Here is a 57,671-nt window from a genome sequence, read left to right on the forward strand (position 1 = left end):
TGCACCGTCCGCCGGTCCCCGTCGACCTCGATGATCGCGGTGGCGACCCGCTCCAGCAGCAGCCGGTCGTGGGTGACGACCACGACCGTGCCGTGGTGGCTCCGCAACCGGTTCTCCAACCAGGACACCGCCTGCTGGTCGAGGTCGTTCGTCGGCTCGTCGAGCAGCAGCAGCTCCGGTTCGGCGGAGAGCACCCCGGCCAGTGCGAGCCGGGCGAGCTGACCACCGGAGAGCGTGCCGAGCCGACGGTCCCGGTCGAGGTCGCCGATGTCGAGTCTGGACATGGCCGACTCGACCCTGGCGTCGGCACGATATCCGTCGCGCAGTTCGAAGGCCGTACGCAGTGTGCTGTAGTCGGCCATCCGCTCGGTCGAGGCGGACCCGAGTTCCCGCTCGGCGACGGCGATCCGCCGTTCCAGATCGCGGATCTCGCCGAGCGCGGCATCGATCGCGTCGCCGACGGTCGAGTCGTCCGGCAGGTCGACCACCTGTCCCAGGTGCCCCACCCCGCCGTCCGCCAGCACGATGACCTCCCCGTCGTCCGGATGATCCCGGCCCGCGATCAACCGCAGGAGCGTGGACTTGCCGGAGCCGTTCTCCCCCACGATGCCGACCCGCTCGCCGGGCGCGATGGTGAAGGAGACGGCATCGAACACGCGGCGGTGGGCGAACGACCTGCTGACGTCCCGGAGCGTGAGCTGAGCTGACATGGAAACCTCCGATCGCCGGGCGCGGAGGACCGACAATCCCGCGTTCAGGAACCGAACGGGGTGTGCTCCGCGCGCGAGGGTTGTCGATTCAGACGATCTTGCCGCTGACCAGGGAGAGCTCGGCGCCTTTCCAGCCGCGCCGCAGCCAGCGGTCGTGCGAGGCCACGACCACCGCACCGGCTGCCGTCCGCAGCGCGTCCTCCAGCTCCTCGACCAGGCTCAGCGAGAGATGGTTGGTCGGTTCGTCCAGCAACAGCACGTCCGGTGGGGTGGCCACCAGCAGCGCGAGCGCCAGCCGCCGCCGCTGCCCGACGGAGAGGTGACCGAGCGGGCGGTCGACGTCGCCCGGAGCCAGCAGACCGAGCCGCGCCAGCGACACCGCGTCGGCCCCGGCCGCCGCGTCGTACACCTGCCGCGCGGTCAGTTCGTCATCGGGGAAGTCGACCTCCTGCTCCAGCAGGCCGACCTTGACGCCGCCGGCCCGCCGCACCTCCCCGCCGTCCGGAGTGAGACGACCGGCGATCACCTGCAACAGGGTGGACTTGCCGGCGCCGTTCGGGCCGGTGACCATCAGGCGCTCCGAGGTGGACAGATCGAGCCGGTCGATGCTCAGCCGTCCGCCCACCGGCACTCCGGACAACGACACCGCGATCCGCTCGCCCGTCGGCAGACCGGTGAGCTTCGCCGCGAAGGTCAGCGGCGCCGGGGGTCTGCGCACCTGGTCCCGGGTCAACTCGTCCAGGCGTTGCTGGGCGTTGCGCACCCGCCGGGAGATCTGCCGTTGCACCCGGCCGCCGTGCCGGTCGTACCCGATCTTGTTGTTGTCCTTGATGGTCCGCGCGTGGTTGACCGCCCGCGCGGTGGTCCGCACGGCCTCCCGGAGTTCTTCGAGCTCCTCCTGCTCGGCCGCGTACTGCTCCTCCCAGCGGATCCGCTCCCGACGCTTGGCCGCCAGGTATCCGGTGTACGCGCCGCCATAGCGGGTCACCGTGCTGCGCGTCGGGTCCAGGTCGACGATGTCGGTGCAGACCTCGTCCAGAAACAGCCGGTCGTGCGAGGCGACGACGACCACCCCGGGCAGCCCGCGCAACCGCTGCTCCAGGAAACCGACCGCCTCGTCGTCGAGGTGGTTCGTCGGTTCGTCGAGCAGCATCGCCTGCGGCTGCCGGATCAGCAGGGCGGCGAGACCCAGTCGGGAGCGCTGGCCGCCGGAGAGCGTGGCGAGCGGTCGCCACCGCTCCGTGTCGGCCAGCCCGAGCCCGGCCAGCACGAGTGCGGCACGTCGGTCGGCGTCCCAGAGGTCGTGGTCCTGCGCCCACTCCAGCAGGTCGCCGTAGGCGGTGAGCACGTCGGCGTCGTCCGGCCGCCGTTCCAGCTCCCCGGTGAGCTGCACCAACCTGGTCCGGGCGGCCCGCAGCCCGGCGAGCGAGTCGTCGATGACGTCCTGCACCGCCGCATCCGGCGCGAACGGCAACTCCTGCCACAGGAAACCGCAGTCGGCCGGGCGTTGCACCTCGCCGGCGTCGGGCTCCTCCACCCCGGCCAGCAGCCGCAGCAACGTCGACTTTCCGACGCCGTTCTCCCCCACCAGACCGATCCGCTGGCCCGGGGACGCGGACAGCGACGTCCCGTCCAAGACCTGCCGGTCAGCATAGGATTTCGCCACATCACGGGCACACAAGAAGACACTGTCTGACACTTGGACACCTGCCACCAGAAAAGATCGAACCTGAAAGGCGATTCGTATCCGTTTGCCCGTGCGGGCGTCCCCTGATCAGGCAGGGTCGCCGCAGGCACGAGCGGGGCGGGTGTCAGTAGATCATGAAACTGATCGTACCGTCGCACCTACCGACCGTCAACGACCGGCATCGGCGGCAGTACCGCCCCGCCGAGACCGCCCGCGAACGCACCAGCAACCGCGGCAACCCCGACGAGGGCCCCGACCACTCGTCGTAGGCCACGTCTTCGACCGCCACCCCGCGTCTTCCCGGTCAGCTCCGCACTGCTACTCGTGGCCGCCGCCGGGCTGGTCGCCCTCGGCAGCCCGACCCCCGCCCAGGCGCACACCATCAACCCCACCGACTTCCAGCAGGTCACCTTGGCCAAGGGGGTGGTCGAGGTCGGCGAGCCGATGACCATCGCGGTGCTGCCCGACCGGTCGGTGTTGCACACCGCCCGTAACGGCACGCTGCGGCGCACCGATGCGGCCGGCACCACCACCGTGGTGGGCACGATCCCCGTCTACACCCACGACGAGGAGGGCCTCCAGGGCGTCGGGGTGGACCCGAGCTTCACCACCAACCGGCACGTCTACCTGTACTACGCCCCGCCGCTGTCCACCCCCGCCGGGGACGCCCCGGCCACCGGCACGGACTTCTCCGCCTGGCAGGGCGTGAACCGGCTGTCCCGGTTCACCCTCAACGCCAACTGGACGCTGAACACGTCCAGCCAGGTCACCATCCTGGACGTGCCAGCCGACCGGGGCATCCGCTGCCACGTCGGCGGGGACATCGACTTCGACACCGCCGGGAACCTGTACCTGTCGACCGGTGACGACAGCAACCCGTTCGACTCCGCCGGGTACGCGCCGATTGACGAGCGAACCAACCGTAACCCGGCGTAGGGCAACCGCCTCCCCCCATCAAACACCACAAAACCTGAACCTGATTCCCGACAAGCCCAGCCTAGAGGAGCCACGATGGCGAATATCCTACAATTAAGGACAGCATTAGCAATAAACTTGATACCACTATTCCAAAAAGAGCGCCGCGCCCATAGAGTACCGTCTTGTCACTTCTAGTTAACAACCAACCCGCAACCAGGACCGCCGGCACCACAAGGCAACCGGTAGATGCGAAATAGAACGTCCATTCAGGAGGGTCGTCTGATCCCACCCAGAGCGCATTGGCAGCAAGCGTTCCGCATACCAGTTGCAACCCCCACGCGAAGAAGGCGCCGGTCAGATACTTGGCAAATCGCGACCTCAATGCGAAACTCCCCATCCACTCCGTCATTCCTTAACCTAGATTCTCAACCACATGACCAGTAACCCGATTGACAGATCACCCGATGCCTCCGACCAATAGCCACGGTATAGCTCCAGGTGCTCCTGGCCATGGGGGACATCACTTCGACACCACGAGCAACCTTTCCCATCTCCGATGAATAACCACGATATCCGAAATCGAGGAGCTCAGGCTCCGTGAACTGACGCCCCCCACCTTGCCTTACCGGCAACTGACTCTTTAAGTCCTTCATACGATAAGCCATCGCAGTTATGCCAAGCGCAGGAGAGTCACGGATACCCTCCCAATGACTCCCCTCGAACACGTCGGGATGAGCAGCCGCAATCATCTCAAAGGTAGCAGCATCCATATTGACAATTCCAATGGAAGCCGATCTCCCTGCCCAGGAACCCCTGCGTTCATCTGCACACTATGCAGAAGAGCGCAAATACTCCGACCAACCATACCCAGACAGACCCTGCTCTCCAACATCAATGTTGCCAATACGCCCCTGGGGTCGAGATCCAGCTTGTTAGACAGGTCAATAACGTACGGAGCATAGTAAGCCGGGTCATTCGGATCACCGCCCCTGTTGCATGGGATAAACTTGGCCTCGAAACAAGAGGGGTAACCCTTGCCATCACCCTTAAGGTTAAATCCCTTGTTCGAATCATCGCACTTCCCAGCGGAGTGGATACCGCTGTTGCTGGTGTGGCCCCGACGCGGTCCACTTCGCCGAACCGGACAAGAACTGGCAGCCGGACGAGTGCCCCACCGCACCCTGATCCACCGCCCGGCGGGCGGCGCGCGCCCACCTCAGCTCAGGCCCCCGTCGGGCAGGGTCTCCCCCGGCAGCGAACCCACCTGCTCAGCACCGGTCGCCGACGTCGTACGCAACCGGCCTGGCTCTGCGCGACGCCAGGCTTGTCCCCCGCGAGAGCTACCCGCAGGTGTCCACCGCACGGTGACGATTCCCGGCCCGTGAATCCCTAGCGTTCCCGGTGACCGCGGCACTCCGGCCGCGCACCTCGCAAAGGAACCCGTCATGCGTGTGTTGAAGCAGGTCCTGGCCGTCGCGGCCGCCGGTCTCGTCGGCAGCCGGGCCGTCGCGGCGGTGCAGGACGACCCCTGGCTCACCCTGCTCCTCGGCACGGCGACCGCCGTGGCCGCGCTCCTCGCGTACCAATGGGTGGTGCGCCGTACCGAACGACGGGACGTCACGGAACTGGCCCGGGCCGGCGCCGGCACCCGGATCGTCCGGGGAACGTTGGTCGGGTTCGCCATGTTCGCCGCCGTCATCGTCACCATCGCCCTGCTGGGCGGCTACCACGTGCACGGCCTGGGATCGGTGACCGGCGTGGTGGGACTGTTCGGGTTCATGGCGGCCGCGGCCGTGACCGAGGAGTTGCTCTTCCGGGGCCTGCTGTTCCGCCTCGTCGAGGAACGCCTCGGGACCTGGCTGTCGCTGCTGGTGACCGGTGTGCTGTTCGGCCTGATCCACCTGGCCAACCCCGACGCGAGCGTGTGGGGCGCGACCGCCATCACGATCGAGGCGGGCTTCATGCTCGCCGCCTGCTACGCCGCCACCCGCACCCTGTGGGTGCCGATCGGGCTGCACTTCGGGTGGAACTTCGCCGCCGGGGGGATCTTCAGCGTCGTGGTCTCCGGCAACGGCGAGTCGAAGGGACTGCTGGATGCCACCATGTCGGGCCCGACGCTGCTCAGCGGCGGTGACTTCGGGCCGGAGGCCAGCCTGTACACGGTGCTGGCGGGGCTGGCGCTGACCGTGGTGTTCCTGGGGCTGGCCCACCGCCGGGGCCGCATCGTCCCGCGTCGCCGCCCGGTCGACGCGCCGGCGGCAGACGTTACCGTCTCCTGATGGTCGACCTGCGGACGCTTACGGACCGGTGGCGGCGCTGGCCCGTCACGGTCCGGGACCTCCCGCTGGCGCTGCTGATCGCCCTCGCCTGCGCGCCGGTGCCGGTGCTGCAGGACCGCAGCACGCAACTCGGCGACCTGCCCGGCCGTCCGTTCGACGCGCTGGCCGTGGTGGCGATCACCCTGGAGTGCCTTCCGCTGGCCGTCCGCCGGCGATGGCCCGGGAGCTGCCTCGCCCTGGTGTCCCTCGGCTTCGCCATCGACCAGGTGCGCGCCTACCACACGGTCGCGGGCGCCGCGCTGGCCGTCGCGTTGCTGAGCGCCGGCGTCCACCTGGAACGTCGTCGGCGCACCACCCTGGTCGTGGGCTCCGCCGCGTACGTCGCCCTGGCCGTCGCCCTGCACCGGCAGGGGTCGGCGGAGGGCCTGGGTGGTTTCCTCACCTTCTACCTGGCGTTGGCCCTCGCCTGGGGGGCCGGTGCCTGGCTGCGGCAGAGCCGGGCCGCCGAGGCCGAGCGCCGCCAGCGGGCCGCCGCGGCCGCCCGGGCCACCGAACGCGCCCGCATCGCCGGTGAACTGCACGACGTCGTGACCCACCACGTGACGGCGATGGTCGTGCAGGCCGAGGCGGCGCGCTACCTGACGGCCGCCCCGGACCGCCTCGACACCACCCTCACCGCCATCAGCGACACCGGCCGGCGTGCCATCACCGACCTGCGGACCCTGCTCGACCTGCTCCACCCCGACCACGACGCCGACCCGCGCGTGCCGTCCGTCGGGGAGCTGACCGCGCTGGTCGAGCAGACCCGGCAGGCCGGGCAGCCGGTGCAGTTCACCCAGGAAGGCCGCCGGGCAGAACATGTCGGCAGCGCGGAGGCCGCCGCCTACCGGGTCGTGCAGGAGGCGCTGACGAACGCCCTGAAGTACGCCCACGGCAGCCGCACCGCCGTGCACGTCCACCACGGGAAGAGGGAGATCACGGTGGAGGTCAGCACCGACGGCCCGGGTACGCACCCCGCAGGCCCGGGCGGGAGCGGACGCGGCCTGGCCGGGCTGCGCGAACGCGTCACCGTCCTCGGCGGCGAGTTCAGCGCGCAGCGCCGGAACGGTGACGGCTTCGTCGTCCGGGCCCGCATCCCCACCGGTGACGCGTCGTGACCGCGCCGATCCGGGTGCTGGTCTGCGACGACCAGGCGCTGATCCGTACCGGCTTCGCCACGATCATCGGCGCTCAACCCGACCTGGCGGTGGTGGGCGAGTGCGGAAACGGGCGCGAGGCGGTCGACCTCGCCGGCCGACTGCGCCCGGACGTGGTGGTGATGGACGTCCGGATGCCGGTCCTCGACGGCATCGCGGCGACCCGACTGCTGGCCGGTGTCGGGGCGGCCCACCCGGTCAAGGTGCTCGTGGTGACGACGTTCAACCTCGACGAGTACGTCTACGAGGCGCTGCGCGCCGGAGCGAGCGGCTTCCTACTCAAGGACGCCCCACCGGCGCAGCTGCTGCACGGCATCCGCACCATCGCCGGCGGGGCCGCGCTGCTGGCGCCCGAGGTGACCCGGCAGCTCGTCGGCCGGTACGCGGCACGCATCCGTCCCGCCGAGGGCACGCCGAACGACGTGGGACTTACCCGTCGCGAGTTGGAGGTGCTGCGCCTGATCGCCGACGGCCTGTCCAACGGAGAGATCGCGGCCCGGCTGGTGATCAGTCAGGAGACCGTCAAGACGTACGTGTCGCGCATCCTCACCAAACTCGACCTCCGCGACCGCGTGCAGGCGGTGGTGTACGCGTACCGGACCGGGTTGGTGACCTGAACACGGTCAGCCGACACCCATCGCCCGCACTCGCACCGACACTGCGCCCGGACCGCCCGCCGCACCGCGAGCCTGCCGGCCGCCCCTCGTCCGGCAACGAACTGTGACCGCCAGTCGGTCACGGTCCGTTCCGGGCGTCCGGGGCAACGGACCGCCCAGGAAATCCCGTTGAGCGGGACCGGCCGCGGTGACACCATGGCCGGCCAACCGACCGGCCGGAGGAGACGACGATGAACGTACGGGGCGAGCTGGTCACGCTGCGGGCGATGGGACCGGACGACGCGTCGGCGCTGTGGCGCTGGAACCATGACCCCGCCGTCGTACGTTGGATGAATGCCGGCTACCCGCAGACCGAGGACCGGGTGCGGACCTGGTTGACCGAACGACCCCGCAACGACTACGGCGACGTGCTGTTCGGCATCGAGGTCACCACGGGCGGCCAACTGATCGGCCTGGTCCGGTTGCACGGCGCCGAAGCGGAGACCGGCTGCGCCGAACTGGACATCTACCTGGGGGAACAGGACCACTGGGGCAAGGGGTACGGCACCGACGTGATGCGTACCGTGTGCCGGTACGGCTTCGACCACATGCGCCTGCACCGGATCACGCTGACCGTGGTGACCGAGAACCTTGCCGCTCACCACGTGTACCGGAAGGTGGGCTTCGTCGACGAGGGCCGGTTGCGGCAGTCCTTCCGCCGCGACGGCCGGTGGTACGACAAGTTCGTGATGGGGCTGCTCGCCGACGAACTGCGCTGAGGTCCGTCCGGGCACGGCGCCGATCTGGTGGGCGATCTGTTCATCGTCGCTCTTCTCTCCGGCGGGCGTCATGGGCGGGAACGCGGTTCAGGCGCGGGGATGATCGGTGGCAGCCGCGGTGTCACGGGCGGCATCGAGATTCGCTCGCAGGGCTTCCACCTTCGCCGTGGCGTACGCGTGGGAATCCGATCCCAGCACCAGGCGCAGGGGCCCTCCCCCGGCGACGACCTTCTCGATCATCCGCTCGGCGGCTTTGACGGGGTCGCCGAGCTGGTTGCCCTGCAGCTCGAGGTGACTGTGCACCATCTCGCGGATGGCCGGGTAGGCGTCCGAGGGCGCCGCAGGCAGTGCCAGTGCATCGGTGGTCAGGAAATCGGTGCGGAGATAGCCCGGTTCGACGATGGTGACCTCGACGTTGAAGTCCGCGACCTCGGCCGCCAACGCCTCGCTGATCCCTTCCACGGCGAACTTGCCGGCGCAGTACAGCGCCCAGCCCGGCACGGCGGTGAGACCCAGAACGGATGACACGGTGACGACATGACCGCTGCGCTGGCCGCGCAGGACCGGCAGGGCGGCGCGCAAGACGTTCCAGACTCCGACGACCTGTACGTCGAGCATGTCGCGGACGTCGTCCGGGCTGGCCTCCTCAACGGCACCGAGGTAGCCGTAGCCGGCATTGTTGACGACCACGTCGAGGCCGCCGAAGCGCGAGACGGTCTCCTCGACCGCGCGTCCGACGGCGTCGGAGTCACGGAGGTCGACGTTGAGGGCGAGCAGCTTCGAGGTGTCCACGCGGCCGTCGAGCGCAGTCGTCAGGCGCTCGACGGTGCGGGTGGTGGCGGCGAGGTTGTCACCGCGCTGTAGTACCTGAACAACCAGTTCCAGGCCGAGGCCGCGCGACGTACCGGTCACGAACCAGGTGGCCGGGCGATCGGTGGGGATGCTCATGGAGGGTCCTTTCGGGGGGTGTCGTCTCGCCGAGCCATTCGGCGAAATCGGTATGAGTTCAACTGTGTCCGTTGCGCGGCCGTCGTGGGCGGTCATCTTGAGCCCTTCCAGACCTGGGAATGCGCTGCCTAGGACTCCTAGGTCCACCCAGCCCGCCGGCCCGCGAGGCACAATGGGCCCATGCCCGCCATCAATCGCGAGCTCGCCGATTTCCTGCGACGGGCTCGCAGCAAACAGGACCCGCGGCGAGCCGGCCTACCGACAGACGCCCGTGTGCGCCGCGTGCCGGGCCTGCGCCGCGAAGAAGTGGCGCTGCTCGCCGGGGTCTCGACGGATTACTACGCCCGCCTTGAACAGGGACGTCGCATCGTGCCTTCGCCGGCGGTGATCGACGCGCTCGCACGCGCGCTCCACCTCGATCCGGCCGGCCGGAGCCACCTCGAGGACCTCATCGGCGTAGGCTCGACCGAATCGCCGCGCGGTCGCACAAGGGGAGCCGTGCCAGCGGTGCAACGGATTCGGCCCGGCGTGCAGCAGCTCCTGGACAACCTCGACACGGTGCCGGTACTCGTCCTCGGCCGCGGCAGCCACGCGCTGGCCGCGAACCGGCTGGCTCGGGCGCTGCTCGCCGACTTCGAGCAGATGCCAGCACGCGAACGGAACTACGCCCGCTGGATACTCCTCGACCCCGGAGCCCGGGAACTGTTCGTCGACTGGGACCAGCAAGCAAGAGCAGCCGTGGAGAGCCTGCGCCTCGAGTTCGGCGCCCATCCGAACGACCGAACGCTAACCGAGCTCATCGACGACCTACGCACTCAGAGTCCCGAGTTCGACCAATGGTGGAACGAGCACCGGGTCTACCAGCGCACCTACGGGACCAAGCGACTTCGCCACCCGGTCGTCGGCGACCTGTCGATCGACTACGAAACACTCACCCTGCCCGGCGACAAAGAGACCACCATGTTCCTCTACAGCACCGAACCCCATTCACCCTCCCAACGCGCCTTGAACCTGCTCGCGAGTTGGTCGCTGAGCCCTGCATCAATCCGGCACGCCCCGCCGACCTGAAACACCATCGGGACCTGTGCGGAAGTGGAACGCGCCCGGGGCGCAGGTGATGTTGCGGGTGGGCAATATTCCGGTCGTCAGGTAGGCGTTGACGGCGTCCAGCGCGCAGCCGCTACAGTCCGGGAAGATCTCGTGCTCCGTGGCCCCCCTGACCCTGACCAGCTCACGCTGGTCGTGGCCGTGCCGGTGGGCGCGGTCACCGCCCGGTCAGCACCGTGGCCAACCCGGTCGCAGCAACCACCATCGGCATGCTGCTGCTCGGCGAGACCCTACGTGGCGGCACGACCGGCGTTCTCGTCGCCGCCGTCTGCGTCGCCGGCCTCACCGTGGCCGTCCGGCAGCTCTCTGTGGCGCAGCAACTCGTTCGAGGCGCCGCTGACCGGACAGACAAAATGCCCAGCCCGGGCAGGAGGTAACGAGCCCCCACACTCCTCCGTGACCGCCGATGGTGAGACAGGCCCGACGGCCAGCAACCCGGGCGACGCCGGGGTGGTGACGGCCCGAGGGGTGACCGGACGAACGCCGTGGCCACGCCAGGTTGCCGGACCTCGGCTCAGATCATGCCGGTACGCAGCGCGTAGGCGACCGCGTGGGAGCGGTTACGCAGCCTGAGCCGGTGGGTGACCCCGTAGATGACGTTCTTGACGGTCCGCTCCGAGTAGCAGAGCTTTCCGGCGATCTCGCCGGTGTCGAACCCGTCCGCCATCAACCGCAGCACGTCGACCTCACGCGGGGTCAAGCCGGAGGCGTTGAGACCGTTCGGGGCGAGCACCTCGCGCTGCAGCCGCTCGATGTGCTTGAGCAGCTCACCCACCAGATTCGTCGGCATGACGCCGCCACCACCCGCCGCAGCCGACACGCTGTGCGCCAGCCGTTCGCCGGTGACCGCCGCACGCGGCAGGATGGCCACCACCCGGCATTCCACCGCAGCGAGAAGCTCACTCTCGGTTATCTCGCGCAGTACGAGAACCACCGGCAGACCCGTCTCGACGGCCGAACGGCGCAGCATCGCCACCACGTCCACAGTCAACTGCTCGCAACCGAACACGAGCACCTGCGCCCGGGCGCGATCGTCGGCGGGCAGCAGCTCGATCGTCGGGCAGGAACTCAGGAAGCTCGCGAGTCCCGCGTAGCTGATCGGGTCTGACGCCTGTAGGACCAGCCGAACCTGTTCCACTGAAACCTCCGCATGTCATGGGTGCGAGGAGAGTCTCCGAAAGGGTTCTTCAGAAAATCTCCAAGCGGCTTCACCACTGCCCCGTCCGCCGTGAAGGTTCGCGCCGACACGGCTCAGCGGCGGAGGCGACCATCCGCGCCCGGAGGCGCCAGCCGCGCCCGGCGCAGCGCCTCGATGTACTTGGGGATCTCCGTCACCGCCAGTTCCAGCCGGCCGGGCGCGAGCTGGTCGGCGAAGAGGGCGTCGACCACGTCCAGGGCGAGTTCGTCGGGGATCTCTTCGACCCGCTGGGTCGGGATGTGCTGCCAGATGTGCAGGATGCGCAGCCGTGCCCGGACAGCGGAGAGCGTGAGTTCCAACGCGGCTATCGCCTCGTCGGCCTGCTCCGCCGGCAGCACCAAGCGCCCCTGGCTGGCGAGGGTGAGCAGGAGTTCACCCACGAACGGGCTCGTCGATGCATCAGGTTGGGCCGACACTGTTGGAGTGCATCAGGTCGACAGCCGGGACGGAAGGCTGCCGCGACGGAAGTGCCCGGACTTCGGTCCGGTCTGCCCGCTCTACCGCCCCGGTCTGCGCCAGTTCCCCGTTCGGTGCCCCCCAACTGGCGGGACGCTCCCACCTCGGGAAGAATGTCCAGGTGTCGAGCAGACGGGCTGGTGGGGCTGACGCACCTCGCGGGGGCGGGATCTCGCGACGGTGAGCAGGGAAGCCATGTCGGCGGAGTTCCCGGAGATCGACCTCCGCATGTTGGGGCCGGTACGGGTCTGGCGGGACGACACCGAACTCACGCTCGGCTCGGCACGCCGAACGGCCGTACTGTGTGTGCTCGCCCTGCACGCCGGACGCAGCGTCTCCCGGGCGGAGCTCGTCGCCGCCGTCTGGGGCGAGGACCCGCCCCCGAGCGCGACCGGGAACATCTACACGTACGTCTCGACGCTGCGCCAGGTGCTGGAACCGGCCCGGAGCCGGTGGGCGGCGGGACGACTGCTCAGTTCGGGCGGCGGCACCTACCAGCTGCACCTCCCCCCGGATTGCGTCGACGTCGTCAGGTTCGAGAGGCTGCGCGAGACCGCCCGCCAGCAGCGGGCCGCCGGGGACACCCGCGCCGAACTGGCCACCGTCCAGGACGCCCTACTGCTCTGGCACGGCGCGGCGCTCGCCGGCGTACCCGGCCCCTTCGCGCAGGCACAACGGCTGCGCCTGGCCGCGCTGCGGCTCGCCACCGCCGAGCGACACGCCGCGCTGCTGGCCGAGACCGGGCGGCACGAAGAATCGGCCCGGGTTCTACGCGGTCTGATGGCCGCGAATCCACTCCGGGAAGACCTGCGGGCCAGACTCACCGACGCGCCGCACGAGGCCGGCCGCGACGCGGACCCGGTGCCGGCGACCACCGACGGCACCGTCGCGACCGGCAGCCGTCCCGAGAGTCCACCGACGCCCGGCACCGCCACCGACGTCCGGCCGGACCACCGGGAGCTGCTGGTCGGCCGTGACCCGGTCCTGCACCGGCTACGCCGGGCCGCAGCCGGCGTCGCCCTCGGACGCGGCGGCTCCCTCCTGATCCGGGGTCCCGCCGGCATCGGCAAGTCGACGCTGCTGGAAGCTGCGCTACGTCGTGTCACCACACCGCAGCGGTCCCGCATCGGCTGGGCGGTCGGCGATAGTGGTTCCCGACGCACGCCGCTCGGCACCCTGCTGGAGTGCCTCGACTCCGCGCAGGTCGCCGACCCGATCCGGCACGAACTCGACACCCTCGCCACCGTTGCCGAACCGCGAGACCCAGCCGAACCGCGAGACCGGGCAGAGCCGGGAGATCCGGCCGGCGTCGACCTTGCGGACCGGGCGGTACGGCTGATCTGCCGCGCGGCTGCGGATACGCCGCTCGTTCTCGTCGTCGACGACCTGCAGTGGGCCGACCCGACGACGCAGCGGGCGTGGGCGACGCTCACCCGGCACACCGCCGGGCTTCCGCTGCTGCTGGTCGCGGTGGTTCGGTCCGGCGAGCCGCTGGCGACCCGGCAGTCCCTCGGTGAGCTCATCGAACTGCCCCCGCTGGACTCCGACGCGGCGAGCGCCCTCGTCCGGGCAGTCGCCCCGGAGCCGCCCGAGCCCGAAGAACTGGCCCGGATCCTCGACGACGCCGGCGGACACCCGCAGTACCTCCGGCAGCTCGCCGGGGGCGAAGCCGGTGCTCCACCGACGGCTGATCTGGCCGCGACGGTCGGGGCGCACCTCGCCCCGTTCACCGAGGACACCCGCCAGGTGCTGCGGGCGGTCGCGTTCCTCAGCGCGTACGAGCTGCGGGCACCGGGGACCCAGCCGCCCGGTTGCCGCATCACCGAGCTGGCCGCGGTCACCGACCGCGGCGCTGAGGAACTGACCCGGGCACTGGCCCCGGCGCGGGCCCACGGGATCCTCGCCCCCTCCGACCGGCTGCGGCTGCGGCACCGGATCGTGGCCCGGACCCTCTACGAAAGCACACCGGCAGCACTCCGGGTCGCCGTGTGCCGCCTGTACGGCAGACGGCTCGCCGCCGCCGGCGCGGCACCCGACCGGGTGGTGGCGCAGTTGCTGGCCGCAGGAGTGCCGGTGGACGACTGGCTCGGCGGCTGGCTGGCCGAACACGTCGCACAGATCGCCGGGACGGCACCACAGATCGCCATCGCCGTCCTGCAACAGGTCCACGCCCAGCAGGCCCTCGATCTGGACCAACAGCTCCTGTTCACCGCCTGGTTGGCCCGCCTGCTGCTGCGCCAGGAACGCCACGCGGCGGCCGAGGCGGGCTGGGTCGCCGCCCGGACCACCGAGCCGGAACTGAGGGGCGAGATGCGCTGGACAGCGGCGCACAGCCACGAGCGACGAGGCGAGTTCGAGGCGGCGGCAGAGATCGCCCATGTGGCCCTGCGTGAGCGCCGGATATCCCCACCCTGGCTGGAGGAGTTACGGACCCTGCTGGCTCGGGTACGACCACACCTGCCGGGCAACCCGACCCAGCCGCACCTCTCCCGATCGGCGATCATCGAAGGCGAGCACCCTGTCGCCCGGTGACCGGCGTACTGTCCGACGCGGGAGCGGACACCTCTTCACCTGTCCCCATGGAGGACTTGTGGCGACAACACCGGACGACCGGCTGCGAGTGTCGGTCCTGGGTCCGGTCCGGGCCTGGCGCGGCCCGCAGGAGCTCCCCCTGGGGCCGGCCCGGCAGCGGGTGCTGTTCGTGCTGCTGGCCGCAGCCGCCGGACGCGACGTCGGGCGGGACGAACTGATCGCGGGCATCTGGGGTACGTCCGCACCCACCACTGCGGTGGGCAGTGTGTACACGTACATCTCAGGACTGCGTCGTGGCCTCGGTCACGAATCGCTGACCTCCGGACCTGCCGGGTACGCCCTGCGCCTGCACCCCGGGGACCTCGACAGTGAACGGTTCGTCGCGCTCTGCGCGGATGCGGCGCGGCTGCGCCGGGGCGGCGACCCGTCCGCCGCCGTGACCAGGCTCGACGAGGCGTTGGGCATGTGGCACGGCGAGGCGTACGCGGGGCTGACCGGCCACCGCATCGAAGTGGAGCGGGCCCAGCTGGCGCAGCGACGACTCGACGCCGTCGAGCAGCGCGCCCGGATGCTGGTCGAGCTCGGCGACGACGGTGTGCTGGCCGACCTGGCCGGTCTGGTCCGCGACCACCCCCTGCACGAGCCCTTCTACGAGCTGCTGATGCTGGCCCTACACCGCACCGGCCGGCGAACCGAGGCACTCGCGCTCTTCCGGACGGCACAGCACACCCTCCTGACCGAACTCGGGGTCGAGCCGGGCGACGCCCTCACCCGACTGCACGAGAAGGTGTCGGCCCGACCGGCCGAGACGATCGCGCGTCGCCCGCCTGCGGCACCCCCCGATCCGGTGCGCCGACCGACGGGCGACAGGCCACCGCCGGGCTCGCTGGCCGGCCGGGACGGCGAGCTGCACCGGCTGCGTACCCTGGTCGAGGCCGTCGTTGCCGGTCAGGGCACCGTGGTCTGGGTCGACGGCGAACCCGGGATCGGCAAGACGGCGCTGCTCACCGCGGCCTTCGCCGATGCGGCCGAACGAGGCTGTCAGGTCGCCTGGGGCGTCGCCCAGGAACTCGACCAGCAGGTCCCGCTGCAGGCAGCGGCGCGGGCGCTGGGGCTTCAAACCCGACTCACGGCAGGCCCGGCCACCCTCGGGCGGCATCCAACGGGACTCGACGACCCGGTCGACGGGACCGCCGACCGGGTGCTGGCCCAGGTACGCGCGGCCTGCGCCACCGCTCCCCTCCTGCTGGTCCTCGACGGCCTGCACCGGGCCGACCAGTCCGGCGTGTCGCTGTGGGAGAGGCTGGTCGCCGCCACCCGACGTATGCCGCTGCTGCTGGTGGCGGCGGCACGGCTGGAGCCCGGGGAACCGGAGCTGGCGAGCTTGCGCCGAGGCGTGCAGGCCCGGCAGGGTCACCTACTGCGGTTGGCAGCCCTGCCACCCGAGGCGGTCGGAGAGCTGGTGACCGGCCTGGTGGGTGCGCCGCTCGGACCGCACCTGGCCAAGGTGGTGCCCATCTCGGCCGGAAACCCCAGCTACGCCCGCGAGCTGACCATCGCGCTGCTGCGTCGGGGCGAGGTCCGGTTGGTCGACGGGCTGGCCGACATCCCCGACGCCGTGCCGATCGAGGCACCGCGCTCGCTGTTGGCCGTGGTCCGCGCCACCATGGACCTTCTCTCGGCCGGCACCCAGGAGGTGCTCCGCACGGCGGCCCTGCTCGGTACCCGTTTCTCCGTCGACGACGTCGGGGCGGTGACCGGCCACTCCCCCTTCCATCTGGTGTCCAGTCTGGAGGAGGCGCTGGAGGCCAACGTCGTCGTGGACGACGGCACCGAACTGGCCTTCCGGCACCCGATCCTGCGGCATGTGCTGTACGAGAGCATCCCGCCCCCGGCCCGGTCGACGCTGCACCGGCACACCGCCGAGGTGCTGGCGAACGGCGGTAGCCCGGTGGGCCGGGTGGCCGAACAGCTCGCCGCGGCGACTGCGGTGGTCGACGACTGGGTGGTCTCGTGGCTGGTCGCCCACCATGCCGAGCTGGGCCGACGGGCGTCCCAGCTCGGCAGCGACCTGCTACGCCGGGTGCTCGGCACCGACCTGCCCGATCCGCAGCAACGGGAAAGGCTGTTGATCGCCCTGGTCAGGCTGGACTTCCGGGACCAGCGGCAGCCGCTGGACGAGGCCCGGGAGGTGCTACGGATCGCCGCCGATCCGGCCGCCCGCGCCGAGATGCGGCACCTACTCGCCGCGATGACCTACCGGGTCGGCGACACTGCGGCGGCGCTCGGCCTCGTCCAGGACGCGCTGGCCGACCCCACCGTGCCCGCCCTGTGGCACACCCGCCACCGGATGCTGCTGGCCAACTTCCGCCGCGGGCCGCTGGACGACCTGGACCAGGCGGACCGGACGGCGGCAGGAATCCACGCCGCCGCGCCCGACCCGGATGATCCGTACGAGGCGGCATTCGCCCTGCAGACCACCTGGTTGACCAGTTCCATCCGCCGCGACCACCAACGGGCGTTGGAGTACGTCGATCGCGCGTTGGACATCATGCGGGAGAACCCGGCCTTCGCCGGCCTGTACCTGGACCTGCTCGACAACCGGGTGTTCACGCTGCAGAACCTGGACCGGCTGGAGGATGCCGAGCGGACGCTGCGGGAGGCCGCGCTCTTCGCGCTGCGGCACCGGTTGCCGGCCAGCCTGTACGTCGCCGCCGTGGTGCAGCACTACTGGTCAGGCCGGTGGGACGACGTGTTCTCGGTGGTCAGCGCGGTCACCGACGACCCGCCCGGCACCACCCTGCTGGGCACCCGGGAGCCGGGGGCGACCGCGATGCTGCTGCACGGCACGGCCGCGCTCGTCGCCGCGCGCCGCGAAGACGTCGTCCTGGCCACCGGGCACCTGGACGCCACCGAACTGGTGCCGGCCACCGACGCCGAGCGGGAGAGCTGCGACTTCCTGCTGGTCGCCCGCTCGCTCGTGGCCGAGCAGCAGGGCCGCGCGGAGGACGCGCTGCGGATCCTCGACCCGCTGCTGGTGCCCGAGTACGCACCGCTGATGATTCGGCACCAGTGGTTGCCCGACGTCACCCGGCTCGCGCTGAGCCTGGGCCGCCGGGACGTGGCCGAACGGGCGGCGGCCACCTGCGCCGACGAGGCGGCCAAGGAGTCCCGCCCCGCGCGGGCGCACCCGGCGGCGGCACGCTGCCGCGCCCTGCTCGACGGCGACCCGGAACCCGCGCTCGCCGCTGCGGCGCACTACCGCGAGGTGGGCCGGGTGACGGAGTTGGCCGCGGCGCTGGAGGACGCCGCGGCGCTGCTGGCCGCCGCCCGCCGCCCGCACGAGGCGGCCCGAATCGGCGGTGAGGCGGTGGGGCTGTACACGCTGCTCGGCGCCCGCTGGGACCTGCGCCGCGCCCACCGCCGGTTGACCGGGTACGGCGTGGACCCGGCCCGCGGCGACCCGCCTACGGATCGGGGCGTTCATCGCACCTCGATCTCGTACAGGGAGTAGCCGTACATGTTGGAGCGCTGAGTGCCGTACATCCGGACGTAGCGACCGGCCACCTTGTCGGTGGTGACCCGCACGTCGCCACCCTGACCTGACGAGGTGCGGTACACCGCCGTCCATTTCCTACCGTCGGAGGAGATCTCCACCCGGTACTCGACGGCGTAGGCGTGTTCCCAACGCAGCAGGATCTCCCTGATCTGCCGCTGCGCGCCCAGGTCCACCGTCAGCCAGCCGACGTCGCTCCACTGGCTACCCCACCGGGTCACGAGGTCACCGTCGACGGCGTTGGCGGCGGCCCACGGGGGGCCCTCCGAGCCGGAGACGGTGACGGGCTGGCCGAGGGCCAGGTTCCGGCCGGCCGAGTTGGCGGGGGGCGGCGGGCCGGTGCTCCCGGTGGGCCGCGACGGCTTGTCGTCGACCGACGGCGAGGCAGCATCGGGACGCTGGCCGCTGGAGGGGGTCTGCTGCGGGGCGGGCGTCGCGGTCGCCGGCACCGGTAACGGCACCGGCGCGACGGGCCCCGCGGTCGTAGGGGCCGACGAGACCACCGCCGACGGCGTGGCGGGTCCCGCCCCGCTGTCGCTGTCGAGGTTCACCACCCGACTCGCGATCGTGACGCCGACCACCACGGGCAGGACGACCAGGGCAGTCCACACTGCCCGCCGTCGGCCGCGCGACCACGTCCGCCGTTCGGGCTCGACTGGCGGTGGCCGGTGCTCGGGCCCGGCTGGCGGTCGCTGGTCGACGCTCGGCGGCCGGGGCACTGGCTCATTGCCCAACAGCATGCTCACCAGTTGCGGGGCGGTCGGCCGGTCGGCCGGATCCTTCGCCAGCGCCCGAGCCACGGGTTCCCTGAGGGAGTCCGGCAGCCCGTCCAGCCGCGGCGGCTGGGTCAGGATGCGGGCTGCGGTCGCCGACGCCGAGTCCCCTCGGAACGGGGTCCTCCCGGTGCCGGCGAAGGCGATCACGCAGCCCCAGGCGAACACGTCGGCGGCGGCGGTCACCGGCGTGTCCGGCCCGTCGGAGAACCGCTCCGGCGCCATGTAGGCGACGGTGCCGACCATGACGTCGGTACGGGTGTGCTGGCTGGTGGCCTCGAACGGCCGCGCGATGCCAAAGTCGATCACCTTGGGGCTGCCGAGCGCCAGCAGTACGTTGCTCGGTTTCAGGTCGCGGTGGATGATTCCCGCACCGTGGATGCCGGTCAGCGCGGTGGCCACCCCGACCGCCAGCGAGTGCAGGGCGCCGCCGCGCAGGGGGCCGCGCTCGGCGACCACCTCGTCCAGGCCCGGACCGTCGATGTACTCGACGACCAGGTACGGCGGATCGTGGTCGAGGTCGGCGTCGAGGAACTCCGCGGTGCAGTACGGCGGCACCTGTCGGGCCCGTTCGACCTCGCTGCGGAACCGACCACTGAACTCGGGGTCCGCCGCGAGGGCCGCGTGGATGAGCTTGACCGCGACGTGGCTTCCGTCGTCGCTCTCCGCGAGGTATACCACTCCCATGCCGCCCGATCCGAGCCGGCCGATGAGCAGGTACTCACCCAGCCGTTCGGGATCGTTCGTACGCAACGGAGTCACGCGGTACGCAGTGTCCACCAAATCTCCTTCTTGGACGAAACCGCGAGGAGCACCGACGTCGGCGTCCATACCGCCAGCTTGCATCCCAGGATAATTGCACGCTCAACCAGCGCCTCCCCCTGGGCGGGGCAGCACCGGGAGCGGCGCTGCCGGAGACCACCCGCACCGGTCGCCGGATGCGGGCACACCCCGCTCGGTCAGACCAGGCCCGGCAGGCAGGTGAGGCGGGGCACCGAAGCCGAACCGACCCGGCTGCGTCGGGCCGTCGCCGCCCACCGGTCGACGCAGCGGCGCAGCGAGGCCAGCGCGAGATCGTCGAACGGTCCCGGCTCACCGACCGGTTCGTCGGCGGCCAGTTCCCGTAGCAGCAGCCGGCCGGGGTGATCCTGACCCGGTGCTGCCACCTCCAGCACCCTGAATCGGGTGCCGGGAAGAAAGAGCACCCGGCTGTCGACGTGATGGTCACCCTCCGGCTCCAGCAGCCGCGTCCGGCGGGCCGTCATCGACCACAGCAGGACGTCGACGTTGCCCGGGAGGTTCACCGCCGGGTCGGTCAGCGCATGCGTGAACGCCCGCTCCGTCAGTACCCGCCTCGCGCCGATCTCCTGAAGTTCGTCGCCGGAGAGTCTGGTGGAGAGGCAGACGGCACCCCGATACGACGGCAACCGGCTCATCCCGGCCGTGACACAGCGGGCGAACAGCACCGGGTCGCCGACCGCGCCGGACCGCAGGGCCTGGTCCACCCCATCTCCGGGCGCGGACAGGTAGAGGCGTACGGCGACCGCGTCGGTCACCGACTCACCACCCGCCTGCAGGCGGGGATGCTCGGCCAACAGCCGGGAGATCGCGCTGGTGGCGGCGTCGAACTCCTGGTGGAACCGCCGCCGCAGCCACGACCGCTCGGCGTCGAGACCGCTGGTCGCGGCTGGTCCCCGCGCCTGCGACGCCGGGGTCGCCTGGAACCGGACGAACTGCCCGGCCTCACCGGCCGGGGAGTCCGACACGGACACCACCTCCCGGGGCGGCGCGGCCGTCGACGCGGACGCCGATTCCCGGGCCGACGTCGGCGCGGCGAGCACCGGCTCCGCTGGCGGTGGGCCCGACCGCGGGGCAGCGGGCGGGCGGACCGGACGGGGGCGGGGCCCGCCCGTACCGGTGGGAGTGTCGACAGAAGCCGGCTGGTGCCAGAGCGCGGTGGTGGTAGCGGGATCCGTCAGGCGACCCGACGACGTCCGGAGCGGCACCGGCCCGGCCGGCACGGCGGGCTGGCGGCGCTCGCCCGTCGGCGCGACCGGGACGAGCCTTCCGCCGGCCGGACCCGCCGCCCGGCCACCGATCCGGTGTGCTTGCGGAGCGGGCGCCCCGTTCAGGTCGGGTACCGCCTCCGGTGCCCGCGCTTGCTCGACCGGTGCGACTACGAACTCCGCAGCGGCAAGGCCCGGCACGTCGGCCACCGGCGGGATCGTCGGCACCCAGGACGGCGACAGCGGGCCGGGAGCGGTCATCCCGGCCCGCACCTCGGCGGGCGGCGGAGCAACCTCGACCGGTTCGTCGAGGGCCAGGTCGGCGGCGGTGAACCGGTAGGTCCGTCCGTCGTCGAGGGCCAGGTCGGCCGCCGTGAACCGGTAGGTCCGTCCGTCGTCGAGGGTGCCGTCGGCGACGGCGGATCGCGCCCGCCGGCCGGCCGCCACCGCCGACGCGAGTTGCAGGGCGCTACCGCCGCGGGTGGCCGGATCCAGGCGCGCGGTCAGGTCATCTGCGAGCTCCCGCAGCCGCGGTAGCCGGGCCGGGACCGTGTCGTCGACGATGAGGGCGAGGCTGGCCGGATCCGGGAGGTGGGCACGGATCCGCCCGGCGTTCGGTGGCACCTCGGCGTCGCGGACCCAGAGCCCGGACTGGACGATCTCGACGACCGCGTCGCTGGCGTACTGGTAGGTCAACGGGCCGACCGGGTCGCCGAGCAGCGGTGGTGCCTCGTGGCTGAGGATGCGCGGCAGTGTGGCCGGGTCGGCGGCCGCGCGCCGCGGGCTGAAACAGAGGTCGCGGGTGAAGACCTGCCAGCCGGGGCAGCCGTCCGGCCTGACCGTGAACATGCGCAGACGGTCCGGTCTGCCGACCGGTACGCCGGCGAAGCAGACCACGGGTGACTCCAGAAGGTCGGCCAGCCGCTGGCCGAGTGCCTCACCCACCGGCAGTTGGACCGGCCCGTAGTGCACGAATCTGGCCTGCCGGCGGCCGTCGGGGTCGAGTCCGCGCCAGAACCGGGCGACGCTGTCGAGGGCCAGCGGCGGCGTACCGGGGCAGCCGAGGACGACTGTCATCGCCTCGTTCTGGCAGGGTACCGCGGAGACCAGCCACTGCCCGCGGTCGCTGACGACGACCGCGTCGCGGGTGTCGCGGATCCAGACGCCGCCGGGAATGGGCTCGACGGCGGCCACCGCGCTGGTCGGGGTGAACTGCGCGGCGGAGCCGTCCCAGGGCGGGGCCGGGTAGCGCTGGGACTCCCAGACCGGTGTCCGGCCCGGCCGGTAGCGGACCCAGCCGCTGCCCTCAGTCGTCGGCACGAAGAGCGTTCCGTTCGTCGCGCGAACCAGCTGACCGTGCGGTGTCACGACCGGGCGGCGTAGCCGGTCGCAGAGCCACTGGCCGGCGAGAGCACCCGTCTGGTGGGGCACACCGCAGACGATGAGCCGGATGCCGCGCCGACGCCGACGCCGACGCAGCGTCGCGGCGACCGACTCCCAGATTCCGACGGGCGGATCCTCGTACAGGTCGAGAACGACGATGTCGTGGTCGGGATCCTCGACGACCGTCAGAGCCAGCGACCGGGCCTGCGGACTGATCCGCTCCCGGGCATGCAGGACCAGCGCGTTCCCGACCGTGTGCCGGAGGATCGCCGCTGGCGGATGGCTGCGCAGAAAGCCCATCATCAGTGGAGGTTGATCTCGACCGGGCCCATCTTCTCCCGGGCGAGCACGGCCGCGTTGGCTGCCGCCGCCCGGATCGACTCGGTGATCGCGTTCTGCAGGGCCGCCACGTCGCGGCCGTCGAAGACGGTCGGGCTGACCTGTACGGCCTTCAGCTGACCCAGGCCGTTGGCCAGCACGACCACCGTGCCGTCCGTGGACCGGCCGGTGACCAGCGCGCGGTCGAGACTGGCCTGCGCGCTCCGCATCCGCTGCTCGAACGTCCGCCCGGCCCTGACCACCTCGTCGAGTGTCGGCTGCTTCGGCTGTGACATGGCTACTCCTCTCAGCCGACCGCCGCGAGCCCGCCGGACTGGCGGGCCGCCACGGTGGCCGGATCGTCGTGGCTGACCAGCCCGTGCAGATCGGCCAGCGCGAGGGTGCGGGACCCGGTTGCACGGGTCAGGCTCCGCGAGAGCAGGTGCGCGGCGCGGACGGTGCGCTCGGGCATCCGGGCGGCCAGCCCGGCCAGCGCGGCCCGGACGTCGTCCGGCACCTCGTGTCCGCGCCGCACCAGGTGCCGCACGACCACCTCGGCCAGCTCGGCAACGGTGAGTTCGGGTACGTGCCAGGTCTGCCCGAACACGTCGGCCAGGCCCGGCAGCGCGGCACCGAGGCCGGTCATCGCAGCCGGCTCGGCGACCAGCACCACCACCGGGTCACCCAGCCTGGTCCGAAGCTGCTCGACCAGTGTCTCCACGACCTCCGGGCCGCCGCCGGTGCCGTCGTCGACGTAGTCGACCAGCAGAGTGCCCCCGCTGGCATCGTCCAGGGCTGCCCGGACCAGGCTGGGGAGCTGCCCCGACCACTGGGGTGCCAACTGCAACTGGGTCGAGACGCGCACCAGTTGCCCGATCGGGACCAGGTCCAGTTCGGAGAGCCCGGCGGCGTAGTGGCGGGCGAACTCGCCACGGCCGCTACCGGCCGCGCCGGAGAGCAGGACGTTACCGTGCTTGCCGGGGGAGCGACGACGGTTGCGCAGCTCGCAGAGGTTCAGCAGGGTCGCTTCGACCGCCTCGCGTACGTCGGCGGCGCCGACCAGTCGGGAGACCCGTTGCCAGCTCCGTGCGGCGGTGATCGCACCGCCCGGGTTCCTGGTGGCGTCGGGCTGGTTCCGCTGCTCGACGGGCAGTTCCTCCAGCAGTCGCAGCTCGGGGGCGAGATCGGCGCCGGTGAGCCGGTTGATCTCGGTGTCCTTGGTCGGCGGTGTGACGGCCAGCCGGGACGCCTGGTTGTTGATCATTGACTCGAACAGCTTGCGGGCCACCCGGCCGTTGCCGAAGGTCGAGTTCCTCGGCACCCGTTCGAAGTAGGTGCGCAACGCGTCGACCGCGTCGTCGGTCAGCTCGTAGTAGTGCTTGCGGCACAGGTTCGAGGTGATCGTGACCAGCTCATCGACGGAGTAGTTGGGAAACTCGATGGTCCGGGTGAACCGGGAGGCCAGACCGGGGTTGGACGCCAGGAACCGCTCCATCAGCTCCGAGTACCCGGCCACGATCACCACGAGCTCGTCGCGCTGGTCCTCCATGATCTTCATCAGCGCGTCGATCGCCTCCTGGCCGAAGTCCGGACCCGAGCCGCCCGAGCCGGCCGAGAGGGTGTACGCCTCGTCGATGAAGAGCACCCCGCCGATCGCCCCGGTGACCAGTTCGGTGGTCTTGATCGCGGTCGAGCCGATGTACTGGCCGACCAGGTCCGCCCGCGCCGCCTCGACCATGTGGCCCTTGGCCAGGACGCCCAGCTCGGCCAGGACCGCGCCGTAGAGACGCGCGACCGTGGTCTTACCGGTGCCGGGCGGGCCGGCGAAGACCAGGTGACGGCTCATCGGCGGCATCGGCAGGCCCATCTGCTGCCGCACCTGCGACATCTTGATCAGGTTGATCAGCGCGGTGACCTCCTGTTTCACCCCGCTCAAACCGATCAGTCCGGCCAGTTCGCGCAGCGGTCCGCTGAGCTCGTCGCCGGCCGGCCCCGCAGCGAGGTCCCCATCGGCCTCCGGGGTGGGCGCGGAGGCGTATCCGGTGGCCAGCGGTGCCGGGGAGGTGGGTGCCACGGACCGGGCGGCCCGACCGGTGGTCAGCGCCGTGATCGTCAGGTGGGCGTCGCCGGTCTGCCGCACGTCCTCCCCGCCGCTGTCGCGGGCGACGCAGCGGGTGATCGACACCGGCTCCGCAGTGTCCACATCGAAGCCGGCGGCACCGCTCTCCAGCACCTCGCAGTCGGTGAAGCTGCCCCGGGAGCCGCGCTCCAGCCGTACCCCCGCCTGACGGGCGCGGCGGACCCGTACCCGGCTTGCGGTCACCGCGCCGGCGGCACCGACCTGCAGTCCGTCACCCGGCACGTCGATGAACTCGGTGTCCAGCAGCCGCAGGTCGGCGTTGTCGGCCACCCGCAGCCCGGTGCCGTCGAGCACCGCCGATCGCAGATCCAACCTCGCACCGGAGCCGATCACGACGCAGACGGCCGCCGTGCCGGTGAACCTCGCGTCGCGAATCGTGCCGCGCGCCGACTCCCGCAGTTCGAGCGCCGCAGCGCTGCCCGAGTCGACCACCAGATCGCTGCCTTCCACGCCGGCACCGTCGGTGACCAGCAGCCCGGCCCCCCTGGTGACGGTGGCCCGCAGCCCGTGCACGGTCATCGAGGCCGCGCCGGTCACGACCGCGACCTGCTCGCTGCTGCCCCGGACGGTGATTCCCTCGAACCTCGGCCCGCTCTTCGCTTCCACGGTGACGCCGATCGGCGAGTCCGCGAAGACGCAGTCGACGAACGTCGGTTTCGCCTCCCCGGTGACGTGTGCGGCACTGCGCCCGGCCGAGCCGAAGGTGCAACCCCGGAACGTCGGGGTGGCGCCACCGGCAATGTGCACGGCCTGCAACTGCGCGCCGGTGAACTCGGAGTCCGCGACGACCACGTCGATCTCGCCCCGCATGAACACGTCGACGTTGGCGCTCTGGCGTACCCGCAACCGGTTGATCCGGGCATGACCGCGCTGTTCCACCACGAGCGCCGGCTTCCCGGCGGCGACGATCTCGCACCGTTCGACGACGAGGCGACCGTCGCCGTTCACGCAGATGCTGTTCGCGCCGGTCCGCTCCATCGTGCAGCGCCGCAGCGTCAGCGAGCCCCTGTCGCTGACCACGACACCGGACGTGGCCACGTCCCGGACCACGGTGTCCTCCACCGTGCTCGCGCCCGGCGAGGTCACCACGATCGCGGCACCCGTGGACGACCGGATCTCGCAGTGCCGCAGCGCGAGCGTCCCCTGAAGCCGGGCCAGCAGCGTCACCCAGGCCGCGCCGCCGACACGGCAGTCGTCCAGCGCCGCCTCACCGGAGTAGACGTCGACTGCGGCCAGCTTCGGGTCGTCGCTCGACAGCGAGATGCCGCGCAGCTGCGCACCCTCGCCGTGGACGGCCAGGACGCTGCCCTCCTCGACGTGCACCTGCACGATGCCACCGGGCTCGGCGGCGATGGTGATCCGGTTACCGACCACCAGCTTCTCGACGTACCGGCCGGGATGGACGGTGATCGTGGCACCCGGCTCGGCGTGCGCGACCGCCGCGCCGATCGTGGAGAACGCGCCCGGTTGTCCGCCCCCCACCGTCAGGACCTGTCGGGTCATCGCGGGGTCACCCCTTCTTCCCGACCGGCGGGCGGACGAGGCCGGGTAGCACGCCGAAGCGACCGACCGAGGCGGCGCCGATCCGGTGGCGGCCCGCGGTGCCGGCCCACCGGTCGAGGCTGCGGTGCAGCGACGCGACGGCCAACTCGTCGAGGGAGAGCCGGTTCTGGTCGATCCGACCGTCGTCGTCGATCTCGTTGGCGCCGATCTCGCGGAGCGCGATGATGCCGCGGCGGTCACCGTCCGGCTCCGCCAGCTCCAGGATCTTGAAGTGGGTGCCGGGCAGGAACACCACCCGGTCGTCGACGCGCTCGTCGCCCTCGGGCTCCAGCAGAGCGGTGCGGCGGGCGGTCATCGACCAGATCAGCACGTCGGTGTCGCCGTCCTGGCCGGCACAGGGCGCGGTCAGCATGGTGACGAAGCTCCAGTCGGTGACCAGCCGTCGGCCCTGGTACAGGTGCCACTCGCCGGGGCTCGGTGTGGTGCGTACGACGGTGCTCCCCCGGAAGGAGGGCAGCCGGGAGAGGCCGGAGACCGCGCACCGGGCCAGTGGCACATGCGGACCGTTCGCACCCGAACGCAGACCGGCGTCGATGCCGGCCCCCCGGCGGGTCAGGAACAGACGGATCGCCACCGAGTCGACGAGGACGTCGTCGGCGGTGCTGCCGCCACCGGCGTTCATGCCCGGATGTTCCGACATGATCCGGGAGACCGAGCTGGCCATGGCATCGAAGTCCTGGCTCAGTGAGCGGCGTAGCCAGGCCCGCTCCTCTGCCGGCACCCGGCTGCCCGGCAGGGCGGAGGCATCCGGCGACGCCACCGGTTGCACCCGGACACCGGACGGGTCGGTTCCCGGTGCCGGTCGAGCCGGCCCCGGCGCGACCGGCGCGGCGGGTGGGGTTGTCGGGTCGGTGGTCGCGTCGACCGCTGGCACCGGTCCCGCCCGGCGCGGCGACTCCGTGCCGCCGGGGTCGTCGATCGACGACTCCGTGGGAATCTCCACCGGCGCGGGCGGCGGCACCGGATCAGCCCCCGCCACCGGCGGCGCAACCGGCGGCGCAACCGGCGGCGCAGCCGGCGCAGCCACCGCCACCTGCGCAGCAGCGGGCGCGACGGCCACCGCAGCCGGCGGCACCGGATCCGGGCCAGCAGCCGCAGCCGGCGGCTCGGGCCGCGGGTCGACGGGGACGGGAATGGCGATGCCGAGGAACGCGGAGCGGGTCGCCGGCACCGGGACGACGGAGGGCGTGGCGGCGGCCGGCGGTGGGGCGGCGGCCGGCGGTGGGGCGGGTGCCGCGGCGATCGCCGGTCGCACCGGATCAGGGACCTCCGCCGCCGGCTGGATCGCCACCGACATCGACACCGGCGGCGGAATGCCGATCACCGAGGCCACCCCGACCGGGGCCCTTCGCGGTACGACCACCGTGGGCTCGCCCCGTTCCACCTCGGGTCGCGGCTGCGCGGGGCCGGCCAGGTTCGCCTGCGCGCGGCCGTCCGGCTTCTGCCCCGGCACCAGGACCGACGCGGGAAAGAGCGTGCTGGTCTGCCCCACGCTCGCGTCGACCCGCGCGGCCAGGTCCTCGGCCAGCTCCCGCATCCGGGCGGACCGGCCCTGGACAGTGTCGTCGAAGATCATGGTGCCGCCCTCGGGGTCGAGCGGTGTCGACCGGACCCGTTCCGCGTTGCCCGGCTCGTCGGCCGGGCGGACCCAGAGTCCCGCCTCGATCACCTCGACCACCGCGTCGGGGGCGTACCAGTACACCCGTGGCGAGATCTCCTCGGTCCACTTCAGCGGAGCGCGATGGCTGAGCAGGCGGGGACGACGGGCCCGCGAGTGGGGATGCGCCCGTGGGGAGTAGCCGAGTTCCTGGGCGAACGGCGGCCAACCGAGGACGCCGTCGGCGCGTACGGTCCGGATCTCGAACTTGCCCGGCGCGCCGATCGGGACCCCGGGGTAACAGACGACGTTGGTGCCGAGCAGGTCCGCCAGGGCCTGACCGAACGACTCGCCCTCGGGTATGCGGATGTCGCCGTACTGCACGAAGCGGGCCCGAAGCTGGCTCTCCGGGTCCAGACCGCGCCAGAAGCGGACCACGTCGTCGAGGGAGAGCGCGGCGGTGCCCGGGCAGCCGAGCAGGACGGTCATCGTCTCCGACTGGCACGGCACGTCGGCGACGAGGCGGCCACGGTGCTCGGTGACGACCTCCGGCAGGCGTACGTCGTGGATCCAGACCCCACCCGGCAGCGGCTCGATCTCCCCGGTCGAACTGCAGGCCCGACTGTCGGTGGCGGCGGTGTCCCACACCGGCGTCGGGTAGCGCTTGGCGTCCCAGGCCGGTGGTTTTCCGGGCCGGAACCGCACCCAGCCGCTACCCGGCTTCGAGTGCACGAAGAGCGCACCGGCCGAGCCTCGGACCAGGTCGCCGTCGGGGGCGATGACGGTTCGGCTCAGCCGTTCCGAGAGCCACTGCCCGGCCATCGCGGCCGTGTGGTGCTGCTGTCCACAGGCCACCAGCCGGATACCTCGACGGCGACGCGGCAGCACCGCGGCCATCGACTCCCACGAGCCGATCGGCATACCGTCGCCGAGGTCCAGCACCACCACGTCGTTGTCGGTGTCGGCGACGACAGAGAGCGCCAGCGACTGTGCCTCGCCGCTGATCTCGTCCCGGTGGTGCAGGACGAGCGCGTTGCCGACGGTGTGCTGGACCACGTCGCCGGACTCGCTCCGTCCGCCGCGCAGCAGATCTCGGATGGATGCCATGACGCTACCCCCTAGCAAGTCCGTTGACGGCCGTACGACTGAGCACCGGGCCCTGCGGCAGGGCCGCCAGCAGGTCCCTCGGGAATGGGACAGCCGCCGCCGCGTGGAGTTTGAGCGCGGAGACGGTGTCGGCATCGGCCAGCGGGTAGGCGATCCCCTGGTCCGAGATCAGCGCCACCTCGGTACTGACCTTCGCCGTGGGCACCGGCCGCACGGTCAGGCCCGACCCCGCCTTGGCCAGCACGGTCGTCGTGCCGTTGTCGTGGACCCCGGAGGAGCGCCGGTCGCTGACGACGATCTCGCTGCTGACCGAGTCCTCGCCGGAGGGCCGCTGCCGCAGGCAGAGCACCCGGTCGTCGGAGTCCCGCCACTGGAATCCGGTCAGGTCCGGCAGCCGGTCGACGAGCGTCCGGTCACCGGAACGGGGGGCCCGGGCGACGGCGGCGGCGTCCAGAGTCACCGGCGTACCGCCGTCGCGGACCGCCGCGAGGGTGAACTCCATCCGGCTGACCGGCGCCAGCCCGTCGCTGCGGAGCACGAAGAGCTGTTCCGCTCCGGCCGCCGGTCGCTGCCGGAACAGCGTGCCCACCGGGTAGGAGCGACCGTCGAGGGGTGGGCCGGGGTCGCCCGCGTCGGGGAGTTCCGCCGGGCCGAGCAGGACGCCGGTCGGCACCCGGGCCAGCCAGGCGGCCGGCGCGGCGACCACCCGCGCGTTGGCGGCACCCAGCGCGACCAGCACCGAATCGTCGGCCAGCGGGAACTTGTCGTGCCCGGCGAGCAGGTACGTGACGCCGTCGGGGCCGCCGACCACCGCGAAGGTGCGGTCGTCCAGCGGTGCGGCGGCGGCCTGCGGATCGAGGTTCACGCCGAACCCCGGGCCGGGCCGGTCCACCACCGAGCCCGGCAGGCAGACCAGCCAGGGGCCGGTCACCAGGGCGTTCGCGGCGGGGATGGCCTGCGGCGCGTCGGCGATGCCGATCTCCGGGCCCCGCGGCAGGTCCTTGATCGAGCTGCGGGAGATCAGCTTGACGGTGGCCGACGGGCCCTGCAACAGCATCGCGGAGGTCAGGTTCGGCGTCGGGTAGAGCAGGCCGTCGCGGTAGACGTACCGGGTCCCGCTCTCCTTCTCGACCAGGATCACGCCGGCCTGGCGGTATGCCTTGCTGCCGCCGGGGACGATCCAGCCGTAGACGGCGAATCCCCCGCCGGCCAGCAGGACCAGGATGATTCCGATCAGCAGGCCGGTCAACGCGCGCTGCCCGGGGATCTGCGCGCTCGTCGGGTCTCCCTGGACGAGGGCGGAGCTGAGCCGGCCCATCATGAAGGTGTGGGCGTGCACGTGGTCTCGTTGGGTCTGCATGGTGGCTACCCGAAGAGTCCGCGGGCCCAGGCGTAGATCCCGAGGATCTGCGCCAGGATCGGCAGCACGGCCACCCCGGTGGTGACGTCGAAGAAGGTCGCCGCGTATTCCCAGAACGGCAGCATCCGCCGGGGCCAGGGCCGTAGCGCCGCCAGCACGAGTGGCACCAGCAGCGCGACGAGTGCGCTGAGCAGCACCCATCGCCAGGCTGGCGACATCAGATCGGCGAGCTTCGTGATCACCATGAGGTATCCGACGGTACCGGCGACAACCAGCGCGATCCGCTGCCAGAGGCCGAGGAAGGTACGCGAGCGCAACAGGATTGCACTGGCGACCACCAGGACGAAGCTCCAGCCCGCCCAGCCGGGCACCTGCATCGTGAAGTGGAACAGTGCCGGCAGCACCACCGCCGACGTGGCCATCGCCGCGGTCAGGTAGGTGTCCGCGTCGTCGGTGCGCCGCCGGACCTCGTCGGAGGGGGCGGGCTCGATGTCGTACGACATGTCCTCGCTGGTCTTCGGCAGTTGTGGGCCGCGCAGTCGGGACAGTTTCACCGCCAGCCGGGGAGCCAGCACGATCACGACGAGAAGCGCCAGGATGGCGACGGCGGCGGTCCGCTGCATGGTCATCCCGCTGCCGTCGCGCATCAGCAGCACCAGTGCGGTGACCAGCCCGGTCACGCCGATCCCGAGCAACGGCGGGACCGGCAGGTACGGTGCGAAGGTCCGCTGTGCCAGCAGCAGGACGGCGGCGACGGTCAGGCTGGCGACGGCGGTGGCCAGCACCGCCGCACCGGTCACCGCGATGCGCTCCGGATCACCGTCGACCGCACTGGACGCGGCGACGGCGGCGAAGCCGACCGCACCCCCGGCGAACAGCAACGAGAAGGCGCCGTCGTCCAGCCGACGACCGCAGACCAGCGCCGCGGCCAGCAGTGCGATGCTCAGCACGGACCCGGCGACGACCTGGGGCAGCGCCGGACCGTGTGCGGTGAGTACGACGACGATGGCCCCCATGGCGACGACCGACAGCAGGGCGAACAGGATCCGGCGGTACTCGGGCTGCCAGCGGTCGTTGCGCCGGTTGACCGTGGTGGCGACCCCGTCGGCGAGGTCGTCGAAGTCCAGTTCCGGTAGCGGATCCGCAGCCGGACAGAGGTGGAGCTGCTCACCCTCGAGCCAGTCGAGGCTCTCCGGGGTACCGGCCAGCTCGAAGGGGGCCTGACCGAGGCGCTGTAGTACCCAGGCGGCGCCGTCGGACGCGCCGGGTTCGAGACGTGGGCCGGTGTCGGTGGTCTGCTGCACCAGCAGGGGAAGCAGGGTGGCAACCGTCGTGGTCGCCGGAACCGCCAGGTCGACCCTGCGGGCCGGACCGATCACGGTGATCCGGCAGAGTTCGGCGCTGAGCGTGGCGCTCACCGGTGGTCCCCTCTCATTCGACGTGCCCGGTCTGGATCAACTTGACGCCACGGCGGGTGACCAGTTGGGCGCGTCCGGGCGGCAGTCTGCGGGGCGCCGCCTCGCCCAGGAACCTGCCCTCTTCCTTCGGGTAGGACAGCAGGGTGGCCGGGGTGCTCAGCTCCCACATGCGACGCAGGACCGGGTCCATCATGGCCCGCATCGCGCCCGACGTGCTGCGCGCGACGATCACGTGGAGTCCGATGTAGACGCCCTGGGCCAGCAGCGGAAGGAGCGGGTCGAGGGCGGAGCCCGGCCCGGACCCGCGGGTCATCAGGTCGTAGTCGTCGACGATGACGAACAGCTCCGGGCCCTCCCACCAGTCGCGGCGGCGCATCCGCTCGGAGGAGATCTCCTGACCGGGCACCCGGCGGTTCATCGACACGGAGGTCTGCCCGGCCAACTCGTGGAGCTTGTCGCCGGTGAAACCGAACCCGACCTGGTAGTCGGTGGTGATGGCGGTGTCGAGGTCGCGGCGGGAGTCACCGAGGACGACCTTGGCCTGCTCCGGGGTGTAGTGCCGCTGGATGGCCCGCAGGACCAGCCGGAGCATGTTCGACTTGCCGGTCTCGTTGTCGCCGAAGACCAGCAGGTGCGGGGTGACCATGAAGTCGTGCCAGACCGGGGCCAGTCGTTGCTCGTCGCGACCGATGCAGACCTTGAAGGCCGGTTCCGGCACCGGCAGGCTCGCCACGGGCAGCTGGGTGGGGAGCATCCGCACCCCCGGTGCCGCCGGACCGGTCCAGAACGTGCTGATCTCCTCGACCGTGGACTTGGTCGCCTCGGCGAGGTCGTCGACCGACGAACTGCCGTCCATCCGCGGCAGCGCACCGAGGAAGTGCAGTCCGCCGCTGGTCAGGCCACGTCCTGGCTGGTTCGGCACGGTGGCGGCCTTGCGTGAGCCCACCTCGGACTCCATCGAGTCGGCCAGGCGCAGCTCCAGCTGGGTGCCGAGCAGGTCGCGCAGCCAGGTCCGCATCTCCGACCACCGGGTCGCGGACACGATCACGTGTACGCCGAACGACAGTCCCCGCGAGGCCAGCTCCTGGAACCGCGTCTCCAGGTCGCTGAAGTCCTGCTTCATCGTGTACCAGCCGTCGATCACCAGGAACACGTGCCCGTACGGGTCGTCGATGTCGCCCCGGGCACGGGCCGCCAGGTAGCTGCTCATCGAGTCGAGGCCACGGTTGGCGAACTCGTACTCGCGACGCTCCATGACCTGCCAGACCTCCTCGATGGTCCGGACCACCCGGTCGCGTTCCATCCGGGTGGCGATGGAGCCGATGTGCGGCAGCCCGGCGATCGAGGCGAGACCGCCGCCACCGAAGTCGAGCCCGTAGAACTGCACCTCACGCGGGGTGTTGGTGAGCGCCAACGCGAGAATCACGCTGCGCAGCAGCGCGGACTTGCCACTCTGTGGCGCACCGGCGATACCGATGTGCCCGTCCGCACCGCCGAGGTCGATCGTGAGCAGTTCGCGCAGTTGTTCGGCGGGGCGGTCGACGATGCCGACCGGCACCCGCAGGCGGCCCTGCGCGCCCGGGTCGTCCACCGTCATGCCACGTAGTGGATCCGGCACGACGCTGGGCAGCAGCGTGTCCAGGCTGGGTGCTGCGGACAGCGGCGGCAGCCACACCTGACGGGCCGGTGGGCCGGCGCCGGCGATCCGGTTGAGCAGCACCTCGACGAGGGTCGGACCGGTGGTGGACTCGGGCTCCTCAGCGGGCTCCTCGACAGGATCGAGGGCCTGGACCCGGCCGGGGTCGTGCCGGGCCGCGACCTGCCCGGCGTGGAACGGGACGACCTCGGCGACGACCCGCTCCTGCTCGTCGTCGTTCCCGCCGTGCAGCCCACTGCCCTTGTACGGTCCGGAGACGTAGGCGGACTTGAACCGGACCAGGTTGCTGGTGTCGATCTTCAGGTATCCGTTGCCGGGTTCGGGCGGCAGTTCGTACGCCTTCCCGACACCGATCACCGACCGGGACTCCATCGACGAGAAGGTCCGCAGGGCGAGGCGGTACGACAGGTGTCCCTCGACCCGGTTGATCCGGCCCTCGTCCAGCCGTTGCGAGGCCAGCAGCAGGTGCACACCGAGGGACCGGCCGAGCCGACCGATCGAGACGAACAGATCCATGAACTCGCCCTTGCTGGACAGCAGCTCACTGAACTCGTCCACGATGATCAGCAGGACGGGGAACGGCACCAGTTGGGCGCCGGCGGCGCGGGCCTTCTCGTAGTCGAAGAGCGACGAGTAGCCGCTGGCCCGCAGCATCTCCTGGCGACGGGTCATCTCCCCGTTGAGCGCGTCCTGCATCCGGTCGACGAGGGGCAGTTCGTCGGCGAGGTTGGTGATCACCGCCGAGGTGTGCGGCAGCTTCTCCATCCCGATGAAGGTCGCGCCGCCCTTGAAGTCGACCAGCACCAGGTTGAGGATCTCGGAGGAGTGGGTGGCGGCCAGCGCGCAGACCAGGGTCCGCAGCAGTTCGCTCTTGCCGGAGCCGGTGGCGCCGATGAGCAGGCCGTGCGGACCCATGCCGCCCTGCGCGGACTCCTTGAGGTCCAACTCGATGACCTCACCCCCCTCGGTGACGCCGATCGGGACGGTGAGGCGGTTGCGTTGGGGTGCGCGGTTGCGCCACAGCGCCGCGACGTCGAAGGAGTGGGCGTCGCGGATGCCGAGCAGCGTGGTCAGCTCGAAGCTGCTCTCCAGCGGCTCCTCGACCACGTCGAGGGTGCCGCTGGTCCGCTTCGGGGCGATGATCCGGGCCAGCGCCTCGCACTCGGCCGCGCCGAGCCCGTCGCGTACCGCAGAACCGGTGGTGTCCCCGGCGGGGAACGTCACCAGCTCCTGGTCCAGGGTCAGCCGCAGCACCTTGGGGCCGCCGGGCATCTGCCCGGTCAGGTCGAGCAGGACCACGTTGCGGATGCCGGCGCCGAGCAGCCGCGAGCTGTCCGGCAGGTCGGCCAGCTGCGCGATGATCACCACGAACGGTTCGCTGGACGAGGGCCGGGCCTCCCGGTCGTGGTCGCCCCGATCGGCGATCTCCATGCCGAGCAGGTCGGTCAGCTCGTCGTGGCTGCCGGCGAACAGCCGGACCGGGCCGGCCGCATCGAACGCGGTCGGGTGGGCGTTGTGTGGCAGCCACTTGATCCAGTCCCACGCGCCGCGGTGCACCTCGGGGGCGAGGACGGCAATCCGCAGTTCGTCCGGCGCGTGCAGGGTGACCAGGGCGGCCACCATGGCCCGGACCAGGTCGATGGCCGCCTCCGCCGCGCCCTCGAACTCGACGCTGGTGAAGCTGCGCAGACCCACCGAGGTCGGCACGGCAGAGACCGTCCGGTACGCCTCGGAGAAACGCCGCAGCGAGATCGAGGCGAGCGGTTCCAGGTCCTCGATCGGCTTGGTCTGCGGGGGAAGGAACCGCAGCATCGCGTTCTGCCGGCCGAGCCCGATCCGGACCCGCCCGAAGTCCTCGTGGCTGGGTCGTCGCTCCCAGAGCCGGCTGCTCATCGCCACCGACCAGAGCCAGTCCGGCTGCGGGTTGTTCCAGATCACCGCCCGGCGCTGTTCCTCGGCCGCGGTCCGGGCCTGTTTGCGCAGTTGGGCGATGTAACGCAGAAAGTCGCGACGTTCGCCGCGCATCTGCCGCTTGCGGTCGGCGGCGGCACGGCCGATCTGCATGACGCCCATCAGCAGCATGCCGGCGGCCATCGCGCCGCCCATCACGTACATCATCGGGGCGCGGCTGTAGAGGCCGAACATCGCCATCATGGCGCCCATGCCGAGGCCCATCGGCACGATCATCGCGAACGAGCGGAAGTCGAGCGGCGCCTCTTCCGCCATCAGCGGCGGTTCCTGCAGCTCGACCTCTCCGTCCGGTGCCTCCGGGCCGGCGGCGCGGGGCGGACGTTTGACGGTGACCGTGCTCATGCCGGCGCTCCATTTCCGCTCATCCGAGCACCCCGGACCCCTCACTGCCGCCGCCCCAGGCCGAGTCGTCCTGGCGCAGCAGCGTGACCGCGTACCGGTCCTTGCGGGGCCGCTCGCCGGCGGGGTACTCGTCCTCATCGTCGGCCGGCTTCGGGCCCCGACGCTTGGCTGCCTCGCGCGCCTCGGCCTCCTCCCGCTCACGGCGGGCCGCCTCGTCCATCTCCCGCTGTTTCTGGCGCACCAACTCAAGTCGCTCGGCGCTGGTGTACTCCGGGCCACCGCACATCATCGGCCGCTCCGGAGTAGTCCGCTCCGGGTTGGCCGGGCCGGTCGACCGGCCCCGTTTCCACGCCTTCAGGGGCGCCGGCTCGAACCCGTCACGCACTGGTCGTCCGATCGGCATCCCCGGGCTCCTCGCCGTGCAACCACCAGGCGTCGCCGGTGTCGTCCCAGTCCGACGTGTCGACGATCTTCTCGACCGGTCGTACGATCGGCACCCGGTCGTCGTCCAGCGGCGGCGCCTCGGCACCGGCCCAGGTGGGTTCCTCCTCGTGGAGCAGTTCTGCGGCGTCCGGCCGACCGGCCCTGGCACGCTCCCCGGCCCTGGTCACGGCCCCGGTTCCAGCCCCAGCCACCGGCACCGGCACCGGCAGGGGCACCGAGTCCGGCACGCCGACGACCGCCGGTGCGGCGGACCAATCCTGCGCGTCCCCCACGACCAGCGCGGCGGCGTCAGGCCGCGGCGGGGCGTCCCGGTCCCGTCCGTCGGCGGCGGGCAGCCCCGGCAGCATCGGCATGACGGGACCAGATCCGGGCGTCGCGGCGCCACGGCCGGTGGGTGGGTCGACCGCAGGGGTGCCGAGGCCGACCCCGCCAGCGGCCGTGCCGGTGGACGACTCGGGACCGATCATCGGGTCGGGGCGGGTGGTCACCCAGTCTGCGGCGTCACCCTCGACCAGGCCGGCGGCGTCCGGACGCTCCGCGGGGTTGCTGCCGGCCGCCCCGGCCCCAGGGGCACCCGGGCTCCCCGGGATGGCCGGCAGGCCGGTGGCCGGCAGGCGCACGGGTCCCTCCCCGAGGCCGGCGCCCCCGGCAGTGGCGCCGCCGGGAGCATCCGGGGCGTCCACCCCGACAGTCGTCGGCGTCCAGTCCCCCAGGTCTCCTTCGACCAGGCCGGATGAGTCCGGCCGCTCCGGCGAAGAGCCGCCACCACCCAGTCCGGAACCAGGGGATCCGGGCATCCCCGGCATCGGCCCCTGACCCGGCACACCCGGCGGCGAGCCACCACCCGGCGAATGGGCACCGGGGGGATCGATCCCGCCCGGCAGTTTCACCCCGCCGGGCAGACCACCACCGCCGGCGGCCGTACCGCCGGGTGCGAACGGGTCACCGATGTCGGAGCCGCCCGGCGTCCAGTCCTCCAGATCCCCTTCGACCAGGCCGGATGAGTCCGGCCGCTCCGGCGACGAGCCGCCACCACCCAGCCCGGAACCAGGGGATCCGGGCATCCCCGGCATCGGCCCCTGACCCGGCACACCCGGCGGCGAGCCACCACCCGGCGAATGGGCGCCGCCAGGCGGGTCGATGCCGCCCGGCGGTTCCACCCCGCCGGGCAGACCACCGCCACCCGGCACACCACCACCGGGGGGCAGACCACCGCCACCGGGCAGGCCACCACCGGGGGGCAGATCCACCCCACCGGGCAGACCGCCCCCGCCCGGCAGACCACCACCGCCAGGCACACCACCACCGGGCGGCAGACCACCGCCGCCAGGAAGACCGCCTCCGGGCAGCTCGACCCCACCTCCACCGGGGACCTGGCCGACCGGGGGCGGCTTTGCCCCGCCGTTGTTGCCGGGGCCCTGGTTGCCGGAGCCCGGAAGGTGCGGAATCGGCGGTGGGACGACCCCGCCGGGCGGCGCACCGCCGCCACCGGGAGTAGTCACCGGCGGGCCGTTGACGGGCGGTGGGACGAGGCCGGGCAGGCCCCCTCCTCCCGGCAGGCCCCCTCCTCCCGGCGGGTCGGCGACGACCGGCGGTTCGACAGCGGACCCGCCTGGACCGTTCACACCCGGCGGGTTGTTGTCGAGGCGGTTGGGCGGGCCGGAAACGGGTGGATCGTCGACGCCCGGCGACCCCGGCAGACCACCCACCGGCGGATCGACGGGCGGACTCGTCGGCGGATCCAGCGGAGGTTCGTGCGGCGGCTGAGTCGGCGGCTCGGTGGGCGGGTCCGTCGGCGGGTCGTAGGGAGGCTGAGTCGGCGGCTCAGTCGGCGGCTCGGTGGGCGGCTCGGTGGGCGGCTCGGTCGGCGGCTCGGTGGGCGGCTCCGTCGGCGGCTCCGTCGGCGGCTCCGTCGGCGGATCGGTCCGCGGCTCGGTCGGCTTGGGCGGGTCCGTCGGCTTGTCGATACCGAGGGTGCCGTCGCCCTCGGGTGAGGTGACCTTCCCGACGGTCGCCGAGTACTGCTCCGCCAGCGTGAGCGCGACCTCCAGCATCTGGTTGGTCATCGGCCGGGCGAACCGGGTGGAGCTGATCGCGACGTTGCCACCGCTCGTCTTGCTGGTGTTGCCGTCGTCGTAGGCGATCTTCGCCCAGGCGACATCGAGGTAGTTCAGTTGTTCCTGCGCCCACTTGAGATAGCTCGCGTCCTTCATCAGCTGATGGGGCAGGGTCGCCGAGGACGGCATTCCCGGCCCGCCGAGCAGCCGCTCCGCCTGGTTGCCCAGGAACTCGCTGAAGTAGTCCATCTTGGCCAGGAACGCCCGCGCCGCCTCGCCCTGCCAGGCCTTGTCCTCACCGGCGATCGCATGGGAGTGCAGGCTGACGAACGTCTCCAGCCAGTGCAGGGTGTTGTACGCCTGCTGGAACGCCGACGCCGCGTCGACCAGGCTCTCGTAGCTGATCAGCGAGTCGGCGTAGGTGTGTCCCGCCTCGCTCTCGATCGCCGACCCGCCGGTGACAGATGCCTTGATCCGCCGCCATCCGGGCGGATCCATCTGCGCCCAGATCTCCAGGTCGTTGAGGGGCTCGGTGGGCACCGTCAACGGAGGGAAGGTGGCCCTGGGGTCCACGGAGCTTCCCCAGGTGTCCGCCGGGCCCGTCTGGGATTCTGGCATGCCTTATCCACCAACCTCTGTACGAGTACGAGAACACTGCCCGGTCCGGAGTCCCCAGGTCCGGCACTGCGAGGACTACTTGGCGCCGCCGTCCGAACCCTTACCGCCGCCGGACTCGCCACCACCGGACTTGCCGCCGCCGCCCTCGGTGCCGACCTGGCCGTAGTCGTCGATGTCGCTGATCTGCCCCCACGGCTTGCCCATGGCCTTGGTGAACTCCTCCTTGGTCATGGCGTTGAACTCCTTGGTCTTCTTTTCGAGGTCCTTGCCGGTACGCAGGTTGTCGTCCTCGGTGTACTCGTAGGAGTCGGCCATCTTGAGCAGGCTCTCGCGTAGCGCGAAGAGCGTCTGGTGGACCTTCACCAGGAGACCCTGGGTGTCCCCGATCAGTCCCGTGTTGGTGCTGCCGTCGCCGCTGATCTTCTGCCGCATGACCTCGGCCCGGGCGAACTTGCCGGGAAGCACGTTCAGCTCGCCGAGCTTGTTGCTGACGTCGAGCATCATGCTGTTGCCCTTGCCGTCCGTACCGACGAGGGCACCGATCGAGTTGGCGAAGTAGCGAATGGCCTCGGTGCTGACCTTCAGCGCACCGTTCTTGTTGTCGCCGCCGGTGTAGACCTTGACGTCCGGGGGGTTGATCTTCCCGTCGATGCCGGAGTAGTCGGTGCCACCGTATTTCTCCCAGGTGACATTCTCCTCCTTGGCGGAGTCCGCCTTGTAATCGTCGACGATCTTGTCCCACTTGTCACGCGGGATCACCTCATCCGTGTACCAGTCGTAGGCGGCCTTCTCCTCGGCGCTGTAGTGGGACCAGTCCACCTTCTGCATCGAGTTGCTGTTACTTTGGATCTCTGCCTGGACCTCGTCAATGACCGCCTGGATCCAGCCCTCCGGGTGTTTACCCGGAAAGCCCCCGATCTCGCCGGCGTTGAACTTGTCCAGAATGCCGGTCTGGTCGATAGCCTCATCGTTGGGATAGCTGTAATCGACGCCCATCTTTGATCAACCTTTGCAGTGCGGCCGACTTCCAGGAAGTGGTGCCGGGCGGCCCGTCGGCTGCCGGGCGGCACCGGCCCGGCAGCCGACCGGCGGGTCAGCCGCCGCGAACGTCGTTCCAGATCCTGGTGTGCCGCTGCTCGGTCGTCCCGTAGTTGTCCGAGATCGCCAGCAGCGTGTTACGCGCCTGATCCAGGTGGACCGTCATCGCGGTGGCGGCTCTCCGCCACTCGATCTTGGCGTCGCGATAGGTGGTCTGCGCGTCACCGCTCCAGTCCTGGAGGCTGCTCTCGACGTTGCGCTCCATCTCGTCGAGCGCATCCGAGATACGCCCGTTGATCCGGCCCATGTCATAGAGGGTGGCGTCTGCCTGGTTGAAGTCGAACCGGTAGTTGGACACCGTCAGGTCCTTTCTCGAGTGCGTTGGTCAGTGACCGGGAAAGGGTCAGACTCCGGGCAGTGCCGACGAGAACGCCTGGGCGGTCTGCGAGGCATCCTCCTCTGCGGCCCGGTAACCGGCGGTCGTTGCTCCCATGACGTCCATCATGCGAAGCAACTGGTTGATGACCGTCTGGAAGGACGCCTCCCAGTTGTCCATCGCGTGGTTGAAGCTGTTGGAGGCGTCACCCCGCCAGCTCGCCTGCAAAGTCCTCATCTCACCGTTGACGGCACGCAGGTGGCCATTGAACTCGCCGGCCTTGCTGGCGAACTCCTTGGCCGCCGCCTCCATACCCGGTTCGGAAGTCTGGACCGTTGGCATGGTCACAGCGGCTCTCCTTTCGTCGTAAGTCGAGGTGACGACGTCGAGTCTCGTGCGCTCGGCGTTCGCCGTACCGAGTGTTCACGGCGACCGGCCGTCTCCGGCAAGGCCGGCGGGGGGCGCATGTCCGAACGACGGGCAACTTTGCCTACTTCACCCCTGTCCGCCGTCCGACGCACCACACGCGAGGCCGTCCGGCAGCCCGTGCGGTAGGGAAGAGGCGCTGCACGTTCGTGCCCGTAAACCGAGGCGGCCCTTTCCGCGTACCCGGTCCCGGCCCTGTACTTGGGCGGCGCAGAAGGGAGCCGGTCGACATGAGCTTCAACGACCGCATGGAGGAGCTGTTCGCGGAGTACGAACGTCAGCGCAACAGCGTGACGGAACTCCAGGAACGGATGAAAGAGGTCAGGGCGTCCGCCACCTCCCCCCGGCGTGAGGTGACGGTCACGGTCGGGCAGAACGGCGTGATCACCGACATCGCCTTCCCGACCAGCGCCTACCGACGGATGACCCCGCTCGCGCTGCAGACCAGCATCATGCAGACCTTCACGGAGGCGAAGGAGCAGGTCATGGTCCAGGCGGCGAACCTGCTGGCACCGTTGTTACCCGAGGGGGTGGACGCGGCCAAGGTGGTCCGGGGCGAGGCCGGTGTCGACATGTTCCTGCCGCCGGAGGGGCCCCGGATCAACAGCAGCTTCCGCGAGATACTCGGCCCCCGACCGGAGCAGCCGTGAGCCGGCCGTCGGGTTCCATCTGGGTCGACCCCGAAGGCGTCATCGAAGCTGGTGACTCGTACGCCAGGCACATCGCCCGCTACGACAGCTACCTTCGCCAGTTGTCCCACCTGCGGACGCAGTACGGCCCCGCGTGGGGCGACGACGACATCGGCAACCAGTTCAAGAAACAGTTCGACCAGACCATCGACGCCATCGAGGACACCATCCGCCGTGTCAAGGGTTCCCTGGAGTACGCGGCCGTCGGCCTCCGGCTCAGCGGCGAGGGGTACCGGCAGGCGGACGAGGAGGCCAACGAGGCCGGTCGTCAGATCAGCTCCGCGTTCGAAGAACTGCCCACCCAGTTCAGGTTGCGGCAGTCCACCGCCGGCGAAGACCCGCCGTTGCACGAGGCTGGTGTCGAAGTCGCTCGGCCGCTGCTCAAGCTGGGGAAAGCGTCATTGGAGGTCGGCGTGACCGTCGCCGGCCGGAACATCGACCCGAAGGCACCGCAGGGGCCCGGCGAACCGATGGAGGCCGCCCGGCTCTTCGCCGGTTCGGTCATCGAGAAGGAGCCAGCCCAACGGCCAGCCCAACGGATAGAGGCCGGCGTGCTCCACGCGGAACCGCTCATCGACAAGGAGCCGGCCCACTACGCGCAGCAGGCCGCGCTGGCGCCGATGGTGCCGGCCATCTCCTCGTTCCGCCACTACGGCACCGCAGGCGTTCTCATCGACGGCGATCCGATTCCCTCGGGTTACCAGTTGCAGACGCTGAGCACCTTCTCCGACGGCACCTCGCGCGCCGATGCCAACTACTACGACTCGATCGTCCCGCTGGGTGTACGGCACCGGGTCACCGGGCCCGACGGCCAGCCCGTCGACTCCGGCGGCGACCAGTTCTTTCTGGTCAAACCCAAGGAGGGACCTGCCCCGGATCCGACCTCATCCGCATACCGTCCACTGCTGATCAGCTTCCGTTCGGACGGCACCGCCGTGCCGCTGCTCACCGATCCCTCCTGACATCCACCCATGGGCGACTTCCACATTCCGAACGACCCGAACTGGCAGTGGGCGTACGACGCGATCCTTTACACCATCGGTGAGCAGTTTCCCAAGGGTGACCCGTCGGAGCTGGAGGCGCTCGGCGTCAAACTCGACCAGTTCGGGCGGAACCTGCTCAGCGGGATGGCGGCGACCCAGTCGCTCGGCGCCGGGCTGCGGGGCAATCTCGACGGTCCCGCAGCCGACGCGTTCGCCCAGTTCCAGAAGTCGATCACCCACCCGATCCCGTCGGGTACCCGCAAGGCCCTGACCGCCGGATACATCGCGAACCTGGCCAACGAGAAGATCGACTACGGACAGGTCCAGATCGTGACCGCGGCGTTCACGATCGTCCTCAGCATCGCCTCGGCGATGGCGACCGGCTTCGGCGCCTCGCTCGTCCCGGCGTACCTGAGAATCGGCCAGAAGTGGGCGCAGGACCTCCTCAACGGGCTGCAGAGCGACCTCCTGCGGCTGAGCCTGCGCCTCGCGGCGGAAGCCGCCGGGGAAGCTGCGCAGGAGGGTGCCGAAAACGTCGCCGCCCAGGCCATCGTGATCGCCAAGGACAACAAGAGCGACGGCTTCGACTTCTCGGACTTCTTCCTCTCTGTCGGTGCGGGTGCCTGGATCGGCGGCGTCGCCGGTGGCGTACACCAGATCGGCGGCAAGTTCTTCCCCAAGTTCTCCGGCACCTCGCACGGCCAGGCCGGATCAGGGGTGATCGGCGAACTGCTCGGCGAGTACACCTTCATGTTGATGCTTGGCGCAGGGGGGGAATTCAACCCGCTGGCCACCGCCGTGTCTTCCGCAGTGGGCAGCTACGCCGACCGGTACGCACAAGATCTCGGGGAGGCGCTCGGTGGCGGCTCCGGGAAACCCGACGCGTCCGACCTCCACGGACCCGGCAAGCTCAAGAATCTCGCCGCCGCCGGCACAGACGTCAACGGCTCCGGCCGACCTGGCGGCGGAGGGCTCCCGGGGGGCTCCGGTGCCGAAGGCCCGGCAGCACTCGCCGGCGGCGACAGGCCGCCGGCGCGGGCGGGCGGCCACGGTCCCCGGAACCCCGGCGGGACGGCGGGTACGGGTGACGTGGTCGCTGGCGGCCCGAACACGGAAGGCGGCAGACCGGGGCACGTTCCGGGGTCGGGTGCCGCCGACTCCGGGCGTACGCCGGAGTCGGACACCACGCCCATCCCGGGTGCGAACCAGGGGCTGCCGGGCCTCGACTCGCCTCCGGTCCGGTCCACGACCCCCGGCCCCGCGAGCCCGGTCGGCGCTCCTTCGAACGCCAACCAGCCAGAGGGCTCCGCCGGTTCGAGGACTCCGGACAGCATGGCGACACAGCGTCTGACCGTGCCGCCGCCAGCCCCGGTGGAGGCGCAGGAGCCGCCCCCGGTCGTCAACCAGCAGCCGGCCGCCGTCAACCCCACCACGCAGCATCCGACCCCGCAGAGCGTTCCGCCGGCCACACCCGGCGACACCACCACCACACCTGGCGGCATGCCGGCCACGCCCGCCGGCACCCCAACCACACCCGCTGGGCCCGCCGGCACCCCAACCACGCCCGCCGGCACCCCAACCACGCCGGCCACACCCGGCAGCACGCCAGCCACTCCCACCGTGCCCGCCGGCACCCCAACCACGCCCGCCGGCACGCCAGCCACACCCGCCGGTACGCCGACCCCGCCCGCCGGCACCCCAGCCGTGCCCGCCGACACGTCGGCGGGACCGGCACAACCCGGCGGCGTCTCCGCCGAGCCGACCCAGCCCCGCGGCACATCTGCCGAGATCGGCCAGCCCGGACCGATGCCCACCGACTCGGGTCAGCTGAGAGCTCCGGTGCGGGTGGAAACCCCGGCCGAGACGACCGGCAGCGGTGCCGGGCCGCTCTCGACCGGCCAGGTGGCCGGCACCACCGCGACCGAGCCGTCAGGCACGACGGAGACGACCACCACTCGGGGAGGCCCGTCGGCAACCGTCGGCCCGGTTCCGGACCCGACCGGCCGTGCGACGCCGACGCCAACGGAGGTGGGGTCCGACCCGGAGTCCGCTGGATCGGTACCGGTACCGGTGCTCCCGGCGAACCCGCTACAGGATCGTTCCCTCCCGGCTCAGCCTGCCGAGGCCGTCCGGGGCGCATCGTCGTCGGGCCCGGCGACGTCGGGCGCATCGTCGTCGGGCCCGGCGTCGACTGGGGTCGGCCGGCGAGAGCAGGTTCCGCCTCCGACCACCGCGCAGAAGCCGCTTCCGCAAGCCGTCGCCGAGGCACCACCACCGCCCACACCTGAGGCGGCGACCACGGTGGACGGGCCAGGCGACGCGAGGGTGCCGGACCTCGCTGTCGACCGCGCCGAACGCATGACCCAGCCGGTGCCGTCGTCCCCCCGGCCCGGGCCGCCGCCGGCTCAGGTGCCGGGCCCGCCATCCGATGGCGGGGGCGGCCGGCACTCGCTGGTTTCCGCCGCAGTTACGCCACCCGGCTCGGTGCCGACGCTGCGGGACGTACCGGTCGCGTTGGTCGCGAAGTCGACGGCCGAGACGCCGACCGCCGGGGACCCGATCGACGTGACCACCGGCCGGATGATCTACGCCGAGACCGACCTCAGCCTGCCCGGCCTGGCCCTGGAGCGTACCCACCGCTCGGACTACCATTGGGGCCGCTCCTTCGGCCCCAGCTGGTCGTCCACCCTGGACCAGCGGGTCGTCACCGACGGCAGGCGGGTGTGGTTCCTGTCCGCCGACGGCTCGATTCTCACGTACCCCGTGCCCGCCGAAGGTGGCGAGGCGCTGCCGCTGCTCGGCCGCCCCGCTGCGCTGCGCCGACTGGCCGGGGGTGGCTGGTCGCTCACCCAGCAGGACACCGTCCTGCTGTTCGCCCCCGCCGGAGACGGCCGCGAGGCGGTCCTCTCCGATGTCGCCACGGCCCGCACGCGGTGGCACATCACCCGGGACGACGCCGGCACTCCCGTCCTGCTGGAGTCGGCAACCGGAGACCGGGTGCGGTTGCGCAGCCGCGACGGCCTGGTGACCGGTGCGCTGTTCGTGTCCGCAGGCGAGGTCCACGACCGGGTCGAGCTGCCGACCTTCGGCTATGACGACCGACGTCGCCTGGTCGAGGTGCGGAACTCGTCCGGCGACCCGGTCCGACTCGACTACGACGAGGACGGCCGGATCGTGCGGTGGGCCGACCGCAACGGCGAGTGGTACTCGTACGCCTACGACGAGGCGGGCCGGTGTGTGCTCGCCGACGGTAACGGCGGCTATCTGCGGTACGCGTTCGAGTACGGCGACGACGTCACCATCGCGACCGACTCGCTGGGCGGTGCACACCGGTACGAGCTCAACGCACGCCGCCAGGTCGTCGCGATCGTCGACCCGCTCGGCGCCACGACGAGGTTGACGTGGGACGCGGCGAACCGGCTGCTGTCGCGTACCGACCCGCTCGGCCGGACCACCCGGTTCGGCTACGACGGTCGGGGTCGGCCGACCGTGCTGACCCGCCCGGACGGCAACACGGTGAACTCCCCGGTGATCGGTGCGCGCCCGCACCGCGTACCCGGGACGATTTTTGATCTTGATGGTCTGGGACGTCCCAGATCGGCGCGGCTCCCGGACGGGGCCGTCACCGAGTTCGGCTGGACTGCCGAGGGCGACCTGGCGTCGCTCGTCGGCCCGGCCGGCTACCGGCAGGAATGGCACTACGACGGCGAGGGGAACCTGGTGGAGAGCACAGATGCGGCAGGCGGCACGGTACGGATCGAGTACGGGCCGTTCGACCTGCCGACAGCGCGGGTCGACGAGGCGGGCCACCGCACGGAGTACGCCTACGACACCGAGCTACGGCTGGTCGCGGTCACGAACCCGGCCGGGAGGGTCTGGCGCTACGCCTACGACGCGGCCGGCCGGCTGACCGAGGAGACCGACTTCGACGGCCGCACCCAGCGGTACGCCCGCGACGCCGCGGGTCAGTTGGTCGCGCACACCGACCCGGCCGGTGACACCACCCACTACGCCTACGACCTGCTGGGACGGGTGACCGAGCGGCGCGTCGGCGATGCCGTGACGCGGCTGCAGTACGACGCGCAAGGCCGGATCGCGGCGGTGCTCAGCCCCGACGCGGTGGTCCGGTTCACGCGCGACGAGCAGGGCCGGGTGATCACCGAGACCGTCAACGGCGAGGCCGTCCACACCTCGTACCACCCGGAGCTGGGCAGGGTGCAGGCCCGCACCACACCGTCGGGCCGGTCGAGCCGGTGGACCTTCGACGCCGACGGTCGACCGGAGAGCCTGACCACCGGCCGGCACCTGATGCGGTTCCGGCACGACGCCGCCGGGCGGGAGATCAGCCGGACCGTCGACGATGTGGTCGCGCTGCGCCAGAGCTTCGACGCCGCCGGGCGGCTGGCGGCCCAGCGCATCGCCGACACCGCCGAGCGTGAGTTCCGCTACGACGCCACCGGTCGGATCACCACGATCGGTGACTCCCATGCCGGCGAGCGGTCCTTCCACGCCGACGAGGTGGGCCGGGTCCACACCGTGACCGCCGACGGGGAGCAGCGGGAACGGTACGCCTACGACGAGGCCGGCAACCTGGCCGGCACGGTCGGCGACCGGTGGGAGTTCGACGGCACCATGCTGGTGCGGTCGGACGACGCCAGGTTCGAGTACGACGGGAAGGGCCGGCTGGTCCTCCGGGTCGACGCGGCCGGCGTGTGGCGTTTCGGCTGGGACGCAGAGGACCGGATGGTGCAGGTGGTCACCCCCGGCGGGGATCGCTGGCGGTACCGTTACGACGGTTTCGGCCGCCGCATCCTCAAGCAACGCCTCGCCAGCGACGACCGGGTGCTCGAAGAGGTGCGGTTCGCCTGGTCCGGCGACCTCGTGGTGGAGCAGACCCATCGGGACGCGGACGGCACCACCTCCACCACCTCGTGGGACTACCGGCAGGACGGGTCGACGCCGCTGGCCCAGCGCGACGGCGACCTGCTGCGCACGGTCGTCACCGACCGGATCGGCACGCCGACCCACCTGGTGGAGGCGACCGGCGCGTTGCACTGGTGGTCACGCAGCGATCTGTGGGGTCGCGGCCACGGCGCGGCCACCCCGCTCCGCTTCCCGGGGCAGTACTTCGACGCCGAGACCGGCCTGCACTACAACCGGTTCCGGTTCTATGATCCCGCGACGGCACGCTATCTGAGCCCCGACCCGATCGGTCTGGCCGGTGGGCCGAACCCCACGGCGTACGTCCCGGACCCGCTGACCGTCGCGGACCCGCTCGGCCTGACGAACTGCACGGTGACCCAGCCGTCACTGGACCCGCTCGGCGACCACGATCCGGCGCGTCCCGTCACCCTCGACGGTGAGCCCAGCCAACTGCCGGACCGGGCCGCCCCGCCACCGCCGGAGGCGCTGTACGGCATGCCTCCACTGGCGCAGGTGGTGACCCTCCAGCCCGACGGCAGTCAGCGCATCCGGCACGAGCCGCGCCCGGCCCTGCGCCCGCCGTCGAACCCGTCGACCGTCGGCACGTCGCCGCACGCCCACGACTGGTACTCCGAGTCCGCCGCCGCACCGTCCAGCCTCACGGAACAACTCTCGTCCGAGAACCCCACGCTGGAGAGCATCCAACGACAGCTTCAGCCGCTCCCCCAGTCGGGTCCGGACGTCGACCGGGACGACAACCTGAACGAGGCGCCCGTCGCCGCGCCCCGCCGCCGAGGCCGCGAGGACGACGAGGCCGACTACGTGGCCGCTCCGAGCAGCAGTCGGAGGCCGTCGGCGGGGCCGGAGGCGTGGCTGTCTTCGAGTGTGGTGCGTCGTGCCCTGAACGAGGAGACGAGCGAGACCTCACGGTGGTTGCCGGTGCAGACGGCGCTGCGGGAATACCGCGAGCTTCGTCGGGACGATCTCGATCAGCGAGGGCTCGCCCTCCGCGCTCTTGAGGGATCGCTGCACAACTGGCGTCAGTATCACGATCGGTGGGACACGAACGCCCGGACGCTCAATCGTTCCCGAATTCGACGGCTGAACGAGATCAGGCGCGACCTGAGAGCCCTGATCCAGACGGAAGACGACGACATCCGGAGTCGGCGTGACCGGGCGACCACCTCTCGGAGCGTACCCACCGCGGCCCGGAGCATCCGGGGGTCGAGGGCTGCGGAGCCGGCCGCGTACACGCCGTTCGGAACACCGGCGCCGGCCAACCTGAACGAACTGCGGCAGGAGTTCGACGGGGTCGGCCGCCTGCCGGAGGGCGTGCAGGTGAACCTGCACGTGACCGGGCTGGCGAACTACAGCGCGATCCGGCACGAAGGTCTCCAGCCCGGCGCGGGAAGCGGTATCGGCCTGCCGGGAGCCGGCGCGGACTCGACCTTCACCTACGTGTTGACCGGGTCCCTACCGACGACGACCGCGGCGGTGACCGCGGACGCGCCTGCGGGTGCGGCACCGGTCGGGGTACTGACCACCGGCACCGGATTCAGCCGGGACGTGAACTATCCGGGTGGTGCACAGCAGTACGGCAACCCCATCCCACCGGCACGCACCTATCCGGCGGGCGACCCGACGTACAGCTTCACCTTCCCGCCCACCCCCCAGACGGTGCGGGGGATCGCGGACTTCATCAACAACCAACGTGCGGCACAGGGCCGATCGACGCTGTCCGACGATGAAGCGATGCTCCGCGTCCGGGCCGAACTGTTCCACCGTTTCCGGTTGCACGTCGCCGACTACCTCGCGCTGCCCCAGAGCCCTGCGACGACGCAGACCGCCGACGACGACTGGAACGACAACCAGACCACCGACGACAACTACTACACCGAGGAGAACGTCTACTACGACAACTACGACGACTACGGGCGTGCGCCGACCGGCTCGCGGGAGACCGGCGAGGTCACAGTGGAGCAGCCGGGGCCGCCGGACCCGGCATGGGTCTCCCCGGAGGAGATCGAGGCCCTTCGCAGGCAGGTGCCCCCACGGGTGGTGAAGGCGACGACGGTCTTCGACGTCGTCGAGAAGCAGGCCAAGGACCCGTCCATCCCCCAGGTGGTACGTGACTCCTACCGCGAGGCGGGCCTGGAGGTTCCCGATTTCGCGCCCGTCAAGCCGTCGATCGGCGCCCAGCGACGCGACCTGGCGTTCAACTACCGGGAATTGGTGACGGCTGACGGCCGCCGGATCCAGGACTTCGAACTGCTGCTGCAACTGCGTCCGGACGACTCCCGAGCGGCCGAGGTGTTCCCGCCCGCCAAGCGGGAAGAGTACGAGCGCGTATTCAGCGACTTCTACAACCAGAAGTACCGGATCGGTCCCAAGAAGGACCAGTTCAACTTCACCATGAATCTCGTCGACACCGCACCCCACGCACACCGCTCGATCAGGGTGACCGGTGGGAATGCCGGCACGACCCAGGTCGTCTGGTCACCGGACACCACCGCCCTGGACGTCGTGCACGAGGGTGCGCACTTCCTGGGGCTGTTCGACCAGTACCTGCTCGATGGCAAGAACACCGTCCTGGACTCCGACGGCAGGCCGGTCAGGTGGGTGCTGCGGCGACACCGACCCGCTCCCGACAACTCGATCATGACGACCATCGATGCGGCGGACCGGCCGGAGCTGAAGCAGCGCGATCTCGACCGGATCTCGCGGCTGCCCGTGGAGGTCGTCCCGCCGGACCCCGGCCGGTCGACCGGACCCGAGGCGGTGCCACCGGACGCCGCACCCGACGACCCCTCGGCCGGGACCGAGGACGGATCGACCGACTACGTCAGTACTCCGAGTAGAAGCCGGACGCCGTCGGCGGGGCCGGACGCGTGGCTGTCCTCGAACCGGGTACGCGACACCCTGGGTGAGGAGACGACCGACAGTTCACAGTGGTCGTCGGTGCAGACGGCGCTGCGGGAATACCTCGGGCTCCGTCGGGACGATCTCGGCGAACGCGACTTCGCCCTCAACGCCCTCCGGGTGTCGCTGGACAATTGGCGTGCCTACCACGACACGCCTGCCGTCCGGCTTCGGACCCTGAACCGTTCCCGGATCCGACGGCTGGACCGCACCAGGCGCCAACTGATGGAGATGATCCAGCAGGAACGCGACGATGTCCGGCGTCAGCGTGACCGGCAGACCTCCTCCCGGAGCAGGCCCACCGCGGCCCAGAGCATCCGGGGATCGAGGGCTGCGGAACGGACCGTGTACACGCCGTTCGGAACACCGACACCGGCGAACCTGACCCAACTGGAACAGGAGTTCCGCAGGGCCGGCAGCCTGCCGCCCGGCGTGCAGGTGAACCTGCACGTCACCGGCCTGGCGAACTACAGCGCAATCCACAACGAGGGTGTCCGGCCCGGCGCGGGGCGCGGTATCGGCCTACCCGACGGCGAGACGGACTCCACCTTCACCTACGTGTTGACCGGGTCCCTACCGACGACGACCGCAGCGGTGACCGCGGACGCGCCTGCGGGCGCGGCACCGGTCGGAGTGCTCACCACCGGCGCCGGTTTCAGCCGCGACGTGAACTACCCCGGTGGTGCACAGCAGTACGGCAACGCCATCCCACCGGTACGCAACTATCCGGCGGAAGATCCGACGTACAGCTTCACCTTCCCGGCCACCCCGCAGACGATGCGCGGGATCGCGAACTTCATCAACGACCAACGTGCGGCACAGGGCCGGCCACCGCTGTCCGAAGAGGAAGCGGTGCACCGCGTCCGGGCGGAGCTGTTCCACAGTTTCCGGTTGCACGTCGCGGACTACGTCGCCATGACCCCCGAAGACCCGACGACGCAGACCGACGACGACTGGGACGACAACCAGACCACCGAGGACCGCTACTACACCGAGGAGGACATCTACGAGGACAACTACCACGACTACGCCCGCGCCCCTCGTCGAACCGGGGAGCCGGCCACCTACCCCCCGACCGCACCGTTCACCGAGGTGACACCGGACGCGGTGGCCAAGAGCACCGAGCAGACGCCGACCGCCGCCGATCCCATCGACGTGACCACCGGCCGGATGATCCTGACCGAGACCGACGTCGTGCTGCCGGGCCTGACGTTGGAGCGGACGTACCGCTCCGACTACCGCTGGGGCCGGTCCTTCGGCCGCTCCTGGGCCTCCACGCTCGACCAGCGCGTCGTCGTCTCCGGTGATCAGGTTCGCTACCTGGCCGCCGATGGGTCGATACTCACCTACCCGCTGCCCGCCGTGGGTGAGGTGACGCTGCCGCAGGTCGGCCGGGCGCTGCCGCTGCGCCGGCTGGTGGATGGTGGTTGGCTGCTGACCGATCCGGTCTCGGGTCGCGCACTGGTGTTCGCTCCCGCGAACGACGCGGAGTCGGTGCTCAGCGACGTGGCCGAGGGTGATCTCCGTTGGTCGATCGCCCGGGACAGCGCCGGCACCCCGATCGAGCTGCGCTCCTCCGCCGGCGCCCAGGTCGGCTTCAGCTCGGCCTCCGGTCGGGTGACGATGCTCTGGCTGCCGAACCAGGTCGGCGCGATGCAGGCCGCGTACCAGTTCGAGTACGACGGCGAAGGCAACCTCGTCGAGGTGCTCAACAGCTCGGGCGACGCCGAGCGGTTCGACTACACCGACGGCCGGATCGTGCGGTGGGAGGACCGCAACGGCGAGTGGTACTCCTACACCTATGACGAGGCCGGTCGCTGCGTCGGCACCGACGGCAAGGGTGGTCACCTGCGGTACCGGTTCGAGTACCAGAAGGGCCAGACCGTCGTCACCGATTCCCTCGGCGCGGTGCGCAGGTACGAGCTCAACGACCGCTTCCAGGTCGTCGCGGAGACCGACGCGCTCGGTGCGACGACCCGGACCGAGTGGGACGGCGCGAACCGGCTCCGGTCACGGACCGACCCGCTGGGCCGCACGACGACCTTCGACCACGATGCGGACGGCCGGTGCGCCACGGTCACCCGGGCGGACGGCAGCCAGTCGACCATCACCTATGACGAGTTCGGCCGTCCGACGTCGTGGCGGGACTTCGACGGCAGCACCCGGCACCGGGCGTTCGACACCGACGGGCGGGTGGTCGCCGAGACCGACGCCGCCGGCGAGGTGGTGCGCTTCGACCGGCCGGTCGAGGAGGGGCCGGGCACGGTCACCCAGGCCGGTGCGACGGCCATGGTCCGCAACGCGGCGAAGCTGGTCACGTCGGTGACGAAGAGTGGCACTGAGACCCGGTACGAGTACGACAGCCTCGGCCGCGTCGTCCTCGTCGAGGACGACCACGGCGTGACCGAGTTCGGCTGGACGCTCGAGGGTGATCTGGCCTGGCGGGAGAACCCGGACGGCAGCGTCGAGAAGTTCGCGTACGACGGCGAGGGGAACCTCGTCGAGTCGCTCGACGCCACCGGCCGCCGCACGTTCCTCGAATACGGCGCGTTCGACCTGGTGACCGCCCGGATCGACGATGCGGGCAACCGCACCGGGTACGCCTACGACACCGAGCTGCGGCTGGCCACCATCACCGACCCCGAGGGTCGGACGTGGCGGTACACGTACGACCCGAACGGCCGGATGGTCGAGGAGACCGACTTCGACGGCCGCACCCAGCGGTACGCGTACGACGCCGCGGGGCAGCTCGTCGCGCACACCGACGCGGCCGGTGAGGTGACCCGGTTCAGCTACGACGTGCTCGGCCGGGTGGTCGAGCGCCGCACCGGCGCCACGGTCACCAGGCTGGCGTACGACGCGGCCGGCCGCGTCGTCGCGGCCGACGACGCCGACTCGGAGATCCGGTTGGCACGCGACGCGGCCGGCCGGGTGGTCGCCGAGACGGTGAACGGGCGCACGGTCGCCAGTTCCTACAGCGAGCAGTTCGGCGCGATCACCGGGCGGACCCGTCCCTCCGGCGCGTCGACGCAGTGGTCGTACGACGAGTCCGGCCGGCCGGCCGTGCTGGTGGCCGGCGGGGAGCACCTCCGGTTCGCCTACGACGGCCCACGCGAGGTGAGCCGCGTCTGGGACGCGGGTCTGACGATCGAGCGGGACGCCGACCCGGCGGCTGCGCTCGCCGAGCGACCGGGTGGGCACGGTGCTGTCCGGTACACGGTGGACGCGCTGGGCCGGCCGGCTGTCCGGTCGGGCGCCGACGGTGACTGGCACCTGTCCTGGAACCACCAGGGCCGGCTGGCCTCGGTCACCACGCCCCGCGGTGACCGGTGGCGCTACCGGTACGACGCGTTCGGCCGGCGGATCGCCAAGCAGCTGTGCGGCACGGACGGTGCGGTGCAGGAGGAGACGGAGTTCGTCTGGTCCGGTGGTCTGCTGGTCGAGCAGCACCACCGGGATCGCGGCGGCAGGGTCACCACGACGGCGTGGGAGTACCACCCGGCGATGGCGGATCCGGTTGCCCAGATCACCGACGGCGCGGTGCACGCCGTACTGGCCGATGTCGCTGGTGCCCCGATGGTGCTCGTCGGCACCGACGGCAGCCGGCCGGTCGACCCGGACGGTGTTCCGCTGCGGCTCGGCGGGCGGTACCTGGACGCGGAGACCGGATTGGAGTACGACGGCTCGCGCTACTTCGACCCGGCGACGGACCGCTTCCTGGTCGAGCCCCGGGTGGCTCCGTTGCCCGTCAGCTGACCACGGCCTGCCCCGATCACTTCGGTGATCGGGGCAGGCCCCCTTTTCGCATCATTCCACGGAGGTGTGGTGAGCATTTTCGTCTCGGTCGCGGCGTACCGTGACCCGGAGCTGGTGCCGACCGTGCTGGACTGCCTGGCGAAGGCCGACCGCCCGGACGAGCTGCGCGTCGTCGTCAACTGGCAGCATCTCGGCGGCGAGGACGTGTCGGCGTTGCAGGCCGATCCCCGGGTCACGGTGCTCGAGTTCGACGCCGGGCGCAGCCGTGGTGTCTGCTGGGCGCGGGCGGAGATCCAGAAGAACTACGTCGACTCCGACTGGTATCTACAGGTGGACAGCCACACCCGGTTCGCACCCGGTTGGGACTCCCGGCTGATCGCGATGGCCGAGCAGACCGGGGTGGCGAAGCCGATCCTGACCTGCTATCCCCCGACGTACGACCCGGCGGTGGAGTTCACCGGTGGGGGCGAGCCGACCCTGATCTTCCTGAGTGGTTGGACCCATGACGGGCTACCGCAGTTCAAGCACTTCCGCATCCCCGAGTGGCAGGCGGCGACCGCGCCGATCCCGGCGCGCTTCGTGGCCGCCGGTTTCCTCTTCGCCCCGGGGTCGTTCGTCCGCGAGGTGCCCTACGACGGCCGGATCTACTACCAGGGCGAGGAGATCAACCTCGCCAGCCGCGCATTCACCTGGGGGTACGACCTGTTCCACCCGGTGGAGGTGCTGGCCTGGCACTACTACATCCGCGAGAACCAGTTCCGGCACTGGATGGATCACCGCGTCCCCGGCAACGACTACTGGTACGACCTGGACCGGGCCGGCCGCCGCCGGGTGCTCGCCATCCTGCGGTACGCGATGGTCGGCGGGCTCGGCATCGGCCCGGTTCGCCCGATGTCTGCCTACCAGGAGTACGTCGGAGTCGACTTCACGACCTGCACCGCGACCGCGGAGGCACAGGCCGGCACGGTTCCCCGTCCCCCCGCGCTGCTGACCGCGTGACCCGCCCCGGGACCGAGCCCGTCAGCCGGTACGGCCCGGTCCCCTCACTCGCATACGCACCCGACGGCGCCACCCTGGCCATCGGCGCGCGCGACGGAGTCGTCCGACGGAACGCCGTGGACGACTGGTAACGGCCGGGCCAGGGCTCCCCTTGATCCGCCGCCACCGCGACGGGTCCTGGCTGTCGGTCATCGGCGGACAGCACGTCCGCGTGATCGAGGCCCGGATCAGCATCACCACCACGACCGGCCACCACGTTGACGACTTCCGGCTGATCACCACCCTGCTCGACCGCGCCGCTACCCAGCCGCCGACCTCGTCGCCCGCCACTACCGGCAACTGCTGGACGCCCGGCTGGTGGACGCGATCGGTCTCGACCGGGCCGGCCAACCACGCTTTCGGCTGCACGAGGTCACCAGGCGGTATGCCCGCGAATGCCTGGACCGGCAAATCGAGGCAACCGACTGGACGGAAGCGCTGTCTCGGGTCGCGGCCGCCTGGTTGGCCCTGGCCCGGCACGTTCAGCAGCAGCTTCGCTGCGAGCGGCTGCATCTCGACGATCCCAGCATCCCGGCGGCCCTCGACGCCCCACGGGTGGTCGATCTTGCCCGCCGCAGACCCATCGACTGGTTCGAGTCGGAACGGGAAACCCTGACATCCATCGTCGTCTCGTGCGCCAGAGCAGGGCTCGTTGGCGCGGCCCGCTGCCTGGCCGGATGGGGAGCGAACCGCTACGCGTTGCGCGCACATCACGAGGACTGGCACCAGGCTACGCGCGCGGCGCTGGAAACCTGCCGTCGCTTCGGCAACCGGCCGGGCGAGGCGGTGATGGCACGAAGCCTCGGCGGCTGCCTCCTGGAGACGGCCACCCCACAGGAAGCGGCGGCTGCGCTGCGGACGGCGGTCGCTTCACGGTGCGGAGCGGGCAGTGGTGCGGGTCGGCACGGCGTGCGCTGGGCGCGCACCGGCTGGTCGTTCGACTGCCGACCTTTCGCGGTTGAACGTGCCAGGACACCGGCCGCCGCAACCACCACCGGGCGTGCCCGCCGCCCGTCGCGCGCCCTGTTCAGCGGGCTCTTCCCGGGCATTGAGGCCCGTGTGACGATGACCAACGCAATCGGTCGACAAGCCCGTCTCGTCGGATTCCGATCGCCCGACCCCGCCACGGGCGGCCGACGCGATCAGGAAGGGGACCAACCGTGCCGTCCGATCAGGGGAACGGTGCCACCCGGGCCGGAACGTCGGCGCTCCGACTCATCCACCGAGACCTCGAACAGGCCCGGCGCGCTCTGACCGGAAGGGTGCGCCGGACCCCGGTCCTCCGCTCCGACCAACTGACCGCCCGCTACGGCGTGCGACTGTGGATGAAGGCCGAGAACCTGCAGCGTGGGGGCTCCTTCAAACTGCGCGGGGCGCTGCTGGCGGTGGATCGCCTGGCCGCTCGGGGCAGTCGGGGCGTGTTGGCGCAGAGCACCGGCAATCACGCCATCGCAGTCGCCCTGGCCGCCCGCAGACACCGACTCCCCGCCGTGCTGGTCGTGCCAACGGACATCTCCGCGGTGAAGGTGCGGCGGATCCGGGAAACGGGTGCCGAGGTGATGTTCGCCGGCACGACGCTGGCGGAGCGGGTCGCCGCCGTGCTGCAGTTGCGGGACCGGCACCGCTACGACGTGGTCGACCCGTACGAGGACCCTTCGGTAGTGGTCGGCCAGGGGACCGCGACGGCTGAGCTGATCGAACAGGTCGCCGCTGAAGGGGGACGGTTGGACGCCGTGGTGATCCCGATCGGTGGTGGAAGCGCCGTCGCCGGCGCCTGCCTGGCGGCCCATCCCCACGGGGTGGCGGTGGTCGGTGCCGAGCCGGAGGCGGTACCAGCGTTCACCGCAGCGTTGCGCGCCGGAGAACCGGTGTCGGTCGCGGCGTCGTACACCATCGCGGACGGGCTACGTCCCGACCGGATCGGCGACCTGCCCTTCGCGCTTGCCCAGCACGGGGTGGCCGCCGTGGTGACGGTCGACGAACCGGGCATCGTCGATGCGATGCGCGCGTTGTTCCTGCACGCCGGTCTGACTGTCGAGCCGGCCGCTGCCACGGCGCTGGCCGGCGCGGCGCAGTACGCAGCCGGCCGCGGCGTCGACGTGGGGGTGCTGCTCTCCGGTGGAAACGTCGAACCGGAGCTGCTCGCGTCGCTGCTCAGCGACACCGGCGCGGCGACTCCGGCCGACTCGCCCGCGGGCTACATTCCGTGGACGGATGTTCCGTGGGGGTCGCACTCATAGGATGGCTATATGCCATTGGAAGGTGACGAATCAGGCCAGATCGTAAGTCTTACGGACTTGTGCAAGGAATTCCCTGATGGGACACGAGCGCTCAGCGGCGTGTCACTCCATATTCGGCCCGGCGAGGCGGTCGCGGTGATGGGGCCATCCGGTTGCGGCAAGTCGACCCTGCTCAACTTGGTGGCTGGGGTGGACCGTCCCACCTCCGGTTCCGTCGTGGTGCACGATGAGGACCTCAGCCAGTTGAACGAAACCGGCCTCGCTCTCTTCCGGCGTCGGCGGATCGGAATGGTCTTCCAGTTCTTCAACCTGCTCGAAGATCTACCGGCGTTGGACAATGTGGCGCTGGCCGGGCAGCTCGCCGGCGTGCCTACCGCTCAGGCCCGCCAGCGCGCCCGGGAACGACTTACCGAACTCGGCGTCGGCGACCGGGCGGACGCCTACCCGGCGACGCTGAGCGGTGGGGAGCGACAGCGCGTCGCGGTGGCCCGCGCCCTGATGAACGAGCCCGCGCTCCTGCTGGCCGACGAGCCGACCGGGGCTCTCGACAGCGCCTCCGGTGCCCAG

General features: G+C 71.2%; 34 protein-coding genes and 1 pseudogene (2 of these 35 running past the window's edge). 16 read left to right on the forward strand and 19 right to left on the reverse strand.

The window, feature by feature from the left end:
- Positions 1–710, reverse strand: the 5' end (the start) of a protein-coding gene (locus GA0070216_RS23220) for an ABC-F family ATP-binding cassette domain-containing protein (RefSeq protein ID WP_091250120.1). The gene continues 943 nt to the left of window position 1, outside the view; only the first 710 of its 1,653 coding nucleotides appear in the window; it begins with the start codon at positions 708–710; the stop codon falls past the left edge of the window.
- 88 nt (positions 711–798) lie between these two features.
- Positions 799–2,346: an ABC-F family ATP-binding cassette domain-containing protein gene (locus GA0070216_RS23225; RefSeq protein ID WP_245722660.1), complete on the reverse strand. Its 1,548-nt coding sequence runs from the start codon at positions 2,344–2,346 to the stop codon at positions 799–801.
- A gap of 185 nt (positions 2,347–2,531) precedes the next feature.
- On the opposite strand from GA0070216_RS23225, the gene GA0070216_RS36200 reads away from it, so the two are divergent.
- The 6 genes and pseudogenes from GA0070216_RS36200 to GA0070216_RS23250 all read left to right on the forward strand — a co-directional run bounded on the left by GA0070216_RS36200 (position 2,532) and on the right by GA0070216_RS23250 (position 8,165).
- Complete coding sequence (locus GA0070216_RS36200) at positions 2,532–2,666, forward strand: hypothetical protein (RefSeq protein ID WP_281190458.1); 135 nt, start codon at positions 2,532–2,534, stop codon at positions 2,664–2,666.
- Positions 2,667–2,712: 46 nt separating this feature from the next.
- Positions 2,713–3,330 (forward strand): annotated as a pseudogene (locus GA0070216_RS23230) (PQQ-dependent sugar dehydrogenase); the annotation flags it as partial.
- Positions 3,331–4,760: 1,430 nt separating this feature from the next.
- Positions 4,761–5,594 (forward strand): CPBP family intramembrane glutamic endopeptidase, encoded by an 834-nt coding sequence (locus GA0070216_RS23235; protein ID WP_091250127.1) that lies wholly within the window; start codon positions 4,761–4,763, stop codon positions 5,592–5,594.
- Positions 5,594–6,751 (forward strand): sensor histidine kinase, encoded by a 1,158-nt coding sequence (locus GA0070216_RS23240; protein WP_091250130.1) that lies wholly within the window; start codon positions 5,594–5,596, stop codon positions 6,749–6,751. The genes GA0070216_RS23235 and GA0070216_RS23240 overlap by 1 nt, the downstream gene beginning before the upstream one ends.
- On the forward strand, positions 6,748–7,407 hold the full coding sequence (locus GA0070216_RS23245; protein WP_091250132.1) for a response regulator: 660 nt from the start codon (positions 6,748–6,750) through the stop codon (positions 7,405–7,407). The genes GA0070216_RS23240 and GA0070216_RS23245 overlap by 4 nt, the downstream gene beginning before the upstream one ends.
- A 230-nt stretch (positions 7,408–7,637) precedes the next feature.
- Complete coding sequence (locus tag GA0070216_RS23250; RefSeq protein ID WP_091250135.1) at positions 7,638–8,165, forward strand: GNAT family N-acetyltransferase; 528 nt, start codon at positions 7,638–7,640, stop codon at positions 8,163–8,165.
- Positions 8,166–8,252: 87 nt separating this feature from the next.
- Here GA0070216_RS23250 and GA0070216_RS23255 read toward each other — a convergent pair whose 3' ends face one another.
- Entirely contained in the window at positions 8,253–9,113 is an 861-nt protein-coding gene (locus tag GA0070216_RS23255) for an SDR family oxidoreductase (protein ID WP_091250138.1), read from the reverse strand.
- A 180-nt stretch (positions 9,114–9,293) separates the two neighbouring features.
- On the opposite strand from GA0070216_RS23255, the gene GA0070216_RS23260 reads away from it, so the two are divergent.
- Positions 9,294–10,181: a helix-turn-helix transcriptional regulator gene (locus GA0070216_RS23260; protein ID WP_091250141.1), complete on the forward strand. Its 888-nt coding sequence runs from the start codon at positions 9,294–9,296 to the stop codon at positions 10,179–10,181.
- Here the strand turns inward: GA0070216_RS23260 and GA0070216_RS36645 are convergent.
- The 3 genes from GA0070216_RS36645 to GA0070216_RS23270 all read right to left on the reverse strand — a co-directional run bounded on the left by GA0070216_RS36645 (position 10,155) and on the right by GA0070216_RS23270 (position 11,834).
- Positions 10,155–10,343, reverse strand: a complete 189-nt coding sequence (locus GA0070216_RS36645; RefSeq protein ID WP_141723170.1) for a hypothetical protein — start codon at positions 10,341–10,343, stop codon at positions 10,155–10,157. The two genes, GA0070216_RS23260 and GA0070216_RS36645, sit on opposite strands and share 27 nt — an antisense overlap.
- A 391-nt stretch (positions 10,344–10,734) precedes the next feature.
- The gene (locus GA0070216_RS23265) at positions 10,735–11,358 is read right to left on the reverse strand and encodes a helix-turn-helix transcriptional regulator (protein ID WP_091250144.1); all 624 of its coding nucleotides are present in this window, start codon (positions 11,356–11,358) and stop codon (positions 10,735–10,737) included.
- Positions 11,359–11,471: 113 nt separating this feature from the next.
- Positions 11,472–11,834 (reverse strand): hypothetical protein, encoded by a 363-nt coding sequence (locus tag GA0070216_RS23270; RefSeq protein WP_091250147.1) that lies wholly within the window; start codon positions 11,832–11,834, stop codon positions 11,472–11,474.
- A 220-nt stretch (positions 11,835–12,054) separates the two neighbouring features.
- Here GA0070216_RS23270 and GA0070216_RS23275 point away from each other — a divergent pair, with 220 nt between their 5' ends.
- Positions 12,055–14,406 carry an ATP-binding protein gene (locus tag GA0070216_RS23275; protein WP_245722662.1) on the forward strand — a complete coding sequence of 784 codons (2,352 nt, stop codon included), beginning with the start codon at positions 12,055–12,057 and terminating at the stop codon, positions 14,404–14,406.
- Positions 14,407–14,464: 58 nt separating this feature from the next.
- Positions 14,465–17,920 carry an ATP-binding protein gene (locus GA0070216_RS23280; protein WP_091250153.1) on the forward strand — a complete coding sequence of 1,152 codons (3,456 nt, stop codon included), beginning with the start codon at positions 14,465–14,467 and terminating at the stop codon, positions 17,918–17,920.
- On the opposite strand, the gene GA0070216_RS23285 is transcribed toward GA0070216_RS23280, so the two are convergent.
- The 13 genes from GA0070216_RS23285 to GA0070216_RS23350 all read right to left on the reverse strand — a co-directional run bounded on the left by GA0070216_RS23285 (position 17,890) and on the right by GA0070216_RS23350 (position 40,478).
- Positions 17,890–19,515: a serine/threonine protein kinase gene (locus GA0070216_RS23285; protein ID WP_245722663.1), complete on the reverse strand. Its 1,626-nt coding sequence runs from the start codon at positions 19,513–19,515 to the stop codon at positions 17,890–17,892. The genes GA0070216_RS23280 and GA0070216_RS23285 overlap by 31 nt on opposite strands.
- Before the next feature lie 179 nt (positions 19,516–19,694).
- The gene (locus tag GA0070216_RS23290; RefSeq protein WP_141723163.1) at positions 19,695–22,427 is read right to left on the reverse strand and encodes a hypothetical protein; all 2,733 of its coding nucleotides are present in this window, start codon (positions 22,425–22,427) and stop codon (positions 19,695–19,697) included.
- On the reverse strand, positions 22,427–22,738 hold the full coding sequence (locus GA0070216_RS23295) for a YbaB/EbfC family nucleoid-associated protein (protein WP_091250163.1): 312 nt from the start codon (positions 22,736–22,738) through the stop codon (positions 22,427–22,429). The genes GA0070216_RS23290 and GA0070216_RS23295 overlap by 1 nt, the downstream gene beginning before the upstream one ends.
- A gap of 11 nt (positions 22,739–22,749) precedes the next feature.
- Positions 22,750–26,085 (reverse strand): right-handed parallel beta-helix repeat-containing protein, encoded by a 3,336-nt coding sequence (locus GA0070216_RS23300; RefSeq protein WP_091250166.1) that lies wholly within the window; start codon positions 26,083–26,085, stop codon positions 22,750–22,752.
- A 7-nt stretch (positions 26,086–26,092) separates the two neighbouring features.
- Complete coding sequence (locus tag GA0070216_RS23305) at positions 26,093–28,849, reverse strand: hypothetical protein (protein ID WP_091250169.1); 2,757 nt, start codon at positions 28,847–28,849, stop codon at positions 26,093–26,095.
- A gap of 4 nt (positions 28,850–28,853) precedes the next feature.
- Positions 28,854–30,209, reverse strand: coding sequence for a type VII secretion protein EccB (gene eccB / locus GA0070216_RS23310; RefSeq protein WP_091250172.1), 1,356 nt, complete (start codon positions 30,207–30,209; stop codon positions 28,854–28,856).
- Positions 30,210–30,214: 5 nt separating this feature from the next.
- Entirely contained in the window at positions 30,215–31,627 is a 1,413-nt protein-coding gene (eccD, locus tag GA0070216_RS23315; RefSeq protein ID WP_091250176.1) for a type VII secretion integral membrane protein EccD, read from the reverse strand.
- 13 nt (positions 31,628–31,640) lie between these two features.
- Positions 31,641–35,597 (reverse strand): type VII secretion protein EccCa, encoded by a 3,957-nt coding sequence (eccCa, locus tag GA0070216_RS23320; RefSeq protein WP_091250179.1) that lies wholly within the window; start codon positions 35,595–35,597, stop codon positions 31,641–31,643.
- 19 nt (positions 35,598–35,616) lie between these two features.
- Positions 35,617–36,000 (reverse strand): hypothetical protein, encoded by a 384-nt coding sequence (locus GA0070216_RS23325; protein WP_141723164.1) that lies wholly within the window; start codon positions 35,998–36,000, stop codon positions 35,617–35,619.
- Positions 35,975–38,638, reverse strand: coding sequence for a serine/threonine-protein kinase (locus GA0070216_RS34680; RefSeq protein WP_176739097.1), 2,664 nt, complete (start codon positions 38,636–38,638; stop codon positions 35,975–35,977). Before GA0070216_RS34680 ends, GA0070216_RS23325 begins: the two co-directional genes overlap by 26 nt.
- Before the next feature lie 153 nt (positions 38,639–38,791).
- On the reverse strand, positions 38,792–39,712 hold the full coding sequence (locus tag GA0070216_RS23340; protein WP_091250189.1) for a hypothetical protein: 921 nt from the start codon (positions 39,710–39,712) through the stop codon (positions 38,792–38,794).
- Between the two features lie 97 nt (positions 39,713–39,809).
- The gene (locus GA0070216_RS23345) at positions 39,810–40,112 is read right to left on the reverse strand and encodes a WXG100 family type VII secretion target (RefSeq protein ID WP_091250193.1); all 303 of its coding nucleotides are present in this window, start codon (positions 40,110–40,112) and stop codon (positions 39,810–39,812) included.
- A 45-nt stretch (positions 40,113–40,157) separates the two neighbouring features.
- On the reverse strand, positions 40,158–40,478 hold the full coding sequence (locus GA0070216_RS23350) for a WXG100 family type VII secretion target (protein WP_091250196.1): 321 nt from the start codon (positions 40,476–40,478) through the stop codon (positions 40,158–40,160).
- Between the two features lie 308 nt (positions 40,479–40,786).
- Between GA0070216_RS23350 and GA0070216_RS23355 the strand changes: the two genes are divergently transcribed.
- From GA0070216_RS23355 to GA0070216_RS23385, 7 genes are all read left to right on the forward strand, one after another.
- Positions 40,787–41,206 carry a YbaB/EbfC family nucleoid-associated protein gene (locus GA0070216_RS23355; protein WP_091250198.1) on the forward strand — a complete coding sequence of 140 codons (420 nt, stop codon included), beginning with the start codon at positions 40,787–40,789 and terminating at the stop codon, positions 41,204–41,206.
- Positions 41,203–42,207 carry a WXG100 family type VII secretion target gene (locus GA0070216_RS23360; protein WP_091250200.1) on the forward strand — a complete coding sequence of 335 codons (1,005 nt, stop codon included), beginning with the start codon at positions 41,203–41,205 and terminating at the stop codon, positions 42,205–42,207. The genes GA0070216_RS23355 and GA0070216_RS23360 overlap by 4 nt, the downstream gene beginning before the upstream one ends.
- 9 nt (positions 42,208–42,216) lie before the next feature.
- Positions 42,217–53,826 (forward strand): DUF6531 domain-containing protein, encoded by an 11,610-nt coding sequence (locus GA0070216_RS23365; RefSeq protein ID WP_091250202.1) that lies wholly within the window; start codon positions 42,217–42,219, stop codon positions 53,824–53,826.
- Between the two features lie 69 nt (positions 53,827–53,895).
- Positions 53,896–54,825, forward strand: coding sequence for a GlcNAc-transferase family protein (locus tag GA0070216_RS23370; protein WP_091250205.1), 930 nt, complete (start codon positions 53,896–53,898; stop codon positions 54,823–54,825).
- A gap of 357 nt (positions 54,826–55,182) precedes the next feature.
- Positions 55,183–56,118, forward strand: a complete 936-nt coding sequence (locus GA0070216_RS34685) for a hypothetical protein (protein ID WP_176739098.1) — start codon at positions 55,183–55,185, stop codon at positions 56,116–56,118.
- A gap of 8 nt (positions 56,119–56,126) precedes the next feature.
- Complete coding sequence (locus tag GA0070216_RS23380) at positions 56,127–57,104, forward strand: threonine ammonia-lyase (protein WP_176739099.1); 978 nt, start codon at positions 56,127–56,129, stop codon at positions 57,102–57,104.
- Positions 57,105–57,113: 9 nt separating this feature from the next.
- Positions 57,114–57,671, forward strand: partial view of an ABC transporter ATP-binding protein gene (locus GA0070216_RS23385; RefSeq protein WP_091250211.1) — the 5' portion only. The gene runs 153 nt beyond the window's last position; the window shows 558 of its 711 coding nt (coding positions 1–558); its start codon is at positions 57,114–57,116; its stop codon lies beyond the right edge, outside the window.

Origin of the sequence: Micromonospora matsumotoense, from assembly GCF_900091525.1 — a bacterium.
Lineage (GTDB): Bacteria > Actinomycetota > Actinomycetes > Mycobacteriales > Micromonosporaceae > Micromonospora > Micromonospora matsumotoensis.

Bases quoted from the DNA above. Each gene is read 5' to 3' on its own strand.
- GA0070216_RS36200 (WP_281190458.1), top strand. From the start codon at position 2,532: ATGAAACTGATCGTACCGTCGCACCTACCGACCGTCAACGACCGGCAT.
- GA0070216_RS23235 (WP_091250127.1), top strand. From the start codon at position 4,761: ATGCGTGTGTTGAAGCAGGTCCTGGCCGTCGCGGCCGCCGGTCTCGTC.
- GA0070216_RS23240 (WP_091250130.1), top strand. From the start codon at position 5,594: ATGGTCGACCTGCGGACGCTTACGGACCGGTGGCGGCGCTGGCCCGTC.
- GA0070216_RS23250 (WP_091250135.1), top strand. From the start codon at position 7,638: ATGAACGTACGGGGCGAGCTGGTCACGCTGCGGGCGATGGGACCGGAC.
- GA0070216_RS23255 (WP_091250138.1), bottom strand. From the start codon at position 9,113: ATGAGCATCCCCACCGATCGCCCGGCCACCTGGTTCGTGACCGGTACG.
- GA0070216_RS23260 (WP_091250141.1), top strand. From the start codon at position 9,294: ATGCCCGCCATCAATCGCGAGCTCGCCGATTTCCTGCGACGGGCTCGC.
- GA0070216_RS23290 (WP_141723163.1), bottom strand. From the start codon at position 22,427: ATGATGGGCTTTCTGCGCAGCCATCCGCCAGCGGCGATCCTCCGGCAC.
- GA0070216_RS23295 (WP_091250163.1), bottom strand. From the start codon at position 22,738: ATGTCACAGCCGAAGCAGCCGACACTCGACGAGGTGGTCAGGGCCGGG.
- GA0070216_RS23300 (WP_091250166.1), bottom strand. From the start codon at position 26,085: ATGACCCGACAGGTCCTGACGGTGGGGGGCGGACAACCGGGCGCGTTC.
- GA0070216_RS23305 (WP_091250169.1), bottom strand. From the start codon at position 28,849: ATGGCATCCATCCGAGATCTGCTGCGCGGCGGACGGAGCGAGTCCGGC.
- eccB (WP_091250172.1), bottom strand. From the start codon at position 30,209: ATGCAGACCCAACGAGACCACGTGCACGCCCACACCTTCATGATGGGC.
- eccCa (WP_091250179.1), bottom strand. From the start codon at position 35,597: ATGAGCACGGTCACCGTCAAACGTCCGCCCCGCGCCGCCGGCCCGGAG.
- GA0070216_RS23325 (WP_141723164.1), bottom strand. From the start codon at position 36,000: ATGCCGATCGGACGACCAGTGCGTGACGGGTTCGAGCCGGCGCCCCTG.
- GA0070216_RS23340 (WP_091250189.1), bottom strand. From the start codon at position 39,712: ATGGGCGTCGATTACAGCTATCCCAACGATGAGGCTATCGACCAGACC.
- GA0070216_RS23355 (WP_091250198.1), top strand. From the start codon at position 40,787: ATGAGCTTCAACGACCGCATGGAGGAGCTGTTCGCGGAGTACGAACGT.
- GA0070216_RS23365 (WP_091250202.1), top strand. From the start codon at position 42,217: ATGGGCGACTTCCACATTCCGAACGACCCGAACTGGCAGTGGGCGTAC.